Below are 57,282 nucleotides of genomic sequence, written 5' to 3' on the forward strand. Positions count from 1 at the left end.
CTGCGGCCGTTGCTGGTATTCCCGAAAGGCCCGTCGGTACTCCCACCACTGGTATAGCAGGCCCAGGCCGGTAAACAGGCTGAATATCACCAGATATCCAACCCCACCTGTTGGCTCGAACCAAATACAATAGCCCACGGCCCCAGCTAGTAAACCCAACCACAACTGCACCTTACGTCTCCACGGGTCGGAAGTAGCTGGTTTCTGCTTAGCGGCCAACTCCGGGTACCGCTGCCGCTCTTGCGTCTGATGAATCAACTGGTACTCCGGGAAAGTAGGCGGGGTGGCGGGGAGTTGAATAGAAGGCATACGTGTGATTACCGGAAGAAGCCTAGCACATCAGCTGGGGTAGCTGGGGGCTGCACCCGACGCATATCCAGGAAAAAAGCGGTTTGAGCAGAGGTTTGCAGCAACAGCCAGTTGCCATAATGGCGCAGTTGCACTATCGCCTCCCAATCCAGAGTGGTGTGAAACGAAGGGGCCGTTACCTGTACCCCGTTATCGTCCAACGTATAGGTAACGGCTTCCTGCAGAAACGCACTTCGTTGGTATTGCTGCCAGATAGACCACACTATAAGGAAGGGTAAGCCCATCATGACCAGTGAGAAAATACTTCCTGTCGGGTCATTTTTCCACTGACCGCCTAGCGGTTGGTCATCCATCAGCTGTAGGATGAAAACCGCCCAAATACCCGCTGTTGCGAGGAGAGGAACAAGGAATAGGGGACGCGTTTGGAGCGTGAAGCGGAGCGACAGAAGCAGATATTGCCAAAAGGACAGCCGTACTTCAGTAAAAATAATAGGCATTACCGGAGAACAGGAGCTTATAGAATGGCTATACCATAATGCTGCAGTAAAGCACGTAAATCGGCCTCGGTGGCTGGAGCCTGGATGCGGCGGCTATCCAGCAGATAACCTTGTTGGTTTTTATTTGCGAGAAAATACCAATCCCCCACCTTGCGGGCGCTATGCACGGTGTGCCAGGCGCTGCTACTTTGTAGGAGCGGTGTACGAAGCGCAATGCCGCTTTCCGACAACGTGTAGGTGGCTGGCTGCTGGTACAAGGGTATTTTGCTGAAACTATGCTTCAATAAGACCCGGTTAGCAAACATCAGCACGCCAACCATCAGCATAATAAGAAAAGTACTGATGCCTGCTTTGAAAAGCACAGATGAAGAGGCCGTATCGGCAAACCAAGTGGTATAAAGCAGATAGCCTAGCACCAAAGCGTAGAGCCACCATCTTTGTCGCAGCAGAATGTGCTGCTGAATTCGGCGAAACTCCGGGAATGAAATCTGAACGTCGGGGATAGTAATAGTGGACTGCATCAGCTCAAAGATAAAAGCCACCACAGGAGTTTGACACCCTATTCGGATTCCGTAGCCAGAACAGGTTAATACCTTAAGTCTGGAGCCGCTGTAGAAAAGGCATAACTGCATCAGCCAGCCGGCCGGCAGCCACATCCTACCGCTGGTATGTGTAGGCCAAAAAGACATGACGGCTGTCATGCTCCTGCAACTGGTTCATTAACTTCCTGATGCGGAAAGCCGGGGTACATTGGTCGGCTTCCAAGATGAAGTTGGTGTGGTAAACCGGATTATATTCTGGATAGTAATACGGATTATGCATAATTACCTGCTTATGTGCCTGTAGCCAGCGCGGCAGGAATTTCAGATCTAGGCCGGGCTGCCGGAAATGGTTCAGATTGATAGCATTCTGCCCGAGTACTGTGGGTAAGGCGTAACCCGCTGTCAGATGCCGCATTAGTTGCATGTGAGTTAGCGAATCCCCTTCTTCCATATAAAAACGCCCCTGCTCAGTCAGATAAATAGTTGTAACCGGACTCTCCATTAGTTGGCAGCCCAAGTATCGGTATTGCTTGGACGGCAGCTGAATATGCGGTCGGTTGGAAAAATGCGGCGGCGCAATTATCAACAGCATGGCTGTGAGAAGCAAAGCCACGCTGGCCAGTGCCGGCATACCATATAAAGGCTGGAGGCTGAGGCGACGAGGATGCGCTAAGGCAGGCATAGAAGGAAAAAACAGGATGTGCAGATAAGATAGAAAACGTCAAACAAAAAACGGGCAACGCTACAGCGTTGCCCGTTTCATTCAATCCGTGCCATCCGATGAATCTGGCTAAATCCGTGTTTTAGGTCAGCTCAAACTGTAGCTTGAGCAGGTTGGCGTAGAGGCCGTTTTCGTTGTGGCTGAGGTCATCGTGGGAGCCTTGCTCGGCAATGCGGCCGCCGTCAATTACCAGAATCTTGTCCACCTTGCGGATGGTGCTCAGGCGGTGGGCAATGATGATGCTGGTGCGGTTCTGCATGAGCTCATCCATGGCCTGCTGCACCAGCTTCTCGCTTTCCGAGTCGAGGGCGGAGGTGGCTTCGTCGAGTAGCAGGATGGCGGGGTTTTTCAGGATGGCGCGGGCAATGGCCACGCGTTGGCGCTGCCCACCCGAGAGCTTGATGCCCCGCTCGCCCACCAGCGTATCCAGCCCCTCGGGAAAGGAGCTGATGAACTGCCAGGCGTTGGCTTTGCGGGCGGCCTGCACAATTTCCTCATCGGTAGCGTCAGTTTTGCCGTAGGCAATGTTTTCGCGGATAGAGCCACCGAACAGGATGGTTTCCTGGGGTACGATGCCGATGTGGCGGCGCAGCTCCGTAAGGTCGTACTGCCCGATGGGGCGGCCGTCGATGGTAATCTGACCGCTGCTGAGCACATAGAACTGCATCAGCAGCTGCACAATGGTGCTTTTGCCCGCGCCTGAAGGGCCTACCAGCGCAATCTTCTCGCCGGCCCGGATGGAGAAGCTGATGTCCTGGAGCACCGTCAGATCGGGGCGGGTAGGGTACTGGAAGGCGACATGCTCGTAGGCAATATCGCCCCGCAGGCGGATGGGAAGCGCGCTTGGCTGGTGCGTGGGTTCGGTGGGTTCATCCAAAATTTCCAGGATGCGCTCCGAAGCGCCCAGCGTGCTTTGCACCTTGCCGTACAGCTCGCCCAGCCCCGCCACGGAGGCTCCAATGAAGATGGTGTAGAGCGCAAACTGCGTCAGGTCGCCGATGGACATCTGGCCCGATTGTACCAGCGAGGCCGCCCGCCACAGCACCAAAATAATGCCCCCAAACAGCCCGATAATCACGAACGACACGAAACCGCCCCGGTAGAGGTTGCTTTTCAGGGCCGCCTGCACGGTTTTGGTGAGCGAGGAGGTGTAGCGGCTCGTTTCGAACTGCTCATTGGTGAAGGCCTTCACGGTGTTGATGCCCTGCAGGGTTTCCTCCACAATGACGTTGGTTTTGGCCAACTCGTCCTGGGTCGTTTTGGCCAGCACCCGGATTTTCTTGCCGAACACCATGGCCAGCACCACAATGGGCGGAAAAGTGAGCAGCATAAACAACGACAGCTTCACCGACACCACCATGATGAAGATAATGCCCACCACCAGCGTCATCACCTGCCGGAACAGTTCGGCCAGCGTGAGCGAAAACGAGTCCTGGATAATGCCCACATCGGAGGTGATGCGGGAGGTGATGGCGCCTACGCGGTTTTTCTCAAAGTACGGAATGGGCAGCGTCACGAATTTACGGTAGAGCGCCTGCCGGATGTCGCGCACGGTAAACTCACTTACCTGGGTAAAAAACCAGATCCGCCCGAACGAGAAGATACCCTGCAGCAAAATTACCAGAAACAGTCCCAGCGCAATCTGATTGATGGTGAGCGTGGTGCCGTTGAGGCGTACCGGCTGGCCGTTGGCCGTGTCCGTGAGCTTGCCGATAATCCAGGGGAAAGCCATAACTGTGGCGCTGGACAGCGTCAGAAGCACCATGCCCACAATAAACTTAGCGCGGTATGGCAGCGTGAAGCGGAAAATCCGCAGACCTTGTTGAAAACTCTCTTTGGTAAGCTTGACCTTGGGGGCGTCGGCCCCCGCCTGGCCACTGGTATTCATTCCGCTTCTGGCTGCCATTTTGCTAAAGTAAGTAGTCAGTAATGGGTAATGAGTAGTTATGGCAGGATTACCGGTTACTCACTACTTACTACCCATTACTGACTACCAGAGACACTATTCAAATTTATTCTTGCCCTGTTCTACCTTCAGACCTTCGGAGTTGCCGAAGGGGATGGGCAGGCGCACCTGGGTGGCAATGGGCCGCCCCTTGCGGGTGGCCGGTTTCCAGGCCGGCATCAGGCCCAGCACCCGCAGCGCCTCCGTATCGCACTCGGGGCTGAGGGGCTGCACTACTGAGGGGTTGGTGAGGTGGCCGTCGGCTTCTACCGTGAAGGTCATTACCACGTTGCCGCTGATTTGCTTGACGCTGGCCGCTTCCGGATACTTTAGGTTCTGTTGAAAAAACGTACCCAGGCCCTGCGCTCCGCCCGGAAACTGGGGGGGCGCATCGGGGCGGTTAGCGGCGGGTTTGGCTTGGGCCTGCATCCGGCCAGGCTGCAGCTCGATTGGTTGCTTGGGGGCCGGAGCCGTTTGCTGGGCCTGCGCCGCCGGAGCGGCCAAAGCTACGAGCATGAAGATGAAGAACGCATGTTTCATAGGGCTGGCAGGGTTGGGAGGAGTGGCGGGTTGAAATGAACGTCCGTCATGCTGAGCTTGCCGAAGCATCTCTACCGAGGATAATCTATGCTCATTGCAACGAAGCAGGGGAGATGCTTCGGCTGCGCTCAGCATGACGTTCAGATAAGCTACCTCTGACGCAAAGGTACGCCTCCCTAAACAACCCCTAGGCAACCGGGTTCAATTCGAGGTTACGGGCGCGCGAAATTGCCAGCAAACCCAGGAAGGTAATCAGCCCATTGAGCATCAGAATCTCGAAGCCGAACTCGTAGCCCCACCAGGCTTTGGAGTTGGCGTTGATAAACCACGTCAGCAGCGGAGCTACCACGCACACGGGCAGTACCAGCTTATCGTGCAGGCCCCGGCTGGTGAAGATGCCGAACGAGAACAGGCCCAGCAGCGGCCCATAGGTGTAGCCTGCCGCCTTAAACACAGAGGTGATTACGCTCTGGTCGTTGATGGCCCGGAAAATCAGGATGATGATGATGAGCACGATGCTGAAGCCGAAATGCGTGGCTTGGCGCAGCTGCTTCTGTTTGGCCTCGTCATACTGCTTGATGTCGAGCATGTCCACGCAGAAGGAGGTCGTCAGGGCCGTGAGGGCTGAGTCGGCGGAAGCGTAGGTAACAGCAATGATGCCCAGAATGAACACGATGCCGGCAAACAGGCTGAAGTGGTTGGTGGCCAGCAGAGGAAACACATTGTCGCCGATGACCTTGCCGGTGGCCGGGTTCATGGGCAGCGCAATCCCCTTGGCGGCGGCAAACTGGTAGAGCAGCACGCCCAGCGAGAGGAAGAATACGTTCACCACCACAATGGCTAGCGTAAACCAGAACATGTTTTTCTGGGCGTCGGGCAGGCTGCGGCAACTCAGGTTTTTCTGCATCATGTCCTGGTCAAGGCCGGTCATGACGATGGTGATGAACGCGCCCGAGGCAAACTGCTTCCAGAAGAACTTATCGTCCTTGGGGTCGGAGAAGTAAATCTGCGACATAGTGCTTTCCTTCACCGTTTTCACTAGTCCGGCAAAACCCAGGTTCAGCTCGTCGGCCATCAGGTAAATGCTCACCCCCACGCACACGAGCATGGCCAGGGTCTGGAAAGTATCGGTCCAGAGGATGGTTTTCAGGCCCCCCCGAAATGTATAGAGGTAAATCAGGAAGATGCTGACCGTAACGGTAACGGCAAACGGCACGCCCAGCCCATCAAACACGGCAAACTGCAGCACGCCCGCCACCAGAAACAGCCGGAAAGCGGCCCCCACCGCCCGGGAAATCAGGAAAAACAGTGCTCCAGTTTTGTAGCTCCAGAACCCGAACCGCTGCTCCAGGTAGGTATAAATGCTTACCAGCCGCATGCGGTAGTACAAGGGCATCAGCACGGTACCAATCACTAGGTAGCCCACAATATAGCCCAGCACCACGGCCATGTAGCTCCAGCTTTGCGAAGCCACCATGCCGGGAATGGAAATGAACGTGACGCCCGACAGCGAAGTGCCAATCATGGCAAAGGCCACCATATACCAGGGCGCGTTGCGGTTGGCAATGAAGAACGACTCACTGGTCACCTTACGGGAGGTGAGGTAGGCGATGATGATAAGGACGACGAAATAGCCCGCAATCAGGCTCAGAACGAGGGTGGGGGACATGGAGAAGCAGTTACCGGTTGCCGGTTACGAGTTGCCAGTTCGAGGGAAAAAAGCAACAAGCCGTCGGCCGCAGATGAAATAAGGTATCAAAGCTACCAACAAGCGGCTAACTACACGCTATGCAATTTGCCCGGCACCCGGCAACCCGGCTTACTCCCACTCCTGCCAGCGGAGCACTTCCCCTACGGCGGGCGCGTGCAGCTCGCCGCGCAGCATGCCACCCTGAGCTACGTGCCGGAGCTGCTGCAAAGGCTCGGAGGCCGGCTCGTCGCTCAGGTCGAAGGTGCCGTAGTGCATGGGCACGATGTGGCCGGCGCGCAGCTGGTTCACCGCTTTGGCCGCCTCATGCGGGTTTACGTGGCTCATCTGCATCATGTAGGCTGGTTTATAGGCCCCAATCGGCATCAGCACGATATCCAGGGGGCCGAACTGCCGCTCAATCTCCTCGAAGTGCCCCGCCTGGGACGTGTCGCCGGCGAAGTACAAGGTGCGGCCATCGGGCAGGCGCAGCAGAAAGGAGCCCCAGAGTACGGTGTTCAAATCGGCAAGGCCGCGGCGGTGCCAGTGCGAGGCGGGCAGGTAAAACAGCTCAAACGGCGCATCCGGCCCCAAGTCAAACTGCTGCCACCAGCCGGCTTCCTGCACCAGCAACCCCGGTGCCATGCCGCGCAGCAGTCCTGCCATGCCCAACGGCCCGAACGTGCGCAACTGCGGATTCTGACGGGCTAGCAGTTTAACTGATTTCTCATCCAAATGGTCACGGTGGCCGTGGCTGAGCAGCAGGTAATCGAGGTCGGTGAGCTGTTCCACCAAGCAGGGCAGCCCGTGGCGGCGGCGCAGTCCCAGAGAGGAAAACAGGACCGGGTCGAACACCAACGTCTTGCCGCTTACCCGCAGCACAAACGAGGCGTGGCCCAGCCACACCAGCCCGTCTTCAGAGCCCTGCAGAAAGGCCGTGCAGTCAACTACCGTTGGCACCCAGGTATCGGCTTTCTTCTCCTCTTTCTGTGGGTTGGTGCTGAGCTGCCACTTGATGACGGTGCTAAAACCGGGCTCGTACAGTTCCTCGCCGTTGCAGTATTCGCGCCCGATCATCTTGTTGCCGGGGTAGTTGGGCTTGATAACAGGCAGGCGCGGATTGGAAACGAATCGGGGAGCAGAGGCCATAAAAGCAAGGAATGCAGCAGAAAATCAGCCCAAAGAAACGGCAAAACAAACGGGCAATCCGAAGCTGGTTCAGATTGCCCGTACTCGTACTCGTTCAACCGGCAACGCTAGTACCCCAGCGGCGTGCCCGGCCCGAACAGGGGCGAATAGCCTCCTCCCGGATACGCCGTAGCCCCGTTGCTCACCCGTACCCCGCCCGATACGGAGAAGTTCTCGGTGATGTGGTAATCGGCCCGCAGGTTCACGCCCGTACCCAAGTTGCCCCCGAAGCCGGCGTACGGATTCACGGTGAAGCTGTTGGCGGGCGTCAGATCCTTCCAGGCCGAGCCAGTGAGGATGAGGCGTGGCGACACGGCATACTGCCCGCCGCCCTGCAGCAGGTAATGGTTCGTGGCAATTGGGAAAGCCCGACCCGCCTCGCCGAACGGCGCGTAGGCCCGTCCCGGCGTGGCGCGCAGGTAGGTAACGCCCCCGAATACGGACAGCCGCTTGGTGAGCGGGAGCGAAACCGTGGGGCTCAGGTAGGTAGCCGAGCCGTAGCGGCCGGCAAACGTGGCCCCGGCCTCCAGATGGTAGCGCGGCTGCAGTCCCAGGCGCGGCCGGGTGGGCTCGGTGGTCTGAGCCTGGGCGGCGAAAGTCAGCAACAGGCCAGTCAGAAGCAAAAAAGGTCGGATCATAAGCAGAGGGCGGCCCGGCAGCGGGTAAATACCGGTAGCTAAGGTACGAAACGGCAGCCGGCCCGAAGTGGTGCATGCCAAGAGAAAAAACGCAACTTTACTTCGTCCTATCCCTGCTATACTCATGAGCGAGTTCCAGTCCTATCAGCGTTTTCCGAACGTAGAAGTAGCCCAGCCGCTGCTGCAACTGCTACACCAGCACGCTATTCCTTACGAAACCATTCTGGACCAGCCGCGCATCGACCCGTCGTTTGCGTTCAATCCTACCAACTCCTACTTCGTGGTGCAGGTGCGGCCAACGGATATGGAGGCCGTCCGGGCGCTGGAACGGGCCATCGATGAGGAATTGACGGCCACCGCGCCGGCCGACCACTACCTGTTCCGCTTCACGGAGGAGGAGCTGCTGGACGTCCTGCTCAAGCCCGATGAGTGGAACAGCTTCGATGTAGCCCTGGCCCGCCGCATTCTGCACCAGCGCGGTCAGGAGGTCAGCCCGGCGCTGATAGAGCGGCTGCGGCTGCAGCGCCTCCATGATCTGGCCCAGCCCGAGCCGTCGCAAAAGGCCTGGGTGCTGTTTGGCTACGCGGTGGCGCTGCTGGGCGGCCTGGTGGCCATGTTTATCGGCTGGCACCTGTACCGGCATACCCGGCAGCTGCCCGACTGCCGCATCGTGCGGGCCTTCAGCCGCGCCGATCAGGCACACGGCCTGCGGATTCTGATGTTGGGGGTGGTCTGCTTTGTGGGGTCCGTGGCCTGGCGGCTGCTGGGAGGCGAATAGCGTGGAGGTAGTTTCGGCGGTTGGGGCGGGGGCTGCGTAAGTACAAGCCTCTACCTGACCTCCCGCGTATGCAAACTCCCGTTCTCAACCAGGCCCGTGGCACGCGCCTGCACGGCCAGAAAGTGCTGGTGCTGATACTGGCTGGCGGGGCTGGCTCCCGCATGGGTGCCCTTACCCGGCGGCGGGCCAAGCCGGTGCTGCCCTTCGCCGGTACGTATCGGCTCATCGATTTCGCCCTTTCCAACTGCGTCAACTCGGGCCTGACCGACGTGTGGGTGCTGGAATCCTACGAGCTGCACACGCTCAACGACCACCTCGGCGGCGGCCGGCCTTGGGACCTGGACCGCACTTACGGCGGGCTGCGGGTGCTGCCACCCGTCACGGGCCCCGAGGGCGGCGGCTTTGCGGGCGGCAACGCCGATGCGCTCTACCGCCAGCTGCCCCTGATCCGGGAATTTGCCCCCGATGTGCTGCTGGTGCTGTCGGCCGACCACCTCTATACCCTCGATTTTGGGGCGGTGCTGGCCGAGCACCTGCACCGCCGCGCCCACCTGACGATGGTCACCACGCCCGTACCGCCCCACGATACGGCCTCCCGCTTCGGCAACGTGCGCCTGACCCGGGCCGGCCGGGTGCAGCGCTTCGCCTACAAACCCACCCGGCCGCTGTCGGACACGATTACCACCGAGGTCTTTCTCTACGATATGGCCACGCTCGATAGCACGCTCACGGAGCTGGCCGCCCGGCATGTCAACCTCAAGGATTTCGGCGACTACCTGCTGCCTGCCCTAGTGCAGAACGGCCACGCCTACGCCTACCCCTTGCAAAGCTACTGGCGCGACGTGGGTATCCCGCAGGCGTACTGGCAGGCCCACATGGATGTGCTCGACGGCCATGGCGTGCCGCTGGACGCCCCCGACTGGCCCCTTTATACCTTGGCTTTACCGCGTCCGCCGGCCCGGCTGGATGCCGGTAGTGAGGTAGCGGACAGCCTGCTGGCTCCTGGCTGCCGGGTGGCGGGCACCGTGCGCCGCAGCGTGCTGGGGCCGGGCGTGACGGTGGCAGCCGGGGCCGTGTTGGAAGAATGCGTGCTGTTAGGCAATACCCATGTTGGCGCGAACGTACATCTGCGCCGCGTGGTAGTTGATGCTGGCTATGACCTGACGGACGGCCGCCGGTGGTGGGGCGAAAAGGTGAAAGTCCTGGGCGACCCTGCCGATGAGGAAACCGCGTGATCTAGCCGTTTGAAAGTCTATCAGGTTGTGTACAGGTCCGGCAATTGGCGTTGTTCCGACTTCGCGCAGTAGGCCCCAAACGACAACCGGTCCGGCCGCTGGAAGCTGCCGGACCGGTGCATAGTCTGTGATGAGTTTGCTACTTGGTCTTGCCGTTCAGCCACGCTTCTCGGAATTTCTTCTGAGCCCTCGTGACGGGGCGTTTGGCGTCCTCGTAGGTCACTACTTCCAGCGTATTGTCTTCCTGCAGCGTTACCGAAGCGGTGCGCACAAGGCCCCGGGTGCGGTATTCCACGGGCAGCACGTCGCCGGGTTTGTGGGCAGCCAGTAGTGCCTGCACCTCTTTGGAGCTGGTGGGTTTGCGGCCGTCCAGCTTCAGCAGTACATCTTCCCGGTCAAGGCCAGCCTCATAAAGGGGACTGCCCAGCAGCGTGGTGCCCAGCATAGCAGTACTGTCGGGGTTGAATTGCAGGCGGGCCGCCAAGGTGGCCTGCCCGGCGCGGGCCGGGCGCACCAGCATACCTGCCGGAGCCAGCAACTCAGTGTATTTCGGCAGCTCGTGGCCCGTAATATGTTGGCGGAAAAACTGCCCGGCGAAGGCCGTATCCTTCGTTACGGTGCCTAGCACCCGCTGCAGGTCGCGGAGAGTATAGGGTTTGGCGGGGGCGTAGTTCTGCTGCGTGCCGTGCTCCTGCCACAGGGTGCGCATGTAGGTATCGAGGTCGGTTTTGAAGCGGCTGCGCAGCTCCAGATCCAGGGCCAACGCATTGGCCGCCCCGATGTAATAGTAGCTCAGGTAGGTATTCGAACGGTTGTTGGGGTCGATGGCGGCGGCGGCATCCACGAAGGGCGCCTGCTGGCTCATGTACACCGGTGAGTACCGCTTAGGGCCTGGCATGTTCAGCATAGCGTCTACCATACCGCTGAGGGCTTCCTTGGCGTATTCCGCATCGGTGTGTACGCCGGCCCGCCGCAACAGTAGCTCGCCGTAGTACTGCGTGAAGCCTTCGGCAAACCACAGGTTGCTGCTCATGTTAGCCCGCTGAAAATCGAACGGTTCCAGGTCCTGGGGCCGCAGGCGCTCCACGTTCCAGCCATGGAAAAATTCGTGCGCTACCGTGCCTAGGTTATTAATGGCTCCGGGGCCGCGCAAGGGGCGGCTGCTGGTGAGGCTGGTGGAATTGCGGTGTTCCATGCCGTCGCCGCTGGTCTGGGGCAGGTAGTTGGCTATGAAGGTATAGCGGCCGAAATCGTACGGCGGCAACCCCCCGAAGATGGCGGCGGCTTCCTTGACCACTTTTTTCGTGTTAGCCACGTAGGCGTCCAGCTCGGCGGGCGTACCATCGTGCAACACCTGCATTTCAATGGTGCGGCCGGCTTCCTGCCAGCTGCGCACCTGTTGCGGCCCCAGTGATGTGGGCGAGTCCATCAGGTACTGCAGGTGAGGTGCGGTCCAGGTGCCGCCGGCTTCGAGCTTGAGCTGGGAGGCCACCGTCCAGCCCTCGGGTAGCTGAAACTTCACGGCGGCGGGCCGCTGCTCCAAGCCCTGCGCGTACGCCAGCGTGGCGGGCATGTTCAGGTGGGCGTGGCGGGCATCAATGCCGACATATGTGCCGTCGGTCCGGTCGCCGAACAGGGTGTAGGTGAATACTACCGTGCCGTCGTGACCGGTCACATTCCAGCCGTAGGGGTCCGGCTTCACCACCGATAAGGCTTGGCCTTTGGAGTCGGTGGCCTGCACGTCGTACACGTTTTTGGCAAACTCATGGAGGGCGTAGCGGCCCGGTGAGGAGCGGGCCATACGTACCTGCAGCGGGCCGGCCGGCAGCTCCCGGAACGTAACCGTCACGCGGGCTTCGTGGTGAACAGCATTCGGGAAGGCCAGATCATAATGCACGGGAGCCTGGGCCTGCACGGGACGGCTCAGGGCCAGCGGCAGGCTTACCAACAGCAGGGCGGCGGTTTTCCGCATAATTCAGTCAGGAAACAGGTAGAAGATGGATACAGACGCGAACCTACGGCTTTCCGTTGCGAGTTCATCAATTGCGGGTTACCGGCAGAACATCATTCTTCGCAGGCTCGGAATGACGTTCTGCCGGTAACCCGCAACTCACAACTAGTAATTCACACCTCACGCCAGACGCTGGATTCTACCATCCTCCCAAAAAACTGCCCGGCAGCTTCCGGCTGCAGGCCCACGCGGTACAATTCGGCCTCGATAGGTGGCCGTTGGCGGGCACTGATACCGGTGGTCAGGCCAAAAAAATGGTACATCAGCCCCAGCAGCATGCTTTGCCACCAAGCCTGGGGCAACCCAAAATCGGCCAGCAGCCATACGCCGCCCGTTGCCAACACCGCCCGAAGCCGCGCCACCAAAGCCCGCAGGCGCACCGGCTCAAACAGATCCAAAAAAAAGAATGTCAGCACTGCGTCAAACTGTTCCTGCGGCTGTAGGGCCGCTTCCGTGCCCTGCCGGAACTCTACCTGCGCCATGTGCTGGGGCATGTGCTGGTGCAGCCATGCGCGGCTGCGGTGCAGCATCCGGGGCGCAGCTTCCAGATATACAAGGCGAGCTGTGGGCCGTCGTCGCAGTACCTCACCCAGCACCCACCCCGTGCCGCCCCCGATGATGAGCATTCGGGAAATACCCGCCGGTAACCCGGCCTCCAGAGCCTCCTGCTGGGCCCGGCGCAGGGAGGTGCCGTACACCAGTCGGGCCAGTGGATCATAAAAAGCGGCTACGAAATCAAAACCGGAATCGGGGAGGGTGGGCATAGCGGAAATGGATTGGCGGCAAGATGCACTGCGGCAACCAAACACCAAGGAACCCATTCCTACGTATCAAGGCACCATGAATGACCAACTGCGGCGGTTGCTGGCCGGTTTTACCTTGTTCCTGACCGAGTTTGCCATTACCTTGGCACTTGGCACCCTGGGGGTAGTGCTGTTTCTGGCGCTGGGCCGGGAAGTATTCGACCAGGATGCCGCCACCTTCGATGCGGAAGCTTTCCGCTGGACGCGTCGGCTGCTGGGACCGGACCGGCAGCAATGGGTAGAGGGCATTACCTTTCTGGCTTCGCGCAACTTTATAACCGGTGCGGCCGGGTTGCTGGTCAACTGGTTTCTGCTCCTGCGGCGGCACCGGTGGTACTCGCTGCTGGTGCCGGTGGTGGCCTTGGGCAGCATCACGCTGAACCTAGTGCTAAAGCAGTTTTACAACCGCCCCCGGCCGCTGCTGCCGCTGGTATCGGCCTCAGGCCTGAGCTTTCCCAGCGGCCACGCCATGATTTCGGCCTCGTTCTACGGCCTGCTCATTTACCTGGTCTGGACGCACGTCCGCCGGCCGGGCTGGCGCTATGCGCTGGTGGCACTGTTAGTCGGTGTTATCCTGCTCATTGGCCTGACGCGAGTATACCTGCGGGTGCATTACGCTACCGATGTGCTGGCTGGCTTCACGGCCGGAGCCGCGTGGCTGGTAGTAGCCATACCACTGCTGAAACGGCTGGAAATTGAAATAAAAAAACGATTCAGAAACACGCTGCAAACGACTGAAAAACAGCCTATATAGCGCAGAATCGAAATATTTTAAAGAAAATAATCTGACTTTTTTTAGCGTAAAGCTTGACACGCGTCGGAAAATGCCCCTATCTTTGCAGCATCAAATGACACTCACTCGGAGGTCAGAAGATAAAAGTGCTGCGCTTGTGGCGAAATTGGTAGACGCGCTGTCTTCAGGCGGCAGTTCCGCAAGGTGTGGGAGTTCGAGTCTCCCCGAGCGCACAAAAGCCGACCCAGAAATGGGTCGGCTTTTTTGTGTGCTACATTTTCGCTGCCTGCGCAGATTTTTTGTGAGCAGGCCGGAGGTGAACAGAGTTAACCGCCATTATCTGCGTAATCACACGTAATCAGCGAAAATCCGTGCTGTATGAAGAACCTGACGGCCCGGCTATTGGCCTTGTTTAGCCTGCTCACGCTGGAGGCGCTGGTAGTAGGCGGGGTATTTGTGGGAGCGGCACTGGGGTTCTTCTACCTCACGCGGGTCGTCTTCGTGGCCCATTCCGTGCAATTTGATACCTGGGCTTTCCGCCAACTGGATGCGGTGCGCACCGCCGCTCCCGGCCTGACGGGGCCGGTACGGAGCCTCACGTTTTTTGCCTCGCTGCCGTGGCTGGTAGCGGCCGGTATCGGTATTCCGGTACTCATGCGGTGGCGGGGACACCGACGCGAGGCACTGGAAGTTTTTCTGGCGGTAGTCGGGGCCGCGCTGCTGAACCAACTGCTCAAAACCCATTTTCACCGCGTCCGGCCTTCATCGGCTCTATACTTCCAGCCGGGCCTGAGCTTTCCCAGCGGCCATGCCATGATTGGGTTGGCCCTGTACGGTTGCCTAGCCTGGATTCTGTGGCGACACCGGAGACACCCGGCGTGGGCCGTGCTGCTGCTGGCGTTTGCTATGGGCATTGGTCTTACGCGGGTGTACCTACACGTGCATTACGCTACCGACGTAGCGGCCGGCTTTGCCGGCGGCCTGTTGTGGCTGATTCTGCTACGGATTGCTCTGCGCTTCTTCTGGCGGGAGGAACAGCAGGTGATGCAGTGAAGGGAGGAGCCAGCAAGTAAAGAAGAACGTCATTCTGAGCTTGCCGAGGAATTTCGCGCGCTGAAGTTGCAATCGTATTCAGACGTCAGCACGAGAGATTCCTCGGCAAGCTCGGAATGACGCTTTTTTAGCTGTTCGCTACCCCGTTACAGATTTATAAACTCACAATTTTACCTTCACGCGCAGGGCCAGTAAGCCTTTTACGCCCTGCAATTCTTCCAGCTCCAGCTCCTCGATTTCGGGTTCCAGCAGCCCCCGATCCTGGAGATAGTCGATATACTCCAGGTACTCGTCGGCTTCGCGCTGCTGGCTGTACACCAGGGCAATCAGGCCGGGCTGGGTGAGCCGCTCCCCGGTGCCCTGCACGGTGGCCTTATCAATGCGCTTCTTGATGATTTCGTAGCGAATATTGTAGGCTCCGTCTACGTCGAACTGGCGCTCATCCTGGCGAAACCGGATGCTCAGAGGCTGACTATGGATGAGGATGAGCTGGGTGGTTTCGAGCGGCACGGGCAGCGTGGGCCGCAGGGCAGCAGTACGGCGCGTGATTTCCACCATGACCAGCAGCTGCCACAGCCGCAGGTTTTTCAGGAATACTAGGTCAAAGGGCTTGTCCTCCACCAAAGCCGCGCCCACGTAAATGTTGTGCTCCACGCCATCGGTTTTGAAGCGCTGGAAGTAGTGTGGAAACATAGCCTGGGCCTTGGCGTCTTCCTCGTCAAGGTAGCTGCTCACGGCATCGTTGAGCAGAGTGGTGGTTTCCTCGAAAGCCTTGCGGCGCTTGTAGAGGATACCTAGCTCAGGGTCGATATTGGACCAATACTGCCGGATAACGGGCTGCAGTTCGGGCGTGTTCTGGCCCAGGTACTCAAACAAGGGTTCCATCTCGGTACGGATGGACTCGAAAATGCTCACCTCGTCGCCGGTGAGGATACCCTGGCGCAGGCGGCGCAGGTTCTTGTTTACGTAGAATTTCAGCTCATCTAGAATGGGTAGCTGCTGAAACTCGGAGGCTTTTTTCAGGACCTTGCCGGCCAGGGTGAGGTGCTCAATCAGGTCGCCCTGAATGGCCTCGTTGCGGGCCACACTGCTGCCCCGGATGTCACTGGAGCCGTGCAGCGGGTACACATCATGAAACACGATATCCTCCATTTCGGCCTGACGGTTGCCGTCTTCCAGCTTCTGGAGCAGGTTCTGGGCCGCGTCCGTGAAGCGCCACTCCATGGTGGGGTGAATGGCCGTGAACTTCTCCTTGATGATGGCCTGCACCCGCGTCTGAATGTCCTCGGCGTTGCGTTTCACCGCCACTGCAAACAAAGGCACAAACTGGTTCACATTTTCCAGGCTGAACTCGTTCAGGTCGCCTACGTTGGGGGAGCCCAGCTCCAGCAGGCCCACCGTATCGTCGCCGTAGGGCAGCAGGGCCAGAATGGCCGAGCGGATGCCCAGGCTCAGAATCTGCTGGCGCAGGTCCTCGGGGATGTCGGCTTTTTCGACGTCCTCAATCACCAGCGGCTGGCGGTGCTGCCAGAGCTGGCTGTAAATCTGGCGGAAGCCGGAGCTGGCATCGGGGTTGTGCAGCTGCTTGGTAAGGAAGCTGTGGTTGATTTTGCGGCCGAAATCCACGAAGGCCCGCTTCTTTTCATCGTAAGCGGCAATACCGAGCTGCAGAAACGGCTTGCCGAACAGCACCCGCAGCTTCTCCTGAATCTGCTCCAGCCGGTCAGACGCCTGCAGCACGTCCCGCTCCAGCAAGTCGTACTTCAGCTCCGAAAGAATTTCCTGTTCCGTAACATCTACCAGGTGCAGAATATTGAAGCCTACCAGCTCAAAATGCTCGGGGGGCAGTAGTTCCAGCCACAGCTCACTCCGCTGAGGGTTGCGGCTCAGAAAATCGAGCTGTTCAGCCGTCAGTTCCGGTTTTTCGCCGTGGAGCTGCACTTCCAGGAACGTGGAGTTGAACTCGACGCTGTAATGCCGGTACAGGCCGATGCTGTAGTCGGGAACGGTAAAAATGATGCTGCCCTGCAGGGGCAGCTGCACCCCGTACACCTTCTCTAGAATCAGTTGATAGGCCATGCGGGTGGTGTACACCTCCAGCTGGCGCATATCAATATTGAGCGGCTGCTTAATAGTGTTGGCTGCGTTCAGCAGCACCTGGGCGAAGCGCGGCGTATGATAAAAGCTATGCCGCTGAAACGGCGGAATGGCCCCGGCAATGTCGGTATTGAAGGACGCCGGGGGAAACACGGCCAACATCAGCGTCTCCACCAGGTCGCAGTTGCACTCCAGCATGGTCAGGTCGGAGATGGTGCCCCGGGCCCATTCAGCGGCGGCTACTTCCTGGCCTACTGAACGGGACAACAAGGCAATACCCGCATTCTGCGAATCCTCGCCCGCCCGCCAATAAGCAATAAGCGGCTCCAGGCTCAGCGTGGTCCGGAAAGGAAACGTGGGGGAAACGGCCGGCGTAGGTTCTTTCAGCATAACAAGCAAAGGCGCTTTCCGCGCGGCCATAAGCGGCCAGGGCGGCGGAATGGTTCTTATACGGCGTAACTGCCCGCCCGGACGTTAGCCAACCGTTACCTAGGGCTTAGTGACCTCAATGAACCGCAGCTGGTTTTCTCCGGTGGGGTCCGTCTGGTTCAGCGGGGTCGGATTACCGTTCACGTACACCAGTTTGTTGCTGTTCTGGAAGCAGGTACAGCACCCATCGGCCTCATAATCGGTCCGTAGCTCTACCCGGTTGATCAGGTAACGGAAAGTAGGCGTAGCATTCAGGCTAGGGGCTAGGTACAGCTCGTAGGTGTACTGGTCGAGGTTGCGGTTGCCGGCCCGGGTGAAGGGCGTGGCGTTGTTGATGATGATGGGCTGGGTAATGGCCTGGCTGCGTGAGCGGGTGAGAGTGACCGTCTCAGTCCGGGGGCGCTGGGCAGTATCTAGGGGTGTGCGCACTAGGTACACCGTCGCAATTTCGGCCGAGAGAAACCCTTTTCGGGGACCGGTGCCCAGGGTATCGGTGCTGAAACGCAGGCCCACGGCATCAGCAAACTCATCGTCACATTCGCAGGCTGTGGAGCCGCAGCAGGCCGCCACTAGGATAGCCGTAGTCAGCAGGAGAAACCAGGTAAGGAAGGAGCGCAACATAGGCGTAAAGATAGAGCGGTTTCAGGAGCAATAACTCAACTGACAGGCACCGGTGCGCCTGGGTACAAAAAAGCCAGCCCGCTACGGGCTGGCTGGCTGACTAACGACCTAAGAAGGCAGGATATTGGAACGGCAGAGGCCGGCGTTTATTCTTTCACGAACCGCTTGGTTTCGGCCCCGGTGCGGGTAGTTATTTTAAAGAAGTAGGTGCCCACGGGCAGGTCGGCGACGTCCACGGGCAAGCTGTGCGGGCCTTTTTCCTGCTTGCTTTCCGAATGCACGGTGCGCAGGGTGTTGCCCCGGCCGTCCAGCAGTTCTACTGTCACCGCGCCGGCTTTCTGTACCTCGTAGTCGAGCTGCGTGGCAGTAGCGGTAGGGTTGGGATACACCCGGGTACCCGTAGGAGCCGGCAGGGTGGGTGTCTGCGCTGCTGGGTCGAGGAGCAGAAAGGCCGCTGGCTGAAAGAAGCGGGATAAGGCGTCGCGGCGGTGGTGCTTGCTTCGGTGGGCGGCCTGCTCTGGGCTGGCGTGGCGGGTAGTAATGGCCTGCAAATCGGCGGCCCATTGTTCCTTCTGCGGCTTCAGCTCCTGCGCAAGACGAGCTATTTCAGTGTCGTACTTCTGGGCCAGCTGACTCACACTGAGCAGCAGGGAGCGGGTTTCGGTGTGCAACTCCCGAAGCTGTTGTTGCTGCGCTTCGGTAAAGGCAGGCCGAGCGGTTGCCGTAGTGGTGGAACGGGCAGCCTGCCGTAAGTCTTTTCCGCGCTGGCGCAGGTCGTGGAGCTGGGCGCGGTACACAGCCAGCTGGGCTTTATCGGAAGTGGAGAGCCGGGGCTCCAGCTTCTGACGCTGCTGCCGCACAGTAGGCAGCACGTTCTGCTGCACGTACGCCCGGATTTCGCGGCGGGCGGGCTGATCGGGGCCGGGCTGACCGGAAGGCTGGGCGTAGCTGGCTGGCGTAGTGAGGGCCAGTAGGAAGCCCAGGGCGAGGGCGGGTAACCAGGTTGCTTTCATAAGAGGAAGAAGTGGGGGCGGAAATACCGGGTTTACTGGCATAGAGGTGAATGTCGCGCACTGGTTTAACTGCCGAACGAAAAAACCGACGAATCCGCCCAATTCATCCGCGAATCCGCCATCTTGCGGCCACTATGCCCGTTGCTTTTTTTCGTGTTTTCGCGCTGTTGTGGCTGTTGCCCGCTGCCGTATTTGCCCAGAACAATGTGCCCGCCGCGCCGCGCCCGGCGGCTCCTACTCTAACCTGGCTGGAGCAGCTGGTGCGCGAATCGAAGGTGTTGCGGCTGCATAACGTGGGTGTGTGCCTGACTGAGGTGGCCACCGGTCAGCAGCTGTTCGGGCTGAACGAAGACCGGTACTTCACGCCTGCCAGCACCATGAAGCTGTTCAGCCTGTACGCCGGCCTCAAGCTGCTGCCTGATTCGCTGCCCAGCCTGCACTACGTACTGCGGCCCGATACGCTCCTGTTCTGGGGCACCGGCGACCCTACGCTGCTCCACGGCGACGTACCTTCGCGGCGAGCTTTCACGTTTCTGCAGAGCCGGCCCGAGCAGTTGATGTACGCCGAGGTGCCCACGGTAGCCGCCTTCGGCCCCGGCTGGAGCTGGGACGACTACAATTACTATTTCCAGCCGGAGCGCGGCCCGTTCCCGATTTACGGCCACACGGTGCGCTTCTACGCCAAAGCTGGCCAACTCATGCCGCGCGTGCTGCCCCGGTTTTTTCGGCCCCTCACCGAACTGGCCCCGGCCGGCACGCCCAACCCGGCCGAGGACCATGTGCACCGGCCAGTGCTGGAAAACAGGTTTACAGTGCTGCCTTCCACCGGCAGCTGGGTTGATGAAACGCCGTTCCGGACCAGCCCGGCCCTGCTGCTCCAGCTGCTGCAGGACACGCTGCGTCGGCCGGTGCTGCTGGCCCCGCTGCGGCTGCGGCCCCAGGACTCGGTGCGCACGTTGCGCGGCCTGCCCGTCGATTCGCTCTACCGCCGTATGATTCGGGTGAGCGATAATTTTCTGGCTGAGCAGCTGCTGCTCCTGTGCGCTTCTTCGCTCAGTGCTGATTCGCTGAGTACGGCGCGGGCCATAAGGGCCGTGCAGCGCAACTATCTGCGCACCCTGCCCGATGCCCCGGTGTGGGTGGATGGCTCCGGCCTTTCGCGCCTGAACCTAGTGACGCCCCGGACCCTGGTGGCCCTGCTGCTGAAGCTGCACCAGGAAGTGCCCGAGCCGCGTCTGCTGGGTCTGCTGGCCGCTGGCGGCGGTCAGGGCACGCTACGCCGCGTGTACCGGCCGGTAGCGGGGCAGCCCTGGCTCTGGGGCAAAACCGGCACCCTCACCAACAACCATAACCTGGTGGGCTACCTGCGTACCAAATCGGGACGCCTGCTGGCATTCAGCTTCCTGAATAACAATCATGTGGCCACTACCGGCGAAGTACGCCGGGAAATGGAACGAATCCTGACGCTGGTGCGGGAAAGACTCTAGCGGCGCGCAAAGGGCTGTCAGCTGCCAAATTCGGTAACTCGGGGCCGCGCTAGGCTACCATTTAGATACCAATATATAGCTTTCAGCTACGAAAAAGCGGGGAATAGCGAAATCCGGCGGTGGAGGTTTCAGGACGGGATAGTTTTGCCAAAAAGAAACGGAGTTGCTGTCATTCTCCCGTTTCGCGCTTTGTCATTCTCCCTCTCTTGCCGCCTATGAAACCGTCGCTCTACTCTTCGCTGCCGCTTGCTTTATTACTGGGTGGAGGCTTACTGCTGCCCCTGGCTGCCCGGGCCCAGGCACCGGTAGTTGCCAATTTCACGCCCACCAGCGGTACTTCGGGCCAGACGCAAGTGCCGGTCAGTGCCGCCACGGTTGTTACCATCACGGGTACGTTTCTGACGGGGGTGCAGTCGGTACTGCTCAATGGCCAGCAGATGCCCATTGTGGCGGGTTCCAACTCAGCTACGCAGGTGCAGGTAACGGTACCGCGCGGGGCGCTTTCAGGGCGGCTGCGGGTAACCACGGCGGCTGGCACCACACTGGGCCTCGGCTCACTCACCATTACGCGGCCCGCCGGTACCGGTAATTTCCGGCTGGTGAGCAGCTCTTTCAACGGTATTGATGTGGGCACCTACTCTACGGCCGCTTCCACCGACCTCGACCACGACGGCTTGGTGGACCTGCTGGTGGGAGAAGCCACGGGTACTATTTCGCGCTACGAGCAGTCGGCCCTGAACTCCACCACCTTCACCAGTACGGGGCAGGTGCGTCTGTCGGATGGCACCATCATCAACAACAATAACGCCGGCAACACCCGCCAGTTTGCCAAGCCCGTGGTGGCTGATCTGGACGGCGACGGGTTGCTGGATCTGCTGGTGGGGGCTCAGGATGGCTTCATCACCCGCTACGAGCAGTCGGCCGTGGATGCCGGCACGTTCGTGAAAATCGGCGACCTGCCCATGGATGCTTCTGACGTGGTAAAGCCTTCGATTGTGGATCTGGATAACGACGGCCTGCTGGACCTGATTGTAGGATCAACCGACGGCCTGCTGCGCCGCTACGAGCAAACCACGGCCAACGGGGCCTTCGGCACCACGGCTACGTTCCTGACGGCAGGTGGCGTGAACATCGATGCCGGTAACTACTCCAAGCCGGTATTCACCGACCTCGACGGCGACGGCCTCATCGATATGATTGTGGGCAACCAGGACGGTACCCTGTACCGGGCCGAGCAGACCGGCGCGGGCCTGACCACCTTCACGGCCCTGGCCTTGATTACGGATGCGGCCGGCACGGCCGTGGACGTGGGCGACTTCTCAGCTCCTTCGCTGACGGACGTGGACGGCGACGGTTACCTGGACCTACTGGTAGGCAACGCGGCCGGTACAGTGTATCAGCTGGAGCAGATTGTATCAGTGGCCCGGCCGCTGCCTGTGACGCTCACGGCCTTCACTGGCCAGGCCACGGCCGCCGGCAACCAGCTGCGCTGGACTACCGCTCAGGAAATCAACAGCGCCCGGTTTGTAATCGAGCGTTCCGCTGATGGCCGCACCTACCAATCTGTGGCCACGGTGGCTGCCGCCGGTACCAGCAGCAGTGCCCACACTTACCAGCACATGGATGCGGCCAGCAGCAGCCTGCCAACGGCCTACTACCGCCTGCGGGCCGAAGACCAGGACGGTACGTTTACCTACTCCTCGGTAGTGGTAATCCGCCGCGCCGCCGCTACCGCCGTGCTGACCACCTTCCCGAACCCCTTTGAAAGCGAGTTGCTGGTAGCTTTGCCTGCCGGCTCCGAAACCCAGCCCGTCACGGTTACCCTCAGCACCCTGGCCGGCCAGCAGGTGTACCGCAGCCAGCAGGCCTTGTCATCGGTGGCCCAGCCGCTGCCCGGCCTGCCCGCCCTGAAAACCGGGGTGTACGTGCTGCGCCTCACCACCACCACCGGCAGCACCGCCCAGCGCGTAGTGCACCGCTAGGTAGTAATCATCACAACGTAACCGGCCGCCCTGAAACTACTTCGGGGCGGCCGGTTGGCGTTTCGGGTAGGGAGACAATTCGCCCGGAATGGTCCGGAGCTGTTGTTGGATATGTAGCTTTGGCGGCCCTCGGGGTATTGCTAACGTGTTTTTCTGATGTCAGATAAATTCCTCCCATCGATAGGTTCTGCCGCACTCGTTTTCTTGGCAGCCTGTCAATCGGCTCCTGAAACGGCCACCAAGGGGACTCCAACGGTGGGTGTGACGGAGGTTTCTGCCCCTGTGCTGGCTACCCCGACTGCGGTGCCCGACTCGGTGGTGCTGCGCCGGTTTGTGCCGGCCGGCTACCGCATCCTCGACACGGCCACCGGCGACCTGAACCGGGATGCCTACCCCGACAAGCTGCTGGCTCTGGACAGCGTACCAACTGACCCCGAAGCCTTCGGGAGCGAGGCGCTGCGGCCGTTGCTAGTGCTGCTGGGCAACGCGCAGGGCGATTACCGCCTAGCCGCCCGCAACGACCACGCCGTGCTGTGCGGCGGCTGCGGCGGCGTAATGGGCGACCCATACCAGGGCCTGACCATCAAAAACGGCTACTTCTCACTAGAGCACTACGGCGGCAGCGGCTGGCGCTGGACACGCATCATCACCTTCCGCCACGACCCCGCTACCCGCCGCTGGTGGCTGCACCGTGTGGGGGGCGAAACCTTCCACTCCGCTTCCCCTGACAGCGCACAGTCCTACATGCACACCGCGCGCGACTTCGGCCGCGTGTCTTTCGAGCAGTTCACCGGCGACGAGGGAGCCGGAGAGTAAGTCAGCAACTCTGGTATAGCCAGCGGTATGTACGACCAGTCCAATAGAGCAAGCCACCGCCACTTTCATCACTTTTGAACTCAATAGCTGGATAATGCAGCTTTATTGGTCTGGTGCCGCTTATATCACCGTTTCTGTCGGTCGTAACTTCGAAAGTGGTGCGTTTAGTGTAAAGCTTCCATTGGCTGGCCCAATCAAAACTGGCCCCCGGAAGTTCAGCACCTATTTTACCTGACATACCCAGAATAAATGGTTTACTCTGGCCTTGGTGAAAAATAACAAGCCCTCGGCTGGAAGAGGCACGTCGGGCCACTGGAATAGCTACATCCAGTTTCCCGTCGCCGTTGAAATCAGCCTGCAAAATGCTTGGCTGCAGATAGGTGCTGCATACATACGTTCGCTCAAGGTCCGCCTGCTGCCAAGCCGTTTGTACCCACGCGGGCAGCTGTGTGGGAGCGGTAATGGCAACAGGCGAGAGCAGTAGCAAAAACATAACAGGCAGTGCCGCTGGCGGGAATGATTTAATACAGCACTCGGAACTTGATGGTGTGCTCCACTTCCCGTAAGGCTTGGATGACTTCCGGCTCGTACTGCTTGTCGATGTCGGTGATGACGTAGCCGATGTGCTCGTTGGTTTTCAGGTACTGGCCCAGGATGTTGACGTGGTGCGCGGCCAGTACGTTGTTGATGCTCGCCAGCACGCCGGGCACGTTGTGGTGAATGTGGATCAGGCGGTGGGCCTGCTGCTCGGGCAGCTGAATGTTAGGGAAATTGACGCTCTGCTGGGTGTTGCCGGTGTTCACGTACTGCATAATCCGCTCGGGCACAAACTCGGCAATGTTGCGCTGGGCCTCGGCCGTGCTGCCCCCGATGTGGGGCGTGAGCAGTACGTTGGGCAGGCCGCGCAGCTCGCTCTCGAAGCTCTCCTGGTTGGTTTTGGGCTCATACGGAAACACATCCACGGCGGCCCCGCCCAGGTGGCCCGAGCGGAGCACGGCGGCCAGCGCCGACACGTCTACCACGTGGCCGCGGGCGTTGTTGAGAAACAGCGCGCCGGGCTTCATGCGGGCAAACTCGTCGGCCCCGAACAAATTGGTGTTTTCCTGGCGGCCATCTACGTGCAGCGTCACGATGTCGGCCTGCTGGAGCAGCTCGTCGAGGGTGCGGCACTTCACAGCGTTGCCTAGCTGCAGCTTCTCGGCTACATCGTAGTAGAGTACCTGCAGGCCGATGGCCTCGGCCACTACCGACAGCTGGCTTCCGATGTTGCCGTAGCCCACAATGCCCAGCTTCTTACCCCGCACCTCAAAGGCGCCGTTGGCCGACTTATCCCACTCGCCGCGGTGCATTTTAGGGTTTTTCTCGGGGATGCGGCGGGCCAGCATGATGATTTCGCCCAACGCCAGCTCTACCACCGAGCGGGTGTTGCTGAACGGGGCGTTGAACACCGGCACGCCCTTCTGCATGCAGCCCACCAGATCAATCTGGTTGGTGCCGATGCAGAACGCGCCCACGGCCATCAGGCGGTTGGCGGCTTCCAGCACCTTGGCCGTCACCTGGGTTTTGCTGCGGATGCCCAGGATGCTCACGCCCTCAATACGGGCGGCTAGCTCGTCCTCATCGAGGCCGCCGGGCACGGTGTCTACTTGGTAGCCTTCCTGGCGGAACAGCTCAGCGGCGCGCGGGTCGGGGTTTTCGAGGAGCAGGACTTTGATGCGGTTCTTGGGGTACGAGAGGGTCATCGGGAGCTTGTTCTGGTAGAGAAATTCGTCGAAACTGGGCAGCACTTCATCGGCGCGGGCCACCACGGCGTCGCGGGTCACGTTTTCGGTGAAGGCGTAGAAACGGTCAGCCAAGCCGGCCTCGCGGATCTGGTAGTCGGTGTAGCCGTCGCCCAGGGCGTACACGGGGCCTTGGAGGTCGAGCTGGCGCAGCTGCAGGATTTTGCCGCCGTCCTGGCTGAGCGGGTTGGTCGTGTCGAAGCCCGTAATATGGTCCTCGGCGTCGAAGGTGAAGGTATTAGCCAGCACGAATTCGGGGGTGATGCCGAACTCGGCTACCACCGGCTCAATGAACTCACGGAAGCCGCTGCTCACGATGTACACCCGGCCCGGAAACTGCTCGAAGAAGCCCCGGTTGCGCCGGATACTCTCCGATACCTTGCCCTTGAGCCGTTCCACCAGCAGCGCAATATGCTCGCGCCGGGCCGGCAGCAGCGCCAGCCGCTCCCGCAGCGACTCGGAAAACTTCAGCTCCCCACTCATGCCCCGGTCGGTGAGGGCGCGGATGGCAGCCACTACTGCCTCCTGGTTGGGCTGGCCGGTGAGGGCAATATCAGCCAGCTCGTCCAGGCCTTCCACTTGGGTAAACGTGCTGTCGAAATCAATGATGAGGTAGGGGAGTGGTGCGGGGGTATCGGGCATGATGGGGGCAAGGTAGGGGGCGGCGGGCAATGCGCCAACCACCGGAACCGGGCCGTTCTACGATTTCAAACCCACTGTGGCCCGATTTACACCTCATAAAACTCCAGCGGCAGCCCGTCGGGGTCCTCGATGAAGGTGAAGCGGCGGCCCGTAAACTCGTCCGTGCGGATGGGCTCCGAAGTTACGCCGTGAGTGGTGAGGTGGTGCACGGTGGCCTCGATATCCGACACGGCAAAGGCCAGGTGGCGCAGGCCGGTGGCCTCGGGGCGGGTGGGACGGGGTGGCGGCTCGGGGAAGGAGAACAGCTCGATGACGTATTGCTCACCCAGCGCCAGATCCAGCTTCCACGACTGACGGGCTTCGCGGTACACTTCGTGCAGGATGCGTAACCCCAGCACCTCGGTGTAAAAGCGTTTGGAGCGGGCGTAGTCGGAGCTGATGATGGCAATATGGTGGACGTAGAGCAACGGGAGCATAAGGCGCGGAAAGTTCAGTGGGCAATATTGACGGAAAATCTTTCCTTCGTTTGGTAATCAACCAGCGCGGGCAGTATGAAAGCACTCCTCCTCATTGCGGGTATTCTGGCGGCAACCCAGCCGCTGGCGGCGCAGCCAACCCGGCCGTTTCACACCCTCGACGGCCGTACGCTCCGCCCTGCCGACGTGGACCGCACCGTGCAGCAGCTGATGGATTCGGCGCGGGTAACGGGGCTGGCGGTGGCGTTGCTGGAAAACAATCAGGTGCGCTACCTGCATACGTTTGGCTTCCGCAACGTGGCCGAAAAAACGCCGCTACAGCCCACCACGGCCATGTACGGGGCCTCGCTAAGCAAGGCGGTATTTGCCTGCCTGGTGATGCAGCTGGTCCAGGAAAAACAGCTCGACCTCGACAAGCCGCTGCACGAATACCTGGGCCAGCCGATTCCGGCGCTGGCAGGGTGGCAGGACTTGGCCGGTGACGAGCGGTGGCGCAAACTCACGGCCCGTATGGCCCTTACGCACACCACGGGTCTGCCCAACTGGCGCTGGATTGAGCCCGACAAAAAGCTGCGGTTCAAATTCGAGCCCGGGGCCCGCTATGGCTACTCAGGCGAAGGCCTGCAGTTGCTACAGCTGGTGGTGGAAACTGCTACCGGCAAAAACCTGCTGCAGCTCAGTGAGGAGCGACTGTGGCGGCCCTTGCAGCTCACGCGCACCAGCTACGTGTGGCAGTTCGCCTTCGAAGCCAACTACGCGCTGGGTTACGACGAGTAGGGCCAGCCGCTGGAAAAGCGCCGACGCACCAAAGCCCAGGCCGCCGGCTCGCTCGAAACCACTCTCGCCGACTACGCCGCGTTTCTGGCCGCTCTTATGCAGGGCCGGGTGCTGCCACCCGCCGCGCTGGCCGAAATGACCCGCCCCCAGGTCCGGATTCCGTACAGAAGCCAGTTTGGCCCGCTGGCTACCGTGGCCGCCCCGGACAGCAACCGAACCATTCAGCTGGCCTACGGGCTGGGCTGGGGTACCTTTCAGTCGCCATATGGCCCTGCCTATTTTAAAGAAGGGCACGATGACGGGTGGGAAAACCACAGCGTAGTATTTCCGCAGCAGAAAAAGGCATTGCTCCTGCTCAGTAACAGTGCCAATGCCGACAAAATATTTCGGCCGTTGCTGGTCCGTCTGCTTGGCGACACAGCCACGCCGTGGCAGTGGGAAAACTACGTGCCGTACAACTACGCAGAGAAATAAGCCGGCGGCCTACGCAATACGCTTGGCGTCGCAGGCCGGCAGCCACTCGTCGTGGTGGCAGACGGCACAGTGGGCCAACTCACCTTTAGCCAGCGTCTGGATGTGGGCGCAGCAGGCACAGGCATACTGGCCGGCCTGCTCGGCGCGGTGACGTTTGTCGGCCTTACGCTCGGGCCAGATGGGCAGGCCAGGGCGCACGTCCTCATCGGCAAAAAAGTACACGCTCACGTCACCGGTGGCTTCGATATAGGCGCGGCGGATCTGGCCCAGGTGCTCTATTTGCCGCTGCCTCAATTCTCCGAACAGCTCCTTTTGCGTGAGGTTCTGTTTGGTGAAGTTGGGCAGGTTGATTTCGCCATTTTCCACCAGCAGCACCGGGGCGCCTTCCAGCCAGTCGGAAAACTTCGGAAACCGCTCAGTAAGCCGGTTGAAGAGCAGATACATGGCGGAAACCAGCCCAAATACGACGGCCGCATGCAGCAGCGGAGTGTCATGATAGAGCATGGCGTCGCCGGCGGCTGAGCCCAGGCCCAGAATGATGCTCAACTCGAAGATGGACAGCTGCCGCACCCCGCGCCGGCCCGTCACGCGCAACGCCCCCAGCACCATCAGATACGTTAGAAAGCACCGCAGGCCCACTTCCAGCAGGAATAAAGGCGGTGACTCATCGGAGAAGAAAATACGGTTCCAGTCGAAGGGCTGGATATCGGTGGCAAGGAGCATAAGCAACGGAGGTAGCTGGCGTAGCAGGAATACACTAGCTAACGCAAAGCCAGGGCCGACAGTTAAGCCGGATCCGCTATTCGGGCCAGTCGTGGGGGCCGGGCGGCGGCACTAGGGGCAGTACCAGGTGGTAGGTGGTGGGCGCGAAGCCCATAGCGGCCCAAAACCGCCGGCCCACTTCGTTGGCCACGGCCGCCTGCAGCTCCAGATGGTCGGCGCCCTGGTGCAGAAGCCATTCTTTGGCCGTGAGAAACAGCTCCCGCCCGATGCCCAGCCGCCGGTAGGGCGGGCGCACCATCGTTTCGGCTATGTAGCCGCGCCGCTTGTAGTGCATGCCGTTGTTGCCAATCTGGTACATGGCAATCAGCAGACCAGCCAGGCCATCCGGCGTGTCGGCCACAAAAAACCGCGTGTAGGGTTCCCGCAGCCGATGCAGCAGCACTTGCTTGAGTTCTATCTCAGCCATGCGGTGGTAGCCAAAAACCGGGTGATACTGCTCATGCGAATCCATCAGCTCGCACCACAGGCGGTACACGGCGTGCAGATCGGAGCGGGTAGCCGGGCGAATTATCATGCGGGGAAAGGAGCGGACGAAGCGGTAAGATGCGGACGGATGGCGGAAAACCCAATGCCCGGCTGGATTCTTTTGCTGCTCCGGCCCGGGCGTGGGCACTACCGGAGTAGCAAAAAGCCGCCGGTATCAGGACATGATACCGGCGGCTTTTTGCTTGCTGCAAGGCTATGCGCTGGCCTGATTCAGCTCCTGCACGTCGGCGGGGGTGAGCTGCAGAGTAGTGGCCTGCAGCAGCTCCGTCACCTGCTCGGGGGTAGTGCCGCTGGCAATGGGGCCAGTGAGGCCGGGCTGGGCCATAATCCAGGCCAGAGCTACCTGGGCGGGCGTAGCCTCCGGGTGACGGGCCACCACGGCATCAAGGGCAGCCAGAATGCGGCGGCCCCGGTCGTTGAGGTACTTGGGGCCGATGCTGCTGCCCCGGATGCTTTTCGAGAGGTCGGCCTCTGTGCGGTACTTGCCGGTGAGGAAGCCGGAAGCCAGCCCGAAATAGGGAATTACACCCACGCCGTACTCCAGCACCAGCGGCTGCAGCTCTTTTTCAAAATCAGCGCGGTTGTAGAGGTTGTACTCCGGCTGCAGGCTCTCGTAGCGGGGCAGGCCGTGTGTGGTGCTGGCCTCCAGGGCCTCGCGCAGGCGGGCCGCCGAGAAGTTGCTGGCCCCGATGGCGCGTACTTTTCCTTCCTTGATCAGTTCAGCGTAGGCTTCCAGCGGCTCGGTAACGGGCAGCGTCTCATCATCCTGGTGGCTCTGGTAGAGGTCGATGTAATCGGTCTGGAGGCGCTGGAGCGATGCTTCCACCGAGCGGCGGATGTAGTATTTGGCCAGGCCCTTGGTGCCGTCGCCCATCTGCATACCTACTTTGGTCAGGATGAGCACGTCGTCGCGGCGGTTGCGTTGCTTCAGCCACTTGCCCAGCACGGTTTCCGACTCCCCGCCCTGGTGGCCGGGGGCCCAGGCCGAGTACACGTTAGCGGTATCAATGGCGTTGCCGCCGCCGGCCACAAAGGCATCGAGCACGCGGAAGGAGGTGGCTTCGTCGGCGGTCCAGCCGAATACGTTGCCGCCCAGCACCAACGGGGCTATGTGCAGGCCGGAGCGGCCCAGTTCACGGTGTTGCATGTGATAATCGAAAAGGATGGATAGAACAGTCTGGCCTAAACCCGTTCCCGGGCCGATAGGTTATCTTGGCCGCCGAAACTACCCAATCCAACCGTATGCTTTCTATCCGTCTGCTGGTATTCGGTTTGCTGAGCTTGTTGCTGTGGGCTGCCGGGCCAGCGGCCCCGGCGCCAGCCATTACGGAGCGCAACCTGCAGCCGCAATTCGACCAGTACAACGTGCAGGGCTCATTTCTGCTGTGCGAGGAACCGGCCGGCCGCTATGTGGCCTACCGTCTGAAGCGCTGCCGCCAACGGTTTCTGCCGGCGTCTACGTTCAAAATTCCCAACACGCTCATCGGCCTGCAAACCGATGCCCTGTCCGATACCGCCGAAATATGCCGCTGGGATGGGGTGAAACGCAGCTTTCCGCAGTGGAATGAGGACATGACCTACGCCCGGGCCTTGCGGGTTTCGTGCGTGCCGTGCTACCGGCAGCTGGCCCGGCGTGTGGGCGTAGCGCGCTACCAGCAGTGGCTGCAGAAGCTGCGCTACCCCGGCATGGTAGTCACGCCCGCCACGCTGGATACTTTCTGGCTCGGGGGAAAGTCACGCATCAGTCAGTTTGAGCAGGTGGATTTCCTGCGTCGTTTACAGGCTGAAACCCTGCCCATAGAAAAACGCCACCAGCGGGCCGTGAAGCAACTGCTTATCCTCCGCAAAACGCCTGCGTACACCCTTTACGGCAAAACCGGCTGGCGTTTCCGCTCCGCCCGTAACCCCGACAACGGCTGGCTGGTAGGCTGGCTGGAACGTGCGGATGGCCGCCGGGCCTTCTTTGCCCTCAATGTAGAGCCCCGGCCCGGCCCCGTGAATGACGACCAATTCATCGCCAGCCGCCGGGCCGTGACGGAGGCCGTATTGCGGGAGCTGGGGTGGCTGTAGCTTTAGGTGGTCTTCTACCGCTACCTTAGCAGCATGCGCTTTTGTCTGTTGCTCCCGTTGCTGTTGCTGCCAGGCCTGCTGACAGCCCAAATACCCCAACGGGCTGATATTCTCATCCGCAACGGCCGCCTATATGATGGCACTGGCAACACCTGGACGCTGGGCGACGTGGCCGTGCGTAACGGCCGCATTGTGGCCGTGGGTCGCTTGCCCGCCAATTATCCAGCTGACACCGTGCTGGATGCGCACGGGCTAGCGGTGGCCCCAGGCTTCTTGGATGTGCACACCCACATTGAGGACGACGAAGTGCGCCAGCCCACGGCGGACAATTTCCTGTACGATGGCGTGACAACGGTTATTACCGGTAACTGCGGCTCCTCACGGCCCGATTTGCGCCGCTACTTCCGGCAGCTGGATAGCCTGCATCTATCCGTAAACGTGGCCTCGTTGGTGGGGCAGGGAACGGTGCGAAAAGCGGTGATGGACCGGGCCCAGCGGCAGCCTGCGGAGGCGGAGCTAACCCGCATGGAGGCATTGGTGGACAGCGCCATGCGCGCCGGAGCAGTGGGCCTGTCGTCGGGGCTGATTTACATTCCGGGTACGTATACCCGTACGCCCGAGCTGGTCCGGCTGGCGCGGGTGGCCGGCCGTTACCACGGCCTCTACGCCACCCACATGCGCAACGAGTCCGACAGCGTCCGGCAGGCCATTCAGGAAGCGCTACAGGTAGGCCGCGAGGCCGGTGTGCCCGTGCAGATTTCCCACCTCAAACTGGGCGGCCAGCAGAACTGGGGCCATACCGATGAGCTGCTCAACCTCATCGAAGCCGCCCGCCAAAGCGGCCAGCAAGTCACCATCGACCAGTATCCATACACGGCCAGCTCCACCAGCCTTAGCACCCTGTTGCCCGATGCCGTGCAGGCCGACGGCCGCGACTCCCTGCGTGCCCGGCTGGCCCGTCCGGCTGTGCGCCGCGCGGTAGAGCAGTTTCTGGTGCAGCGGCTGAAGCGAAAGGGCCTCAGGCATTTCAGCTACGCTGTGGTGGCCAGATTCCCGCCTGAGCCCGGTTACCAGGGCCGCAGTATTGAGGAAATCAACCGCCTGCGCCGCCGCCCGCACACTGCCCGCGCCGAAGCGGCCACCGTGCTGGATGTGGTGCTGCAGTATGATGCCGGCATGGTGTTCCATGGCATGAGCGAAACCGACGTGCAGAACATCATGCGTTACCCCCAGAATATGGTGGCCTCGGATGCCAGCATCCGGGTATGGCAGGAGGGCACGCCGCACCCGCGCGGCTACGGCTCTAACGCCCGCGTGCTGGGCCATTACGTGCGCGAGCTGCGCGTCATCACCCTGGAAGAGGCCATCCGCCGCATGACCAGCCTGCCCGCCCAAACCTTCGGATTCTCCGACCGGGGCCTGCTGCGTCCAGGCTTCGCGGCGGATATTGTGGTATTCGACCCCGCCACGGTGGCCGACAAATCTACGTTTGCACAGCCCCACCAGTATTCGGTGGGCATGCAATACGTGCTGGTTAACGGCCGCCTTACCGTGCGCGAAGGAAAACACACCGGCCAACGTGCCGGGCAGGTGCTCTACGGCCCGGGAAAGCAGTAGCGCTAGGATGACAACTAATTACACCCTTTCCAGCACGCGCCAGCCGTGGCCGGGCACCGGTAGCTCGTCGCCGGGCTGGAACATCAATTGCTGGCCGCTGAACACGTCCCGCCAAGTGCCAGCGGCTTCGGCGGGCAGCGTAAGCAGCGTTTCGTGGGCTTCGGTGTTGATAACGCAGAGGATAGCCGCGTCTTCTTTCTCGCGCAGGAAGCCATACAGCTGCTCCGGGCTGGGGAGGCGCCGGAAGTGGCTGGCCGGGTCGCCGTTGCGCAGGGCCGGGTGGCGGCGCTTGAGTTGGAGCAGCTTTGTGTAGAAATCCTGGAGCGGAATGGCCGACCAGTCAATCGTATCCCGGTCAAAGAACTGCAGGCGGCGGCTGAGGGCGGCTTCCTGGCCCGAGTACACCAGCGGCATGCCGGGCAGCAGCACCGTGAGCACCGCAAACGGCAAGGCCAGCGCCCCCAGCCGCTCGTACTCGGTGCCGTCCCAGCTGTTCACGTCGTGGTTGCTGGTGAAGTGCATCAGGTAGACTGAGGGCGGGTACTTGGCCCGCTCGGCTGCCAGGTACACGTCGATGTCCGCCAGTTGGGCTTTGCCTTCGGCAATGTGGTCGAGCAGGTAGTGCAGGCGCAGGCCGAAGCTCATGTTGAAGGCCCGCTCCAGCAGCTTGGTGTCGGAGTTGAACTCCTCCCAGCTCAGGCCGCCCGAGGGGTACAGCTCGTCCCACTCAGCCAGCATGAACAGCGGCTTCACCTCATCCAGCTCCAGGCGGGCCTCGTCCCAGAAATCGGTGGGTACCAGCCCGGCCACGTCGCAGCGGTAGCCGTCGATGTCGGCCTCGCGCACCCAGTAGAGCAGCGCATCGGTCATGTAGCGGCGCAACTCCCGGTGCGAATAGTCGAAGGCTACTACGTCTGTCCAGTCGGCCACGGGCGGCACGAGGTTGCCGTGGGCGTCGTGCTGGTACCAGTCGGGGTGCTGCTGTACCAGCGGATTGTCCCAGCTGGTGTGGTTGGCTACCCAATCCAGCAGCACGCGCAGGCCCAGGGTGTGGGCAGTTTGTACCAGGTGGCGCAAATCGTCCATCGTTCCGAACTCCGGGTTCACCCCAAAATAGTCCTGCACCGCGTACTGGCTGCCCAGGCTGCCCTTACGTTCCACCTGCCCGATGGGGTGAACCGGCATCAGCCACACGATGCTGATGCCCATGGCCGCCAGCCGGGGCAAATGCGCCTCAAAGGCCCGGAAGGTGCCTTCCGGGGTGAAATTGCGCAGGTTTACTTCGTAGATGGTAGCGTGGGCGGCCCACTCCGGGTGGCGCACCCGAAACAGGTGCGACTGAAGGTGCAAAGGTTCTTCGGCAGACATGGCAGGTTCGTTTCCTGCGGTTGAACGACTGGCGGCGGCTGAGGTTCTTTCAGGAGATGGTGTGGGTAGTAAAAACGTCTGCTGAAAACAGGAACGTCATTCCTCGGCAAGCTCGGAATGACGTTCAATAAACTCCTGGTCTACGCAGCTAAGCGTGCGCTACTGCTTCAGATACTCGGCGGCGGTGCGGTTTTTGGGGTTCAGGGCCAGGGCGCGGCTGTAGTGCTGGGCGGCCAGTTTCTTATTGCCGAGGGCGGCGTAGGTTTCGGCCAGGCTATCGTAAGTATTGGCGCTTTGCGGGTAGAGCTGCACATTGAGCTGGAATACGGCCAGGGCGTCGGTGAGCTGGCCCAACTCCACCAGGGAGTAGCCCCAGGCGTTGATGGCTGTTTCAGGCAGTTCGTAGCCGGGGTTCTGGCGGCAGGCTTTCTTGACTTCTTCCTGGAGATGAGAAAAGCCCCGCTGGCGGAGTGTGCGGTGCAATGTGCGCAGAGTGGGGGGCAGGCCAAAGCCGTCGGCCACGCGCATATCGGGCAGGTAGCAGGCGGCCAGGGCATCCATGAACCGCTCGGGATTGGCCCCTTGCAGGTTGGTCAGCACCACAATGGCCAGCTCGTCCTGGGGGTACACAAACACGGCCGAGCGGCCCCCGCCCACCGGGGCCACGGCGGGGTGCTCGGGGCGCCCGGCCGTGGGCCAGCCCAACGCGTAGCCGTTCAGCTTGCCCCCGAAGCTTCGGGTGGAGCCATCAGTAAGGCGACCCGGCGTCCAGAGCGTGGTCAGGCTTTGGGGCTGCAGCATTTGGCCCTGTTGCAGAGCCACCAGCCAGCGGGCTACTTCCTGGGCTGTGGAGCTCATGCCGGCTGCCGTGCGCAATGAGGGCGGAAACACCTCAAACAGGTTGCGCAGCTCCTTGCCCCGGCGCGGTGCCCCATTCTGATAGTGCGTGAAGGTATAGCCGCGGGCCAGGTGGGGCAATACGTTGTGGGCGTCGCCGAAGCTGGTGCGGGGCATTTTCACCACATCGAGCTGCCGCTGCTGAATGAATTCGGCAAACGGCTGCCCGCTGAGCTGGGTGATGAGACGGCCCAGCAGCAGGTAGTTGGTCTGGTTGTAGGCAAACCCTTCCCCGGGCTTGAACTCCAACGGTTGCTGCTGCACCAGCTGCCAGGCCGCTGCCTCGTTGTTTTCCGTCACCAAGGCGTCCTCGCCCATGATATCGGGCAGACCGGACATGTGGGTGAGCAGCTGCCGCACTGTTACCGGGTGCCAAGTGGCGGGTAGCTCGGGTTGGTAGCGGCCGATGGGCGCGCTGAGGTCCAGCTTGCCGGCTTCCACCAGCTGCATCACCGCCACGCCCACGAAGGCCTTGGTAATGGAGTTGAGGAAGAAGCGCGTCTGCCCCGTCACCGGCACCGAGTCCTGCACGTTGGCCAGGCCGTACTGTCCCAGCTTCACTACCTGCCCGTGGCGTACCACCGCCAGCTGCAGGCCCGGAATACGCAGCTGCCGCATGGCCTGCTGCACTAGCATATCCACGCTGTCGGGGGTAGCGGTTTGAGCGGTGGCGGGGGTAGAAAGGCCCAGCAGCAGGGCCAGGGTGCCGCCGAAGAGGCCGGCGTATAGGGAGTGGAAACGCGTTTTCATAGTACGGTGGAAGAAGGAGTGGCGGTGCCGCAGGCGGTTGGATACGGGTATTTAATGGGGCAGATGGGCCAGCTGCGGCCAGGGTTGCCCAGGAAGCAGGTGATATATATAAGATGTTGATTACTTGATGTAAGAACGCAAGATGCCCTGGCCAAGTAGCCAGGGCATCTTGCAAGTTGAGGCAACACGGTAGATAGTCATCTACTAATACATTGGTCCCTAACTGGAAACACCAGGTAAAAGGTCCGTATGTGCTGTCAAGTCTTACGCTTTCTGCACCTCCAGAATACCGGGCAGGTGAACGACTGTCGGCAGCTGGCCGGTGCGGGCGAAATCGGCCCAGAACTGGCGGACGGGGCGGCCGGCGGCTTCCACCTCGGGCCAAGCGGCCTCGCCCAGCAAAGGCACTGGTGCCCAGGCTGCGGCGGAGCCAAACAGCAACGGCAGGTCGATGGTGTGGGCTCCGCCAAAGTCACTGCCTGGTGGGTGGTAGGGCACGGTAAAGAGGTAGGCTCGGCCGCCGGCGCGGGCGTGGCGGCGGGCAAAAACAGCGGCCGGACCCACGTAAATACGCCGCGAGCCGGCTGTAATGAGGGCCTGCAGCAGAGCTGGCGCCGGGCGAGGCAGCGTGAGCAGACGGCGCAGGCGTGGGGCAATGACGGCAAAGAACCGCAGCTCGTCGGCCGTAGTCCCAATCAGCACGTCGAACTGAGCCGCCACTGATTGCCAAGTCGCGTTGGCTTCGGCTTCGGGCGGCAGCGGAAATGCGCCGTACTGCACTCCAAACGGCATCCCGGCCTTCAGACCCGACCACCGGGCGGCCTGCTCCGCCCGCGGCTGAGCAGCCAATACTTGTGCCAGCGGTGCATCGGGCAGTAGCGGCGTTACGGCCGCCGCCATGGCCCGCGTCATGCGGGCGCGGCCGGGGGCCAGGCCCAACGGAGCACTGTGTAGAATCACGCGCCGGAACAGCTTGGTCGCGCCCTCGGTCAGCATCAGGTGTGCCGCCGCGTCACCGCCCGAGGAGTGGCCCAGGAGCGTGACGCAGCCCGCGTCGCCCCCGAAGGCGGCAATGTTGCGCTGCACCCAGCGCAAAGCAGACAGCAAGTCGAGCAAGCCCAGGTTGGCGGGAGCGTGCTGGTGGCCCAGGAACCCAAGCATGCCCAAGCGGTAGCTCACGGCCACTACCACCAGTTCCTGCTCGCGCACTAGCGGGGCGGGGTCATAGAAAGCCAGGTCGCCGGCCCCGCTTACGTATGAGCCCCCGTGAATCCAGACTAGCACCGGCCGCGCCGGGCCCGTTTGGTAGTTGGGCGGGGCCGTTACGGTCAGCCGCAGACAGTCTTCATCGAAGATGCGGCCGGCTAGGGCCGGCCCCAGCGCTTCCTGCAAAGCGGGGTCGGGTACCTGGGGGCAGGCCGGGCCGGGGGCCGTGGCTGGGCGCAGGTCGGGGTGAGCAGGCTCGTCGACGGGGGGCTGAAACCGGGCGGCGCGGGCGTAGCGGATGCCGCTGGCGCGCACTAGGCCGGCGTGGTAGTGGCCCAGCAGCGGGCTGTCGGGAGTCAGGAACAGGGGAGCAGAATCAGCCATACGGTAGGGGTAACAATTCGGCCGGAGCCGCCTTGCATACCGCCGGCCGGGCGGTGGGGTTGCCGGAGCTGAAGCTGCCGAGCCGGTTTACCGCCGGGTTGCGGGAGCCGCCCCGGCCCGGTAGCGCGTGTCGTAGTCGATACCGCCGAACAGGTAGAGCAGCACGGTGCGGGAGTAGCGCAGGCTCAGGGGCGTGAGCAGTACGGCCGCTACAGCCACGCTGGTCACGTACACCCACACGGCCGGATCGTGCAGCAAGTGGTACACCAGAAAGCCCGTTATCAGCATGATGGCCGTGGAAAACGCGTAGCTGATGTACATGGCACCCCAGAAAAAACCGGGCTCGGGCTCGTAGTGCTGCCCGCACACGGGGCAGTCGGCGGGCATTTCGGCAAAGCGGGTGACATGGAGGGCCGAAGTGGTGAACAGCGGGCCCTGGTGGCAGCGCGGGCAGCGTTGTTGCAGCAGGGCCAGGGCAGTCGAATCAGAAGTTGTCATGCGCGCGGGAGAAGCCGTTGGAGCTTCATGACAAAGGTAAAATGCGCCCCGCGTGCCAGTAAGAGGCGTTTGCGGGTTTATCTGGCACAAATCAACGGAAAGCCGCAGGAATGTGTCATGGCGAGTGAAAAGTACATCTACTGCTTCTCTGGCACGTCATTCCCCGGCAGGCTCGGAATGACGTTCTTCTTCTCACTTCTCGCCTCCGCCGGGGTCTGGCCGGTGTGTTTGCGGAAGTAGCGGCCGAAGTAGGAAGCATCCTCGAAGCCCAGCGTATCGGCTACCTGGGCGACGGTGGCATTGGTGTGGCGCAGCAGGCGGCGGGCCTCCAGCAGTACCCGCTCCTGGATGAGGGTGCTGGCGGTTTTGCCCAGGTGGCGGCGGCACAGCGCGTTGAGGTGGTTGGGCGAGACGTGGAGCCAGTCGGCGTACTGCTGCACGGCACGCTGCTGGCGGAAGTGCTGGTTGAGCAGGCTGCCGAACTCCCGGAGCAACTGCTGGGCGTGGCGGGGCTCTTCGGTGGGCCGGGGCGGGGTGGTGGGGTAGTGGCGGGCGGCCAGCTCCAAAGTCAGCAGTAGGTAGGCCCGGAATACCTCGTTCTGCTGCGCGGCGGGGGTAATGTGCTCCTGCCACATCTGCTCCAGCAGGGGCCGTAACTCGTTATCGGGGGCTGGCAGCTGCAGGACCGGGGCGTGGGCATGGTCGAAGAACGGGTACTCGAACAGGCGGTTGCCGGGGTAGCGCAGCAGGTAGAATTCAGCCTCGAATAGCACCACGTAGCCCTGGGCATCGGCCGAGAGCTGCCAGTGATGCACCTGACCCGGCGTCATGAAAAACACGCTGCCGGGTTGCAACTCGTAGGTCACCAGATCAATGGTATGGGTGCCGTGGCCGTGGGTGACGTAGAGCAGCAGGTAAAAATCGTGGGCGTGGGGCTGGCTCACGCCGGGGAAGTTGGCCACATGCTGGGCCAGCCGCTCCAGGTACCACGGCCGCCGCGCCCGCCCCTGCGGAAACGACTCCAGCGTGAAAACAGGTAGAGACATGGGTACAGGGTAAGAGGGTAGGAGAGGAATACTGAACGTCATTCCGAGCGAAGCCGAGGAATTTCGCGTGCTGACTTTGGAGTGGTAACCAGACGTCGTGGTGGTAACCAGGCAAAGTAGTAGAGCGAATACGGCTACGCTCAGCGTGATAATCTACCGCCATCTTACTCTCCCTCAAACCGGCGCAGACGCTTTTTACTGAGTTCATAGCTGATAATGGCCGGCACGTAGAACGTAACATCGGCTAGGAGCTTGGCCAGCAGGATGCCGCCACTGCGGCTGCCCACGAGGCGGGGCAGCCAGTACATCAGAGCGGGGCGAATGAGCAGACTGTCGAGCACCTCTGCCGGGCCGAATTCTACTGCCAATGCCCGCACATTCTGCCCGAAGGTACGGCGGGTGTAGCGGCGGCCGGCGGCGCGCAGGTGGCGGCGTGTCTGGCGCACATCCTGGCCCAGCAGCCACCCGAAGTAGGCCACGTTGCCGGCCCAGGTGCCGGCCAGGGCCGCCCGCAGCTCCTGCCCCGGAAACAGGTGCCAGGTCAAACCCGCCCCGGCCAGCGTGGCCACCACCGACAATACCTCAGCCGGCAGGTAACGGCGAGCCCACTCGCGGATTTTCGCCTTCATTCGGACTGGAAAAAAGAAACGGCTACTTTGCCGACCCCGACCAAAGATACCGCCGCCCGCTGCTATGCAAATCCCGTTTACTCCGCTGGTATTGGTGCTGTGGGCCGTGGTGGCGCAGGCCCTGCTGGCGGCTGGCCTGCTGTGGGTAGCCCCGGCCAACCGCCTGCCCAACCGGTTTCTGGCCTTGCTGATGCTGAGTATTGCCCTGTGGCTGCTGGATGGTTTTTTTCGGGTGGCCAACATCTACGGGCAGAACGCTAACTGGTACTTCACGCCCATTTACTACTCGTTTGCCTTTGGACCGCTGCTGTATTTCTACGTGCGTAGCCTGGTAAATCATACGTTCCAATTCAGGTTCCGGCATCTGGTGCATTTCGGGCCGGTGCTGGTGCAGGCGGCGCTGTACGGGTGGTTGCGGCTGCAATCCTACCCCGAGCGGTTGTGGTTCTGGGAGCAGGTGCACCGGCCCGTTACGTACCGCATAGAGTTCATCGGCACCTGGGTTTCGCTCACGCTGTACCTGCTGCTGAGTCTGCGGGTGCTGCGCGGGTACCGGCGGTGGCTGGTGGAGAACTTCTCGGAAGTATCCCGACTGCGGCTGTGGTGGCTGCGGGTGTTGCTGGTATTGGTGGGGCTGGTGAGTGCGCAGTGGCTGCTAGAAGTAGTAGTGCGCGAGTTTTTCGGACTTTACTATCAGTACGACTACTCCACCGAACTGCTGGGCGGGGTGCTGTTTCTGATTGGGGTAGTGGGCCTGCGCCAGGCCGATATGCAGGCCGTTCGGTTCGAGCCGGAAGCAGAGCCAGAACCAACCAGGCTGCCCAAGGCGGCCGAAATCGGAGCTGCCGAGGAAATCCCGCCGCCACCCGCTGTGGCAGATGGCACGGTAGCCGCCAACCCGCCGGCTGTGGATGCGGCGGTGCTGGCGCGCATCCGGCACGCGCTGGAAGCGGAGCGAATCTACCTCAACCCCACGCTCACGCTGGCCGAGCTGTCGGCGCACACGGGGCTTGCTCCGCGGCTTATTTCCTTCACCGTTAACCAGGGCTTCGGGCAGAGCTTCAACGACGTGGTGAACGGCTACCGGGTGGCCGAGGTGAAGCGCCGCCTGGCCACCCCGGATGCCCAGCGCCTCACGCTGCTGGGCATTGCGCTGGAAAGTGGCTTCAACTCCAAAACTACCTTCAACCGCATCTTCAAGCAGTTCACCGGCGTGGCGCCCCGAGAGTGGCAGGGGTAGGGTGTGGGAGAGGGTAGGAGGTTAGGCGTTGTCATTGCGAGCAGCGCGAAGCAATCCTTCCTTCACACAGCGCAAACCCCTGAAATGCAGAAAGCCCCTGACGTCCGTGCTGGCGTCAGGGGCTTTTGCATAGGTCGATGTTTAGTGCCCTGAAAAGGACGGATTGGTTCGACTCCGCCTCGCAATGACAACTTCTGCCCCCTCACCCTCACACCCTCAAACAGGCCCCATATCATGAATTGGGGCGTACCAGGGCGGTATATGGGGCGTTTGCGGGAGAGGAGCATGTCACCTTTGGGACGTTCAATAACCACTCCCAAACCCCATGAAGACGCTCCTGTTGCTGCTGGCCCTGGCCGCCTCTTCCGCCACCCCACTACTGGCCCAGACCGCCCCTTCCGCCTGGACGGACCCCCGCCGCGTGCTGCCCGATAAGCTGCGGCAGGTGCCGGTGGGCCTCACGCTCTGGCACACGCCCAACCCCAATTTCCCCGAGCCCAACCCTGAGCAGCCGGGTGGCTACGTGTGGAAGCATAGCACCATGTTACGCTCTGAAGTGGGGAAGCTGACGATAGTAGAGTGCGGCAGCTTTATCTGGTACGACGCCACCGGCTGGAAGCAGAACCTGACCCAGACGCCCGCCGAGTTTGCCGAGCTGTTCCAGTGCCCCGGCGGTCGGCTGCGGCCCGGCCGCACCTACACCTTCGCCAAAAACTACCGCTTCGCCGACAACGCCCGCCAGCTCTACGGCGGCGACGCGCTCTGGTACATCCTGGCCCGCGACCAAGCCGGCCGGCTCTACAAAGGCCTGGGCCTGCTGGAAACCGAAGCTACTCCGCGCTAACCCGAACCGCTCCACCTGATACTCACCCTGTAGCCCGTCCCACGTATGAAAACGCTATTCACCCTGCTTCTCTTGTTTCTGCTGCTCGCCGCCCGGCCCGCTACCGACACGTACCAAATCAACCCCACCGCCAGCCGCGTCACCTGGACCGGCTATGCCGAGGTGGGAAGCTACGCGCCTTCCGGTACCGTGCAGCTGCGCCAGGGCCAATTCGCTTATGATGGCCGCACCTTGCGCGCTGGCCGGTTTGAGTTCGATATGCGCACCATTGAGCAGGAGCAAGTCCAACTGGCCGAACACCTGCGCGGCCCCGATTTCTTCGACGTGGCCAGATATCCAACGGCCGTTTTCGTGCTGCGCGAAGTCAGGGCCGGCCGGGCCAGCGGCCAGCTCACGCTGCGCGGCGTAACCCGGCCGGTACAGTTCCCGCTCACGCTGACCCCGCTCCCCGGCGGGCAGCTTCGCGCTACCGGTACCGTCACGCTCGACCGGACGCAGTTCGGCATCAACCACAATTCCAGCAGCTTTTTCCAGAACCTGGGCAGTTACGCTATCCGCAATGAGTTTACGCTGGCTTTCGAGGTGGTGGCAGCCCGCCGGTAGGGGCTACGGGCAACGCCAGCGGCCTAGGCGGCGTACAGTTTCTGACAGCTGTGTTCCGTCCCTAAACCCCACTGACCTATGAATCACAACGCCCGCATAGAAGAAACCATTCAGAACATCTATGATGCGCTGGAGAACCACCACAACCATCCCGTTGAAAACGGTATCGGGTACATCGACGGCTGGATTTCGGCCCTCGACGGCCTCGGGGGCACGGCCCTGACCGGCCTGCAAGCCGAGCTGCGAAACCTGCGCGGCCACGTGGAGCGCGACGACCGGGCCGCTATTGCAGGCTCGTTGCAGCACCTGGGCCAAGAAACATCCCTTATTGCCCGCAACCTTCACGATGCCACTGGCGACCAGCTCCGTCACCTGGGCCAGACGCTCATCACTGCTGCCGGCAACCTGAAAGTCAGCTAAACGGCCAGCCTCGCATCAAGCACAAAAAAAGCCCCGACACAGAACGTGTCGGGGCTTTTTGCTTTGAGCGACGGCTTAGCGCTGCACCACAATCTGCTGGTGTAGTACCTGTCCGTCCAGGACCAGGCGAAGGGTGTACACGCCCGTAGGCAGGTTAGCTACCGACAGGTGGATATCCGAGCCGACGGCGGCGGCCAGCGGGCGACTAAGCTCCTGCACCGTGCGGCCCTGGGCATCAAACAGCCAGCCCTGGGCCTTGCCGTACGGGCCGCTCAGGCGTACCGTTAGCTGATCGGCGGCCGGGTTCGGGAACACCAGAGCCGTGAGCGACGAGGTGACGCCGGGAACCTGCACCGTCTGCACGGCGGAAAGGGAACTGGTGCCATCCAGATCCACCTGGCGCAGGCGGTAGTACACCACCGAACGGGCGTAGCGGGCCAGGTTGGCATCCGTGAGCTTGTACTCCTGCGCCTGGGTGCTGGTGCCGTGGCCCGTTACGCGGCCAATGGCCCGGAACGTGCGCCCATCCACGCTGCTTTCCACCTCGAAATATGCGTTGTTCAACTCCTGAGCCGTGGCCCACTGCAGCAGCGCGTCGTTGCCTTTGCGCTCGGCCGTGAAGCGCACCAACTTTACTGGCAGCGGCGAGCTGCCGTAGGTGCCAATGAACGTCTGACTGAACGAGTTAACCGGGAAGGTTACCGTGCTGGCCGCCGCGTTGGCCGCCGTAGCCGAAATGGGTGCATCGAAGGCTCCGTCGCTGTTGCTGCCACGCTTGTAGAGCTTCAGGTTGGAAGGCGTTGCGGCGTCACCAGCACTGATCAGGCCCGGGTCGAGGGTATAGGTAACAGCGGCCGTGAAGGTGTTATCATTGTATTTATCCACAATCCAGTAAGCCCGGGTGTGGGTGCTGCGTAGGTTCGGGTCACTCACTGGCGTGCCCAGCGGCGTGCCTTCCAGTCGGGCTACTACCACGTCGTACGGCGCACCGGCAACAGCCGTGAAGTTGATGGCCACGTTGGTGCCCGAGAATGAGTAGTTGCCAGTACCGGTAACTGACTGCAGATTGCTGACCCCGGCACCTACGGGAGCCGTGCTGGTCACGCGGGTCGCGCCGGTAAGCGTACCCACCGCGCCCGAAATACCATCGGTGGTCGTTGTGCCGGCATCGTTGAATTGCGCATACGATACCAGGCCAGTTTCGGTGCCCGAGAGTGTCAAGTGCCGGAGCTGCCGAAGCTCTGTTGCATTCAGGGCTTGGTTCCACTGGCTTACTTCATCAATATCACCGGGGAAGTTGTTGCTACCCGAGGCCGCTACGTTGCCGATGTAGTTGACGCGCGTGGCAGCCGGAGTGCCACTGGCGCCGCCACTGCTCAGAGCTACCCCGTCGAGGTACAACGTCAGGGAACTGCCCGTGTAGGTAGCCGCTACGTGGTGCCACTCGTTGGCTGATACAGTATTAGGGCCGGTTTGACGACTCACTGTAGCGGTACCCGTGCCGAAGCCCGCGCCCAGGCGGCCGTTGCCGGTTACGTAGATATACGGCGCGGCCGAGTTGCTAGTGCCGTTGCCCAGCACGTAGTAGTTAGTGCTGCCCGTACCAATGGCCGGCTTGATCCACGCCACTTGGGTGTAGGCGCCGTTCGTGCCGGTGTTCAGCAGCGGGGCTGGGGTAGTGCTGGCGCTGAAGTCCACGTATCCAGAGGTAGCATCCCCGGTGAAGCGCAACGCGGTGCCCGCCACGCGGCTGATCCGCACAATCTGGCGGTTGCCGGCTGGGTCCGGGGTGCTGGGGTTTCTCGTGCTCGGGAACGATCCGTCGAACAAGGTGAAGCTTGGTGCGGTGGCATCAAGTACGTTACCAATCGTCGCGCCGGGGGCCACGTCGTACACCAGCCAGAAGTAGTTCGTGCCGTTGACGAGTTGCCGGTTACCGCCAATGGTGAAGCTGCCGTTGGGACTGGCCGTGGCGGAGCCGAACTGGTTAGTGGCGGCGAAGGTATTGCTGGTACCAGTGTAGTACACGCGGGCTGCCGCAATATCAGCCGGGCTGGTGCTGCCGGTCGTGGTGAACGTGAACGAGGTGGCGCTAATCGGTGCATCCGGCCCGCCGCCAATGACGATGGCGACCTGCAGAATGGCTTGGTTGGTGCTGCCAGCTACCACGCGCGCCGTGCTGGCCTGTGTGGCCGCGCTGCTGCTATAGGTAGCGGGTACCTGCACCGTGAACGTGTTGGTGGGGCTGGGGGCACTCACCAGTTGGCCGGGGAGCTGGGCCGTAGCATACACTGTGTGGGTTCCGCTGGTCAGGGGCGGCAGGCCGGAGTAGGTCCGGATCCAGGTGCCGCCCGAGTTGGGGGTGACGGCTGCGCCAACCTGCACCCCATCAATGTACACCCGTACCGTGCTGCCAACCACGGCCGAGCCCAGGGAAGTGGGGGTACTATTGGTCGTGGCGCCGTTGGAGGGGATGGTGACAGTCGGGGCCGCTGTCTGGGGCTGGTTGTAGGTAACGCTGTACGCGTTGCTGGCCGAGTTCGGGGTGTTGTTGGCATCTTGGGCTACACCGGCCACCAGGCTTACCGTAGTAGCCGTGCCGGGCGTGGTGGGCGTCACCGTGAAGGTGTAAGGCCCCGCGCCGCTGCCGCTGAAGCTGCCGGTAGTCACGGTACCGTCGGTCACGGTCACGTCGGCATCGGTAAAGCTGGTGCCCACACTCGCGGAGAAGCTCACTGAGAAAGGAATCGGGCTGGTGGTGGTCGTGCTGCCCGTAGCGGCGGCCGAGGAGCTGACGGTGGCCGTCAGGGCCGGAGCCGTCACGCTGAATGAGGCCGAAGTGAAGGTGTCGTACGTCGGAATGTTGTTGGGCTGGATGTTGCCCACGAACACGTCGTTCACGAATACGTTCAACCGTTGGTCAAGCGAGGTGTAGTTGCGCTGGATGGTCCGGAAGCGGACCTGGTAGCTGCCCGTAGGTACGCCCAGGTTCTGCGAGATGCTGGCGTTGTTGTCGGGGTTGCTTTGCACCAAGGCTACCGCGTCGCCGTCGGCGGCCGTCGAGCCAAAGGCGCTGCCGTTACGCGACACGCCGGAGAGGCCGGTGAAGCTCCAGGGCGTGGCAATTACGCCGTCGGCCGTCTTCTTGAAGGTGCCTGGGGCTACGTTGTTGGTCTCGAAGCTGCCGTTTTGCAGGCCGTTGGCGAAGGTCGCGCCGCCGCTCAGTACCTGCACCGCATCCACAAAGGCGGTAATGTCGCCGTTGCCGCTGGCGCTGCCGGCTGCCTGGATGCGCAGGGTGGGGGCCGCCGCGAAACTCTTGGTGATGGTGTAGGTCTCGCCGCTCGTGTAGGGCACGCTCGTAATCGTGGGCGTGGTACCTGTGCTGTTCTGCACGTCCAGGCGCAGGGTGCCGTCGCCGGTACCCGTGTTCACGCCCACCCTGTAGGTCGTACCCGAGCCAACTACGCTGTTGATGCCAGTGCCGGTGATGGTTCCGCTCGTGACAGTAGCCCTGAAGTTGCTGACCGTCAGACCCGTCACATTGCCCGAGAATACCACTTGGTAGAACACCTGGGGTACGGCCGTAGGCGAGAGGTCCAGGCGCGTCACGGAGGTTACCGTGGCCGTGGGCTGCTGGTAGGTGAGCGAGTAATTCGAAGGGGCGGCAGTGTTGAAGTTGCCGGCCGCATCCACTGCCACGTTGGCGGGTACGGCTACCGTGGTAGCGGTGCCGGCCGTGGCGGGCGTCACCGTGAAGGTATACACCGCGCCGGGGCTGGTGCCAGTCACGGTACCGCCGGTAATCGAGCCATTTATCACGGTCACATCACCGGCCACGAAGCCCGTCACGTTTTCGGAGAAAGTCACCGTGAACGGAATGGGCGAAGTAGCCGTAGTGCCGCCCGCAACTCCAGCCGTGCTGCTGATGGCTACCGAGGGGCGCGTCTTGTCGATGTCGTAGGCTTCGCCGCCGGTGAAAGGCAGGTTGCCCACCGTGGGCGTGAGGCCAGTACTGCTGTCCAGGTTCAACCGTAGGGTACCCGAGTTCGAGCCGGTATTGACGACCACCGTGTAGGTAGTGCCCGAGCCGGACACGCTGACTACCGAAGCACCGCTGAGGGTACCGGTCGTGGTGAGGCTGAAGTTGCCGGTCGTCAGTCCGGTCACCGGCGTGGCAAACGTCACGGTGAACGATACCTGACTGGCGTTGGTAGGGTTGGTGGTACCGGCCCGCACAATGGACGCTACTGTGGTTGAAGTAGTAAACGTCTCCGTCGCGCCGTAGCTGGTGCCCGCCGCGTTGATGGCGTAGGCCCGCACGTAGTATGTGGTGGCCGCCGTCAGACCCATAATGTTTTCCGAGAAGGGGCTGGTGGTGGAGGGGTTGGTGTCCTGAACTACACCGGCTTCGCCGATGGTAGGCGTATTGTCGCTGCTGCTGTACACCACGCCGCGCTCCGTCACCGTGGTGCCGTTGCCGTTTACGGTGCCGCCCAGAATGGCGCTGTTGTTCGTGATGGTAGTGGCCGCGCTGGTGGTCACCGTCGGCAGCTGGTCGCCCGTCACCCGAATCAGGTCGAAGGCAAATTCCGCCGCGCCATCGTCGGCAATCAGCTCCAGCTTAAAATCCACCAATTGCCGGTTGGCGTCGGCCGGAAGAGTAAAGTCAAAGTTGGTCAGCGCGGGGGTCACCGTGGCGGTGCCGGCCGGCAGCGTGGGCAGGTTGGCCAGGTCTTCGGGCCGGTCCTGCTTCAGGTCCCCAGTACCGTTGGTGGAGGTAGTGTTGCCGCGAAACGAGCCGAACAGCTTCCAGGTACCGCTGCTGCCGCCCGTGCGGTAGTACATCTTGAACGAGTCGGTATTCTGCCAACGCGCGCCACTGCCCGACGAAGCCCCCAGGCGGATGGAAAACCTCAGATTGCCGAAGTTGGTCGCGTCTACCTGCTGGGTTTCCAGCCGGCCAACCCGCTCCGGGTTTTGCAGGACGGCGTTGACATTTACCCCATACCAGTAAAACCCGTTGCTGATGTTGGTGAACGTAATGCCTCCCGTATTCAACGGACTGGGCGTGACGTTGGTACGGGTAAAAGCGAAGCCATTGCTGCCGATAAACGTATTCGAGCTGTACCGGGTACCCTCCTCGTCGCTGGTAAAGTCCTGCGTATACGGCAGCGTAGCCGGGCCGCTCAGCAAGGCTTTTACCAGCACGTTGCGCGTCACGGTGGAACTGGTAGAGGTGCCGTTACGCACCACAAACTGAATAGCCCGGTTGCCGCCCCTGGCCGTAGCGCTATTGCTATTGCGGTACCTCACTGATTGCAGCACCGTCTGGTATTGGGCGGCCGTGGCATTGCCCGTCAGGCTCAGCACACCGTTGGCGTACGTGCCACTGATAACGTTGGCAATTGGGGTGAAGGTCAGTTCATCATCGCTCGAGAGGACGTTGCTGACGATGGTCACCGTTGCGCCGGTGATGCCCGTCGCGCTACCGGCAGCAATGGTGCTGGTAACCTGCGTGGATGGGTCACCTTCGTTGTAATTGATCGTCCCGGTCTGCGCATCGCTTAGCGTCGGCGGCTGCACCGAAGTAGGGATGCCCGTGACGCGGATGTTGTCAAAGGCCAACTCTTCACTAGAACCACGCTCGTCTATCACCACCCGAACCATCAGCGAAGCCGGGGAGCTGGGAATGGTAGCAAAAGCGCTGTTGCCAAATGTATAATCCGTCATCCGATAGTTAAGCGTCGCCTTAACCTGGTCGTTGACGTCGGTGTCCAGGTCTTCATCCAGTTCCATGAAGCCAGTGGAACCGTTATTGTTATTGCCCGAGAACCGCCCGATGGTGGTGTAATTGGCACCACCATCAGTTGAGTACTGAATTTCAATTTTGTCGGCGGCATTAAATGAGCCGCCTGACGGGGTAGTGGGGTTTCCGGTGTTAGTAAACGAGCCCGGGCCGCGCGGGTCGGCCAGCGACACCGTTACCTCGATGTTGTCGTACCCACGCGCGTCGAAGGACGTCAGCGTTACGTTCCCCGGGTCACGCCCGCAGGTGGCGCCGGTGTTGCTGGTGCAGCGCACCCCTTCCGCAATCCAGAAGCGGCCCGGGTAGTTCGCCGTACCCGCGCTGTTTTTGATGGCGATGGGGTCAGTAGAGGCACCAAAAGCATAGTTTGATGCGTCAGAAGGATTCTGCGGTGGGTTGGTGGTAGTGATAGTAAAGTACTGGTTGTTAGCCAGTGTAACCCCCGTACCACGTAAGTCGAATGTATTCGACGTATAGTTGACCGCCTCGCCGTTCTCAAACGACTGACTTCGGATAGTAGTCCGCTGAGCCCAGACTTCAAAGACTGATACAAACAGCAGGATTAAACTCAAGAGTATGCTTTTTTTCATATATTTCTTTCTTTTTCAAAGACAAAGCTACTCCGTATTGGTGGAATTTTCTTCGTCTTGGGTGTTACTTTACCGAAATTTCGCTCAACAGTTCGCCAGGTTGTATGCCTAGCTGCACCAGCTGATTACCAGTGAAATAGCCTTCTTTCAAGGCTGCTATATCGAGGCGCAGCGCTTCGCCCGCGCCGCAGGCTACCCACAGCCCCGTCGTCAGGTCGGCGTGGAGTACCGTGCCGGGTGCTACCGGGCCGGTGGCGGCATTGGGATGGGGCAGCACGCTCAGCAGGCGTAGCGGCTGCCCGCGCAGAAAAGTCAGGGCCCCACGGTTCCAGGGGTTGGTAGCCCGCACCAGCCGCTCAATGGCTGCCGCCGGCTCCGCCCAGGTCACGCACACGTCGGCTAGGCCGGGGCGGGGCCAGTAGCGGGCCAGCGCCCCGGCCTGGGCAAAGGGTGCCAGTGGCGGCGCCTCGCCGCGTAGGCTGGCAAGCAGGCGCAGGGCCACCGGAGCCGCCCGCCCGGCCAGTTGAGCCCGGTGCAGCCCGTAGGTGTCGCCCGGCCCGATGGGCACCGGCTCGGTCAGTACCACTGGGCCCGTGTCAAAGTCGGCGTCCATGCGGTGCACGGTCACGGCTCCGGTGGTTTCGCCGTTGCGCAGCAGCCAGAACAGCGGCTCGGGGCCGCGGTAGGCGGGCAGAGGGGCGAGGTGAAAATTGAGGAAGCCCTGCGGAGGCAGCGTTAACACGGTGGCCGGAATGCGCCAGGGCAGGGTAAACACCAGCACTGCCGCTACTGCGAGCGGCTCCAGCCAGGCGGCCAGCTCGGGGCCCAACTGCTGCTGTGTCAGGCGCGTAACGGGCAGGCCCAGCGTTGCTACCTGCTCAGCCAGCTGCTCGGTTTCGGCCTCGGGCGGGCAGCGCGGCACGGCCACGGCCGCCACGCCACCCTGGGTAGCCAGGGCTTGCAGGGCGGGCCAGCCCAGCGGACTGCTGATGATAACGGCAACTTGCATGGATGAAAAAAAGCCAGACCAACCGCGTCAGCCACCAGAAGCAGATCGGCTACCATCGGTGGTCGGCACGCTTGGTCTGGCCTGGCTGCTGCGCGATTAGCCGCGCGAGGGGAAAATACCCGTCAGGGCAATGGCGTAGTTTAGGGTCAGAAACGGCTGCCGGTTTTCATGGGGCTGATTACCTCCGCCTGGGGCCAGCGCCGCGCCGGACAGCGCCGCACCCATTGTGGCGTTAGGTGTACCCGTTGAATAGGGCTTGACGGCCGGATCGGAGCTGGTAACGGCAGGGAAAGTGTTTTCCGACGTGTTGATGTCGGCGTCGCCACCCGCGTTGAGCGTGCCCGTGAAGGTGCTATGTACGTGCTGCGGCATCTGGGGCACGGTCAGCGCCACCCCTTCCTGGCCTTGCACTTGGCCCATGCTGTAGGTACTGCCGCTGATGGGGGAGCGACCCTGGCCCAGGGCCACGCGACCACGCAGGTCGGGCAGCTTAAAGGTCGTTACGCCGTCGCCGCCGTACTGCGTGCCGAGCAGAGAGAACAGCGCCTGGTTCTGGTTGATAGGCAGCGCCTGGCCCTGGCAGAAAGCCCAGCCCCGTGGAGCGCGCGAAAAGCTCATGAGGCGAATTTCGCCGAGAAAATTTTCCATCTGAAACGATAAAAATACGGTTGGAAAGGAGGGCCGGCGCTAGTCGAACGACGGGTAGATGCCTTGCAGGGCGATGATGTAGTTGGTGGCCAGCACCGGCTGAATGTTGGTGTGCGGCTGGTTGCCGCCCGCCACGCTCGACTGGCCGGTTACGGTGCCCGCGTTCAGCTTCGTATCCGAGCCGGGCCCGTAGGAGTTGGCGGCCTGGTTGCCGAAGTAAGCACCGGCGGGGCCGACCTGCCCCGTATCGCCCGCATTAATTGCCGTGACGGCGGCGCTCAGAACGGGGTGCTGATGCACGGCCATTTGCTGGTTCATGAGCGTCACCGATTCCTGCCCGGCCATCATGCCCATCACGTAGTTTGAGCCCCCGGGCGCCTGCCCCTGGCCTACCACCACCCGGCTCTGCAGGTTGGGCACGGCAAACGTCGTCTGTCCGTCGCCGCCGTAGGTAGTGCCGATAAGCGAGTACAGGACGTCATAGTCGTTGATAGACAGCAACTGCCCTTTGCAGAAGACCCAGTTTTCCGGGGCATAGCTGCCCGCAAAAACGCGAATTTCGCCAACGTAATTATCCATAGGTAAAAGTCAGTTGAAGTGGGGGAGTTAGGAGCGCGGCGGAAAAATGCCCGCTAGGCAAATGATGTAGTTGATGGTCAGGGACGGCATCATGTTGCTATGGGGCTGGTTGCCGCCGGCGTCGCCCGCGGTGCCCTTGATCATATTTGGCCCCATCACCCCGCCGCCGCCAGCTTCGCTGTACTGGTTGTCTGCCGTCGAAGCCGGGAAGTTGCCGGTTGGGTCCGATTTGCCGCCCGGAGCACTTTGGGCGAGAAACGAGCCGCTCAGTCCGTGCACATGCGCGGGTATCTGCTGGCTGTTCAGCGTCACATTTTCGACGCCCGTTACCTGGCCCGGCACGTAGGTCGAGAGCCCCGGTCCCTGGCCGACCTGCACGATGGCCTGGCCGCAGAGGTTGGGTAGGGCAAAGGTGGTCTTGCCGTCGCCGCCGTATGTGGTGCCCAGCAGCGAGAACAGGGCGGTGTACCGGTTGATGGGCATGATCTGCCCGGCGCAGAGAGCCCAGTTTATCGGGGCAAAATTGAATCCGACGGCGCGGATTTCGCCTGTGTAAGCGTCCATAGAGGATGTTTAAGGAAAGAGTGGGCGTACAAAAGCCTGCCGCGTGGGAATCCCACGTTATAGGTAGCTGGCAATAGGTAGGTAGAGGAAGGATGTAGCCTGCGCAGAGGCTAAAGGGAGCGGAAAGCGGGACGAATATATAGGATCTATTTCACGCAATAAAGGAATATTTGTATTTTAATGTAAGATTGAAAATGTACAACTGGTGAAGACGTTTAGTGAGTAAGTGCGGTATATGTGTTTGATTTATAAGTGAATAGAGTCAAGTTAAACGCAGTTGAAAAACCACCTTGCTTCCAGCACTTCCTGAGCCTTTTTTGTTCAGATGACTACTGTCTGTCAAAGAACCAAAACTGCCCCTAGTGGCCTACTGAATGATCGGACTTATTCAAATGCGTTTAGTATAGAATAGACATAAAAAAGATAGTATTTTTTATTGAATTAGTTGCATCGACGCGTACTTCCGTTGCCACATCGTCGGGGTGCAGAGTTAGGCCTTATCTTCTACCCGGCCCCGCGGGGCCGGGTAGAAGATAAGGTCGCAAGGAGTATTTGACGGCGGGTAGAGAGCGTATGGATGGTACTGGCCTGCCATGGAAAGTGCATTGGCGAAGCAGGCTATTCCGGAATCAGAAGCTATCCGTTGAAACATGCTCCAATGATCCGACACACAAAGCTGTTTTTCCTAGAAAGAGGCGTAGACAAAGTGTGTACAGATTTGATAAGTGGTTGAAAGAAAAGGGTTTTAAAATCGAGTAACGGCCGATACAGGCGGCCACCGCCGCCCAATTCGCTGTATCCTGCGAACTGTAGGACCAGCCTTTAGGGCCACCGTAAGGAGTATTTAATGTAATTTTATATGTAGTTAATAGTATTTAAATGATAAAAAAACGAAGCTCGTATTAGCCATAGCGCGTCTGTGCAGAACGTAACGGCGACGGGCAGGCAGTGCTAGTATCCCGCCGCCGCGTCGTCGCCACGCGGGTCGGCACCGCCTTCCAGCCGCCCGTCAGGCAGCACCCGAATTATCTCCACCCGGCCCCAGGCATTGCGCGGGTTAAGGATATAGCCCCGGGCGCGTAGCGTATCCTGGGCGGCGGGCAGCAGCGCCCCGGCTTCCACGTCAAGCTGATCCGGGAGCCACTGGTGGTGCAGGCGGGGCGCGGCCACGGCCTGTTGGGCATTCATACCGTAATCCACCACGTTCAGGATGGACTGCAATACGCTGGTGATTATGGTGCTGCCGCCGGGCGTGCCGGTTACCAGGGCCAGCTTTTTGCCCCTCGTCAGAATGGCCGGTGTCATGGAAGACAACATGCGTTTGCCGGGCGCAATAGCGTTGGCAGCGCCGCCTACCAGCCCGTAAGAGTTGGGCGTGCCGGGTTTGCTGCTGAAGTCGTCCATCTCGTTATTGAGCAGGAAGCCGGCTCCGGCAACCACTACTTTGCTGCCGTAGGCGCCGTTGAGGGTGGTGGTGCAGCTCACAGCGTTGCCCTGGGCATCCACCACGTTGTAGTGCGTGGTCTGGTCCGATTCGTAGCCGGGGAGGTTGGCCCCGGCCGTCACCTGGGCGCTGGGCGTGGCGCGGTAGGGCAGGGTGGTAGCCATGCGCCGCCAGTTGTAGTCCTTCTCCAGCAGCTGCGGCACGGGTACTTTGCCAAAGTCCGGGTCGCCGAGGTAGGTGGCGCGGTCGGCGTACACGCGGCGCTGGGCTTCGGTAATCCAGTGCGTGGCCTGAGGCGAGTGCCAGCCGGCCCGGCCCAAGTTGTAGGGCTCCAGCATCTGCAGCATCTGCAGCAGCGCCACGCCACCGGAGCTGGGCGGCGGAAACGTGAGCACCTCGTAGCCCCGGTACCGGCCGTGCAGAGGCGTACGCCATTTAGGCTCGTATTTCAGCAAATCCTGCTTGGTAATGATGCCTTTGCCACGCTGCATTTCGGCTACCAGCAAATTGGCCGTTTTTCCTTCGTAAAAACCGGCTTTGCCCTGGTCGCGGATGCGGCTGAGTGTGGCGGCCAGTGTCCGTAGCCGTAACGTGTCGCCAGGCTGCCATGCGGAGCTAGGCCGCTTATATGGATTATAGAGCGCGGCAATTTGCGCAGGGGGTACTACTACGGGGCCATTCCCAATACTGTCTACTTCTCTTATCCAGAGAGCTACATGTTTGCTGAATTCTTTCGCTTCTTTTACCCACTCTATGTGACCTCCGTCAGAAGTGAAAAACGTAGTATTATTCAGCCCGGCGGCTTCTTTCGCTGTCAGCACCACGCCCTTGGCGGCCAAGTCCACGGCCGGCTGCACCACGTCTTTCCACGGCAGCTTGCCCAGTTTCTGGTGCAGCACCCACATACCGGCCACGGTGCCGGGTACGCCGGCCGCCAGGTGGCCCCGGGTGCTCAGGTTGGGAATTACGTTGCCCTGGGCATCGAGGTACATATCCCGGGAGGCGGCGGCGGGGGCGGTTTCGCGGAAGTCCAGCGCGCCTTCCTGGCCGTCGGTCCCTCGGTAAAGCAAAAAGCCGCCGCCCCCGATGTTGCCGGCCACCGGGAAGGCCACGGCCAGGGCAAACTGCACGGCCACGGCCGCGTCGTAGGCATTGCCTCCCTTCTGCAGAATTTCTACCCCGATGCGCGTGGCCTCGGGGTGGGCCGACACCACCATGGCTTTGGCCGCCACTACGGGCGTGGCCGCCGGAATGGGCGCGGCCAGCGTAGCGGTGGTAAGTCCGGGGGCGGTTGCGGAGGGCGGGGCGGTGGTGCAGGCGGTTAAGGCCGTCAGAAGCAGGAAGGGAATACGGTGGCGCATAGAAGCGTAAAGGTAGGCGAGGCCATAGGGAAAAGCGCGTGGCTATACTTCGGTAGAAAGCAGGGTGGCCCGCACAGTATCAGTAGCAAAAAGCGTCGTTTGGCGACGAGGCAGCTGCTTACTGTCCTCCTTATTGCCGAAGCAGCTACCCCACCTGCGGAACCGGCCGTTGCATGCCAGGGCGGGCTCAAGGCAAACAACTGGCCAATCGGCAACCACAACCGGCTAACCTACAACCAACCCCGGTTCCCTAATCCGCGTAGCTTTGGCCTGAACCAGAACTGTGCCCTGACTATGACGACCGAACCGCTGGCCCCCGCTACTACAGAAGAAACCACGGCGCATCTGCCCCTTGTGCAGCACGACCCGTGGCTGGCCCCCTACGAGCCCGTGCTGCTCCAGCGGCAGCAGCGGCTCACGCAGCGCCTAGCCGAAATAACCGCGCAGCACGGTTCCCTCAGCAAATTCGCCCTCGCGCACCAGCGACTGGGCCTCACTTATGACGGCCGCCGCCGGGGCTACTGGTTCCGGGAGTGGGCTCCCGCCGCCGAGGCGCTCTACCTAGTAGGCGACTTCAACGGCTGGGACCGGCAGGCCACCCCGCTCACCCGGGGGCAGGACGGCGTGTGGGAAGTGTTTCTGGCCGACAAGGAGTACCAGGACCGGCTCACACACTACTCGCTCTACAAAGTGCATGTAGTAACGCGCCACGGGGCCAAAGACCGGCTGCCGGCCACCCTGCGCCGCGCCGTGCAGCACCCCGAAACCAAGGATTTCGCCGCCCAGGTGTGGCGGCCCGAGCAGCCGTTTACGTGGTCAGATCAGAAGTTCCGGGTGCCGAATTTTGTGCGCGAGCCGCTGATTTACGAGGCTCACGTGGGCATGGCTCTGGAAGAAGGCAAAGTGGGTTCCTACCTGGAATTTGCCGAGCAGCTACTGCCCCGCATCCAGGCCGAGGGCTACAACTGCCTGCAGCTGATGGCCGTGATGGAGCACCCGTACTACGGCTCGTTCGGCTACCATGTGGCCAATTTCTTTGCCGTGTCGTCGCGGTTTGGTACGCCCGAGGAGCTCAAGCACCTCATCAACGAGGCCCACCGCCGGGGCATTGCCGTGCTGCTGGACGTGGTGCACTCCCACGCCGTGAAAAACGAGGCTGAAGGATTGGCTGATTTCGACGGCTCCGGCAACCAGTACTTCCACGAGGGCGCGCGCGGCAACCACCCGGGCTGGGATTCCAAGCTGTTCAACTACGCCAAATCCGAGGTACAGCAGTTTCTGCTCAGCAACCTGCGCTACTGGCTGGAGGAGTTTCACTTCGATGGGTTCCGGTTTGATGGCATTACCAGCATGCTCTACCAGCACCACGGCGAAGGCGTGGCCTTTGGCGGCTATGAGCAGTATTTCGGCCCCGATGCCGACGAGGACGCCATCCTGTATTTGCAACTGGCCACTACGCTGGTGCGCGAAATCAAGCGTAGCGCGTTGCTTATTGCTGAGGACATGAGCGGGATGCCCGGCCTGTGCCGGCCCATCGAGGAGGGCGGTATCGGCTTCGATTATCGCCTAGCCATGGGTATTCCGGATTACTGGATTAAGCTGCTCAAGCATACCCGCGACGAGGACTGGAACCTTTACGACCTCTGGCACGTGCTCACCAACCGCCGGGCCGGCGAGAAAACCGTGGCCTATGCCGAAAGCCACGACCAGGCCCTGGTAGGCGACAAAACCCTGGCCCACTGGCTGCTCGATTCGGCTATCTACGAGCACATGCACCGCGCCGACCCCGACCCCATCACGGCCCGGGGTGTGGCTCTGCACAAGCTCATCCGGCTGGCCACGCTCAGTCTGGGCGGGGAGGCCTACCTCAACTTCATCGGCAACGAATTCGGGCACCCCGAGTGGGTGGATTTCCCGCGCGAGGGCAACGGCTGGAGCCACCATTTCGCCCGCCGCCAGTGGAGCCTGGCCGATAATCCGGAGTTGAAATTTCAGTACCTGCTGCAGTTTGACAAGGCCATGCTGCATCTGGCCAAAACCAACCGCCTGCTCACCGCTGGCCCGGCCCACCAGCTCAACATCGACCCGAATAACCAAGTCATGGTATTTGAGCGGGGCAATCTGGTGTTCGTCATCAGCTTCCACGTGGACCGCAGCGTACCCGACTACCGCTTCGTGGTGCCAACAGCAGGCCGTTACCGTATCGTGCTCAATTCCGACGACGCGCAGTTCGGCGGCTTCGGCCGGGTTGATGACAGCCTGACCTATGAAACCTTCCAAGAAGACGGCGTCGCCAAGCTCAGCCTCTACGTGACCAGCCGCACAGCCCTGGTGCTGGCCCGCGTGTAAAGTTCACATCACAAAAAAGCCGCCCGTTTCCTGAGAAGCGGGCGGCTTTTTTGTGATGATTTCTACTGCTTGGTTTTGCGGCCGGTGCGGGCTATTTCCAGCACATCTTCGATGCGCTGGGAGCGGGCGTCGGGCTTTTTGGTGCGGGCTACGCGCTGAATTAGCTCTTTTTGCTGGGTATAGGACAACGCTTCAAACTGGGCCTGCAAACCGGCCCGGTCTAGGGCGCGGGTGAGGTCAATGGGCAACTCCAGGCCGCTGGGGGCGGTGTCGTGCTCCAGCACTACGTGCACCATATCGGCCCAGGTCTTGCCGATGGTGTTACGCAACTCTTTGCGCACGCTCAGCACATGCAGGTCGTCGCCAGCGGGCGTCAGGTTCTGGCGGATAGGAAAGCCATCAATGGTGCCTCGGACGGGCAACGGGCCCTTCGTGCCATATACGTCGGCTACGTTGAAGGGAACGGCCAGAAAAACGCCACTGTCGGCTCCGTCCATTTCCAGGGGGGCGTCAAATTCGTGGCGGAGGGGTGTTTCGAAACTCATGCGGTAGGAGGGAAAAAGGGCACTACGGGCTGACGTCCTGTCAGGCTGTGTTCAAGTTGGTGAAGTACGGTATTCAGCGTTTCGGTATCAGTGGGGTCAACCAGCTGTAGCCGCTCGGGCGCCACGTTGTAGCGCACCCGTAGTAGGTGGGCCACCTCGTCGGAAGCGGCCAGCACCATATCGGCCCGGCGCAGCGCCAGGCGTTCCAGCTCCAAGGCCCAGCCCCGGTCGGCGGGTGTGGCGCGCTCCTGGGCCAAGCTGTGCACGT

Annotated in this window: 48 protein-coding genes, 1 tRNA gene and 1 pseudogene (2 of these 50 only partly in view); 16 read left to right on the forward strand and 34 right to left on the reverse strand. The window is 61.4% G+C overall.

Going from position 1 to position 57,282, the window contains the following annotated elements; genetic code table 11:
• The 9 genes from HSW_RS24110 to HSW_RS06220 form a co-directional block, all read right to left on the reverse strand.
• On the reverse strand, positions 1-309 hold the 5' portion of the coding sequence (locus HSW_RS24110; protein WP_155832846.1) for a hypothetical protein. The gene continues 246 nt to the left of window position 1, outside the view; only the first 309 of its 555 coding nucleotides appear in the window; the start codon lies at positions 307-309; its stop codon lies off the left edge, out of view.
• A gap of 8 nt (positions 310-317) precedes the next feature.
• On the reverse strand, positions 318-596 hold the full coding sequence (locus HSW_RS24115; RefSeq protein ID WP_155832847.1) for a YcxB family protein: 279 nt from the start codon (positions 594-596) through the stop codon (positions 318-320).
• A gap of 227 nt (positions 597-823) precedes the next feature.
• Positions 824-1,327 (reverse strand): hypothetical protein, encoded by a 504-nt coding sequence (locus HSW_RS06190; protein ID WP_155832848.1) that lies wholly within the window; start codon positions 1,325-1,327, stop codon positions 824-826.
• A 136-nt stretch (positions 1,328-1,463) separates the two neighbouring features.
• Positions 1,464-2,030, reverse strand: a complete 567-nt coding sequence (locus tag HSW_RS06195) for a hypothetical protein (protein WP_044001252.1) — start codon at positions 2,028-2,030, stop codon at positions 1,464-1,466.
• Between the two features lie 121 nt (positions 2,031-2,151).
• Positions 2,152-3,975 (reverse strand): ABC transporter ATP-binding protein, encoded by a 1,824-nt coding sequence (locus HSW_RS06200; RefSeq protein WP_044001253.1) that lies wholly within the window; start codon positions 3,973-3,975, stop codon positions 2,152-2,154.
• Between the two features lie 96 nt (positions 3,976-4,071).
• The gene (locus tag HSW_RS06205) at positions 4,072-4,554 is read right to left on the reverse strand and encodes an energy transducer TonB (protein ID WP_052346170.1); all 483 of its coding nucleotides are present in this window, start codon (positions 4,552-4,554) and stop codon (positions 4,072-4,074) included.
• A 187-nt stretch (positions 4,555-4,741) separates the two neighbouring features.
• Complete coding sequence (locus tag HSW_RS06210; RefSeq protein WP_044001254.1) at positions 4,742-6,223, reverse strand: sodium:solute symporter; 1,482 nt, start codon at positions 6,221-6,223, stop codon at positions 4,742-4,744.
• Positions 6,224-6,373: 150 nt separating this feature from the next.
• Positions 6,374-7,390, reverse strand: coding sequence for an MBL fold metallo-hydrolase (locus tag HSW_RS06215; protein WP_044001255.1), 1,017 nt, complete (start codon positions 7,388-7,390; stop codon positions 6,374-6,376).
• Positions 7,391-7,497: 107 nt separating this feature from the next.
• Positions 7,498-8,067, reverse strand: coding sequence for a hypothetical protein (locus HSW_RS06220; RefSeq protein ID WP_155832849.1), 570 nt, complete (start codon positions 8,065-8,067; stop codon positions 7,498-7,500).
• 124 nt (positions 8,068-8,191) lie between these two features.
• On the opposite strand from HSW_RS06220, the gene HSW_RS06225 reads away from it, so the two are divergent.
• Both HSW_RS06225 and HSW_RS06230 read left to right on the forward strand, forming a co-directional pair.
• Positions 8,192-8,845 carry a hypothetical protein gene (locus HSW_RS06225; RefSeq protein WP_044001256.1) on the forward strand — a complete coding sequence of 218 codons (654 nt, stop codon included), beginning with the start codon at positions 8,192-8,194 and terminating at the stop codon, positions 8,843-8,845.
• 68 nt (positions 8,846-8,913) lie between these two features.
• Entirely contained in the window at positions 8,914-10,080 is a 1,167-nt protein-coding gene (locus HSW_RS06230) for a glucose-1-phosphate adenylyltransferase family protein (RefSeq protein ID WP_052346172.1), read from the forward strand.
• A gap of 139 nt (positions 10,081-10,219) precedes the next feature.
• Here the strand turns inward: HSW_RS06230 and HSW_RS06235 are convergent, their stop codons facing one another.
• Positions 10,220-12,052 carry a M61 family metallopeptidase gene (locus tag HSW_RS06235; protein ID WP_044001257.1) on the reverse strand — a complete coding sequence of 611 codons (1,833 nt, stop codon included), beginning with the start codon at positions 12,050-12,052 and terminating at the stop codon, positions 10,220-10,222.
• Positions 12,053-12,204: 152 nt separating this feature from the next.
• Positions 12,205-12,855 (reverse strand): class I SAM-dependent methyltransferase, encoded by a 651-nt coding sequence (locus tag HSW_RS06240; protein WP_044001258.1) that lies wholly within the window; start codon positions 12,853-12,855, stop codon positions 12,205-12,207.
• Positions 12,856-12,931: 76 nt separating this feature from the next.
• Here HSW_RS06240 and HSW_RS22565 point away from each other — a divergent pair, with 76 nt between their 5' ends.
• From HSW_RS22565 to HSW_RS22570, 3 genes are all read left to right on the forward strand, one after another.
• The gene (locus HSW_RS22565) at positions 12,932-13,648 is read left to right on the forward strand and encodes a phosphatase PAP2 family protein (RefSeq protein ID WP_052346786.1); all 717 of its coding nucleotides are present in this window, start codon (positions 12,932-12,934) and stop codon (positions 13,646-13,648) included.
• 130 nt (positions 13,649-13,778) lie between these two features.
• Positions 13,779-13,860: transfer RNA gene (locus tag HSW_RS06250), tRNA-Leu, on the forward strand.
• A gap of 145 nt (positions 13,861-14,005) precedes the next feature.
• Positions 14,006-14,680, forward strand: a complete 675-nt coding sequence (locus HSW_RS22570) for a phosphatase PAP2 family protein (RefSeq protein ID WP_052346173.1) — start codon at positions 14,006-14,008, stop codon at positions 14,678-14,680.
• Between the two features lie 162 nt (positions 14,681-14,842).
• On the opposite strand, the gene HSW_RS06260 is transcribed toward HSW_RS22570, so the two are convergent.
• The 3 genes from HSW_RS06260 to HSW_RS06270 form a co-directional block, all read right to left on the reverse strand.
• Positions 14,843-17,167: a GAF domain-containing protein gene (locus HSW_RS06260; protein ID WP_052346174.1), complete on the reverse strand. Its 2,325-nt coding sequence runs from the start codon at positions 17,165-17,167 to the stop codon at positions 14,843-14,845.
• Positions 17,168-17,266: 99 nt separating this feature from the next.
• Positions 17,267-17,827 (reverse strand): hypothetical protein, encoded by a 561-nt coding sequence (locus HSW_RS06265; RefSeq protein ID WP_044001259.1) that lies wholly within the window; start codon positions 17,825-17,827, stop codon positions 17,267-17,269.
• A 146-nt stretch (positions 17,828-17,973) separates the two neighbouring features.
• The gene (locus HSW_RS06270) at positions 17,974-18,840 is read right to left on the reverse strand and encodes a T9SS type A sorting domain-containing protein (RefSeq protein WP_044001260.1); all 867 of its coding nucleotides are present in this window, start codon (positions 18,838-18,840) and stop codon (positions 17,974-17,976) included.
• A 134-nt stretch (positions 18,841-18,974) separates the two neighbouring features.
• On the opposite strand from HSW_RS06270, the gene HSW_RS06275 reads away from it, so the two are divergent.
• The 3 genes from HSW_RS06275 (at position 18,975) to HSW_RS06285 (ending at position 23,125) form a co-directional block, all read left to right on the forward strand.
• Positions 18,975-20,327 carry a D-alanyl-D-alanine carboxypeptidase gene (locus tag HSW_RS06275; RefSeq protein WP_197031952.1) on the forward strand — a complete coding sequence of 451 codons (1,353 nt, stop codon included), beginning with the start codon at positions 18,975-18,977 and terminating at the stop codon, positions 20,325-20,327.
• A 215-nt stretch (positions 20,328-20,542) separates the two neighbouring features.
• On the forward strand, positions 20,543-22,309 hold the full coding sequence (locus HSW_RS22575; RefSeq protein WP_052346176.1) for a T9SS type A sorting domain-containing protein: 1,767 nt from the start codon (positions 20,543-20,545) through the stop codon (positions 22,307-22,309).
• 204 nt (positions 22,310-22,513) lie between these two features.
• The gene (locus HSW_RS06285; RefSeq protein ID WP_155832850.1) at positions 22,514-23,125 is read left to right on the forward strand and encodes a hypothetical protein; all 612 of its coding nucleotides are present in this window, start codon (positions 22,514-22,516) and stop codon (positions 23,123-23,125) included.
• Position 23,126: 1 nt separating this feature from the next.
• On the opposite strand, the gene HSW_RS06290 is transcribed toward HSW_RS06285, so the two are convergent.
• From HSW_RS06290 to gloA2, 3 genes are all read right to left on the reverse strand, one after another.
• On the reverse strand, positions 23,127-23,618 hold the full coding sequence (locus tag HSW_RS06290) for an FG-GAP repeat protein (protein ID WP_044001261.1): 492 nt from the start codon (positions 23,616-23,618) through the stop codon (positions 23,127-23,129).
• A gap of 28 nt (positions 23,619-23,646) precedes the next feature.
• Positions 23,647-25,548, reverse strand: coding sequence for a phosphoglycerate dehydrogenase (gene serA, locus HSW_RS06295; protein WP_044001262.1), 1,902 nt, complete (start codon positions 25,546-25,548; stop codon positions 23,647-23,649).
• A gap of 86 nt (positions 25,549-25,634) precedes the next feature.
• Positions 25,635-26,024, reverse strand: coding sequence for an SMU1112c/YaeR family gloxylase I-like metalloprotein (gloA2, locus tag HSW_RS06300; protein ID WP_044001263.1), 390 nt, complete (start codon positions 26,022-26,024; stop codon positions 25,635-25,637).
• Positions 26,025-26,099: 75 nt separating this feature from the next.
• Between gloA2 and HSW_RS24720 the strand changes: the two are divergent.
• Positions 26,100-27,275: pseudogene (locus tag HSW_RS24720) on the forward strand (serine hydrolase domain-containing protein).
• Positions 27,276-27,284: 9 nt separating this feature from the next.
• Here the strand turns inward: HSW_RS24720 and HSW_RS06310 are convergent.
• The 3 genes from HSW_RS06310 to HSW_RS06320 all read right to left on the reverse strand — a co-directional run bounded on the left by HSW_RS06310 (position 27,285) and on the right by HSW_RS06320 (position 29,691).
• Positions 27,285-27,998, reverse strand: coding sequence for a DUF421 domain-containing protein (locus HSW_RS06310; protein WP_044001264.1), 714 nt, complete (start codon positions 27,996-27,998; stop codon positions 27,285-27,287).
• 76 nt (positions 27,999-28,074) lie between these two features.
• A complete protein-coding gene (locus HSW_RS22590) occupies positions 28,075-28,572 on the reverse strand; it encodes a GNAT family N-acetyltransferase (RefSeq protein WP_052346180.1) in 498 nt (165 codons plus the stop codon).
• 165 nt (positions 28,573-28,737) lie between these two features.
• Positions 28,738-29,691, reverse strand: a complete 954-nt coding sequence (locus HSW_RS06320; protein WP_044001265.1) for an aldo/keto reductase — start codon at positions 29,689-29,691, stop codon at positions 28,738-28,740.
• A 95-nt stretch (positions 29,692-29,786) separates the two neighbouring features.
• Here HSW_RS06320 and blaOXA point away from each other — a divergent pair, with 95 nt between their 5' ends.
• Both blaOXA and HSW_RS06330 read left to right on the forward strand, forming a co-directional pair.
• Positions 29,787-30,614: a class D beta-lactamase gene (blaOXA, locus tag HSW_RS06325; RefSeq protein ID WP_155832852.1), complete on the forward strand. Its 828-nt coding sequence runs from the start codon at positions 29,787-29,789 to the stop codon at positions 30,612-30,614.
• 33 nt (positions 30,615-30,647) lie between these two features.
• Complete coding sequence (locus HSW_RS06330) at positions 30,648-32,231, forward strand: N-acyl-D-amino-acid deacylase family protein (protein WP_044001266.1); 1,584 nt, start codon at positions 30,648-30,650, stop codon at positions 32,229-32,231.
• Positions 32,232-32,249: 18 nt separating this feature from the next.
• Here HSW_RS06330 and HSW_RS06335 read toward each other — a convergent pair whose 3' ends face one another.
• The 6 genes from HSW_RS06335 to HSW_RS22595 all read right to left on the reverse strand — a co-directional run bounded on the left by HSW_RS06335 (position 32,250) and on the right by HSW_RS22595 (position 39,009).
• Positions 32,250-33,599 (reverse strand): alpha-amylase family glycosyl hydrolase, encoded by a 1,350-nt coding sequence (locus tag HSW_RS06335; protein ID WP_052346182.1) that lies wholly within the window; start codon positions 33,597-33,599, stop codon positions 32,250-32,252.
• A 159-nt stretch (positions 33,600-33,758) separates the two neighbouring features.
• The gene (locus tag HSW_RS06340) at positions 33,759-35,246 is read right to left on the reverse strand and encodes a serine hydrolase (RefSeq protein ID WP_044001267.1); all 1,488 of its coding nucleotides are present in this window, start codon (positions 35,244-35,246) and stop codon (positions 33,759-33,761) included.
• Between the two features lie 264 nt (positions 35,247-35,510).
• Positions 35,511-36,836 (reverse strand): carboxylesterase family protein, encoded by a 1,326-nt coding sequence (locus tag HSW_RS06345; protein ID WP_052346183.1) that lies wholly within the window; start codon positions 36,834-36,836, stop codon positions 35,511-35,513.
• A gap of 87 nt (positions 36,837-36,923) precedes the next feature.
• Entirely contained in the window at positions 36,924-37,334 is a 411-nt protein-coding gene (locus HSW_RS06350; protein ID WP_044001268.1) for a DUF983 domain-containing protein, read from the reverse strand.
• Positions 37,335-37,471: 137 nt separating this feature from the next.
• Positions 37,472-38,380 carry an AraC family transcriptional regulator gene (locus HSW_RS06355; protein WP_052346184.1) on the reverse strand — a complete coding sequence of 303 codons (909 nt, stop codon included), beginning with the start codon at positions 38,378-38,380 and terminating at the stop codon, positions 37,472-37,474.
• 164 nt (positions 38,381-38,544) lie between these two features.
• Positions 38,545-39,009 carry a hypothetical protein gene (locus HSW_RS22595; protein WP_052346185.1) on the reverse strand — a complete coding sequence of 155 codons (465 nt, stop codon included), beginning with the start codon at positions 39,007-39,009 and terminating at the stop codon, positions 38,545-38,547.
• A gap of 64 nt (positions 39,010-39,073) precedes the next feature.
• On the opposite strand from HSW_RS22595, the gene HSW_RS06365 reads away from it, so the two are divergent.
• The 4 genes from HSW_RS06365 (at position 39,074) to HSW_RS06380 (ending at position 42,116) form a co-directional block, all read left to right on the forward strand.
• Positions 39,074-40,249, forward strand: coding sequence for a helix-turn-helix domain-containing protein (locus HSW_RS06365; protein WP_044001269.1), 1,176 nt, complete (start codon positions 39,074-39,076; stop codon positions 40,247-40,249).
• Between the two features lie 325 nt (positions 40,250-40,574).
• On the forward strand, positions 40,575-41,093 hold the full coding sequence (locus HSW_RS06370) for a hypothetical protein (RefSeq protein WP_044001270.1): 519 nt from the start codon (positions 40,575-40,577) through the stop codon (positions 41,091-41,093).
• Positions 41,094-41,138: 45 nt separating this feature from the next.
• Positions 41,139-41,696 carry a YceI family protein gene (locus HSW_RS06375; RefSeq protein WP_044001271.1) on the forward strand — a complete coding sequence of 186 codons (558 nt, stop codon included), beginning with the start codon at positions 41,139-41,141 and terminating at the stop codon, positions 41,694-41,696.
• A gap of 78 nt (positions 41,697-41,774) precedes the next feature.
• The gene (locus HSW_RS06380) at positions 41,775-42,116 is read left to right on the forward strand and encodes a hypothetical protein (protein WP_044001272.1); all 342 of its coding nucleotides are present in this window, start codon (positions 41,775-41,777) and stop codon (positions 42,114-42,116) included.
• A gap of 75 nt (positions 42,117-42,191) precedes the next feature.
• Here the strand turns inward: HSW_RS06380 and HSW_RS06385 are convergent, their stop codons facing one another.
• The 6 genes from HSW_RS06385 to ggt form a co-directional block, all read right to left on the reverse strand.
• A complete protein-coding gene (locus HSW_RS06385) occupies positions 42,192-48,497 on the reverse strand; it encodes a LamG-like jellyroll fold domain-containing protein (RefSeq protein WP_155832853.1) in 6,306 nt (2,101 codons plus the stop codon).
• A gap of 82 nt (positions 48,498-48,579) precedes the next feature.
• Entirely contained in the window at positions 48,580-49,524 is a 945-nt protein-coding gene (locus tag HSW_RS06390; protein ID WP_044001274.1) for a methionyl-tRNA formyltransferase, read from the reverse strand.
• A 96-nt stretch (positions 49,525-49,620) separates the two neighbouring features.
• Positions 49,621-50,172 (reverse strand): phage tail protein, encoded by a 552-nt coding sequence (locus tag HSW_RS06395; RefSeq protein WP_044001275.1) that lies wholly within the window; start codon positions 50,170-50,172, stop codon positions 49,621-49,623.
• A 39-nt stretch (positions 50,173-50,211) separates the two neighbouring features.
• Entirely contained in the window at positions 50,212-50,751 is a 540-nt protein-coding gene (locus HSW_RS06400) for a phage tail protein (RefSeq protein WP_044001276.1), read from the reverse strand.
• Positions 50,752-50,778: 27 nt separating this feature from the next.
• Positions 50,779-51,315, reverse strand: a complete 537-nt coding sequence (locus HSW_RS06405; RefSeq protein WP_044001277.1) for a phage tail protein — start codon at positions 51,313-51,315, stop codon at positions 50,779-50,781.
• Positions 51,316-52,266: 951 nt separating this feature from the next.
• On the reverse strand, positions 52,267-54,120 hold the full coding sequence (gene ggt / locus HSW_RS06410) for a gamma-glutamyltransferase (RefSeq protein ID WP_044001278.1): 1,854 nt from the start codon (positions 54,118-54,120) through the stop codon (positions 52,267-52,269).
• 294 nt (positions 54,121-54,414) lie between these two features.
• On the opposite strand from ggt, the gene HSW_RS06415 reads away from it, so the two are divergent.
• Positions 54,415-56,469: an alpha amylase C-terminal domain-containing protein gene (locus HSW_RS06415; RefSeq protein WP_052346186.1), complete on the forward strand. Its 2,055-nt coding sequence runs from the start codon at positions 54,415-54,417 to the stop codon at positions 56,467-56,469.
• A 62-nt stretch (positions 56,470-56,531) separates the two neighbouring features.
• Here the strand turns inward: HSW_RS06415 and HSW_RS22600 are convergent, their stop codons facing one another.
• Positions 56,532-57,014 carry a YdeI/OmpD-associated family protein gene (locus HSW_RS22600; RefSeq protein ID WP_052346187.1) on the reverse strand — a complete coding sequence of 161 codons (483 nt, stop codon included), beginning with the start codon at positions 57,012-57,014 and terminating at the stop codon, positions 56,532-56,534.
• Positions 57,011-57,282: the final stretch of a glycosyltransferase family 4 protein gene (locus HSW_RS06425; protein WP_155832854.1), read on the reverse strand. The gene runs 814 nt beyond the window's last position; only the last 272 of its 1,086 coding nucleotides appear in the window; the start codon falls outside the window, past its right edge; its stop codon occupies positions 57,011-57,013. Before HSW_RS06425 ends, HSW_RS22600 begins: the two co-directional genes overlap by 4 nt.

Source organism: Hymenobacter swuensis DY53 (assembly GCF_000576555.1).
Classification (GTDB): Bacteria; Bacteroidota; Bacteroidia; order Cytophagales; family Hymenobacteraceae; genus Hymenobacter; species Hymenobacter swuensis.

Coding starts and splice junctions, on each gene's coding strand:
- gloA2 (WP_044001263.1), bottom strand. CDS start 26,024: ATGCTCCCGTTGCTCTACGTCCACCATATTGCCATCATCAGCTCCGAC.
- HSW_RS24115 (WP_155832847.1), bottom strand. CDS start 596: ATGATGGGCTTACCCTTCCTTATAGTGTGGTCTATCTGGCAGCAATAC.
- HSW_RS06350 (WP_044001268.1), bottom strand. CDS start 37,334: ATGACAACTTCTGATTCGACTGCCCTGGCCCTGCTGCAACAACGCTGC.
- HSW_RS06230 (WP_052346172.1), top strand. CDS start 8,914: ATGCAAACTCCCGTTCTCAACCAGGCCCGTGGCACGCGCCTGCACGGC.
- HSW_RS06320 (WP_044001265.1), bottom strand. CDS start 29,691: ATGCAACACCGTGAACTGGGCCGCTCCGGCCTGCACATAGCCCCGTTG.
- HSW_RS06380 (WP_044001272.1), top strand. CDS start 41,775: ATGAATCACAACGCCCGCATAGAAGAAACCATTCAGAACATCTATGAT.
- ggt (WP_044001278.1), bottom strand. CDS start 54,120: ATGCGCCACCGTATTCCCTTCCTGCTTCTGACGGCCTTAACCGCCTGC.
- serA (WP_044001262.1), bottom strand. CDS start 25,548: ATGCCCGATACCCCCGCACCACTCCCCTACCTCATCATTGATTTCGAC.
- HSW_RS06310 (WP_044001264.1), bottom strand. CDS start 27,998: ATGCTCCTTGCCACCGATATCCAGCCCTTCGACTGGAACCGTATTTTC.
- HSW_RS22570 (WP_052346173.1), top strand. CDS start 14,006: ATGAAGAACCTGACGGCCCGGCTATTGGCCTTGTTTAGCCTGCTCACG.
- HSW_RS22590 (WP_052346180.1), bottom strand. CDS start 28,572: ATGATAATTCGCCCGGCTACCCGCTCCGATCTGCACGCCGTGTACCGC.
- HSW_RS06345 (WP_052346183.1), bottom strand. CDS start 36,836: ATGGCTGATTCTGCTCCCCTGTTCCTGACTCCCGACAGCCCGCTGCTG.
- HSW_RS06205 (WP_052346170.1), bottom strand. CDS start 4,554: ATGAAACATGCGTTCTTCATCTTCATGCTCGTAGCTTTGGCCGCTCCG.
- HSW_RS06240 (WP_044001258.1), bottom strand. CDS start 12,855: ATGCCCACCCTCCCCGATTCCGGTTTTGATTTCGTAGCCGCTTTTTAT.
- HSW_RS06405 (WP_044001277.1), bottom strand. CDS start 51,315: ATGGACGCTTACACAGGCGAAATCCGCGCCGTCGGATTCAATTTTGCC.
- HSW_RS06210 (WP_044001254.1), bottom strand. CDS start 6,223: ATGTCCCCCACCCTCGTTCTGAGCCTGATTGCGGGCTATTTCGTCGTC.
- HSW_RS06370 (WP_044001270.1), top strand. CDS start 40,575: ATGAAGACGCTCCTGTTGCTGCTGGCCCTGGCCGCCTCTTCCGCCACC.
- HSW_RS22595 (WP_052346185.1), bottom strand. CDS start 39,009: ATGAAGGCGAAAATCCGCGAGTGGGCTCGCCGTTACCTGCCGGCTGAG.
- HSW_RS06355 (WP_052346184.1), bottom strand. CDS start 38,380: ATGTCTCTACCTGTTTTCACGCTGGAGTCGTTTCCGCAGGGGCGGGCG.
- HSW_RS06220 (WP_155832849.1), bottom strand. CDS start 8,067: ATGATCCGACCTTTTTTGCTTCTGACTGGCCTGTTGCTGACTTTCGCC.
- HSW_RS06365 (WP_044001269.1), top strand. CDS start 39,074: ATGCAAATCCCGTTTACTCCGCTGGTATTGGTGCTGTGGGCCGTGGTG.
- HSW_RS06215 (WP_044001255.1), bottom strand. CDS start 7,390: ATGGCCTCTGCTCCCCGATTCGTTTCCAATCCGCGCCTGCCTGTTATC.
- blaOXA (WP_155832852.1), top strand. CDS start 29,787: ATGCTTTCTATCCGTCTGCTGGTATTCGGTTTGCTGAGCTTGTTGCTG.
- HSW_RS06335 (WP_052346182.1), bottom strand. CDS start 33,599: ATGTCTGCCGAAGAACCTTTGCACCTTCAGTCGCACCTGTTTCGGGTG.
- HSW_RS06190 (WP_155832848.1), bottom strand. CDS start 1,327: ATGCAGTCCACTATTACTATCCCCGACGTTCAGATTTCATTCCCGGAG.
- HSW_RS06330 (WP_044001266.1), top strand. CDS start 30,648: ATGCGCTTTTGTCTGTTGCTCCCGTTGCTGTTGCTGCCAGGCCTGCTG.
- HSW_RS22575 (WP_052346176.1), top strand. CDS start 20,543: ATGAAACCGTCGCTCTACTCTTCGCTGCCGCTTGCTTTATTACTGGGT.
- HSW_RS06260 (WP_052346174.1), bottom strand. CDS start 17,167: ATGCTGAAAGAACCTACGCCGGCCGTTTCCCCCACGTTTCCTTTCCGG.
- HSW_RS06400 (WP_044001276.1), bottom strand. CDS start 50,751: ATGGATAATTACGTTGGCGAAATTCGCGTTTTTGCGGGCAGCTATGCC.
- HSW_RS06395 (WP_044001275.1), bottom strand. CDS start 50,172: ATGGAAAATTTTCTCGGCGAAATTCGCCTCATGAGCTTTTCGCGCGCT.
- HSW_RS06270 (WP_044001260.1), bottom strand. CDS start 18,840: ATGAAAGCAACCTGGTTACCCGCCCTCGCCCTGGGCTTCCTACTGGCC.
- HSW_RS06195 (WP_044001252.1), bottom strand. CDS start 2,030: ATGCCTGCCTTAGCGCATCCTCGTCGCCTCAGCCTCCAGCCTTTATAT.
- HSW_RS22600 (WP_052346187.1), bottom strand. CDS start 57,014: ATGAGTTTCGAAACACCCCTCCGCCACGAATTTGACGCCCCCCTGGAA.
- HSW_RS06375 (WP_044001271.1), top strand. CDS start 41,139: ATGAAAACGCTATTCACCCTGCTTCTCTTGTTTCTGCTGCTCGCCGCC.
- HSW_RS06290 (WP_044001261.1), bottom strand. CDS start 23,618: ATGTTTTTGCTACTGCTCTCGCCTGTTGCCATTACCGCTCCCACACAG.
- HSW_RS06225 (WP_044001256.1), top strand. CDS start 8,192: ATGAGCGAGTTCCAGTCCTATCAGCGTTTTCCGAACGTAGAAGTAGCC.
- HSW_RS22565 (WP_052346786.1), top strand. CDS start 12,932: ATGAATGACCAACTGCGGCGGTTGCTGGCCGGTTTTACCTTGTTCCTG.
- HSW_RS06275 (WP_197031952.1), top strand. CDS start 18,975: ATGCCCGTTGCTTTTTTTCGTGTTTTCGCGCTGTTGTGGCTGTTGCCC.
- HSW_RS06415 (WP_052346186.1), top strand. CDS start 54,415: ATGACGACCGAACCGCTGGCCCCCGCTACTACAGAAGAAACCACGGCG.
- HSW_RS06390 (WP_044001274.1), bottom strand. CDS start 49,524: ATGCAAGTTGCCGTTATCATCAGCAGTCCGCTGGGCTGGCCCGCCCTG.
- HSW_RS06340 (WP_044001267.1), bottom strand. CDS start 35,246: ATGAAAACGCGTTTCCACTCCCTATACGCCGGCCTCTTCGGCGGCACC.
- HSW_RS06265 (WP_044001259.1), bottom strand. CDS start 17,827: ATGTTGCGCTCCTTCCTTACCTGGTTTCTCCTGCTGACTACGGCTATC.
- HSW_RS06200 (WP_044001253.1), bottom strand. CDS start 3,975: ATGGCAGCCAGAAGCGGAATGAATACCAGTGGCCAGGCGGGGGCCGAC.
- HSW_RS06235 (WP_044001257.1), bottom strand. CDS start 12,052: ATGCGGAAAACCGCCGCCCTGCTGTTGGTAAGCCTGCCGCTGGCCCTG.